General features: G+C 70.3%; 58 protein-coding genes (2 of these 58 only partly in view). 40 read left to right on the forward strand and 18 right to left on the reverse strand.

Translation table 11 applies throughout. From position 1 onward, the window contains the following. A protein-coding gene (locus ACFC1J_RS01575; RefSeq protein ID WP_375901871.1) for a D-alanine--D-alanine ligase family protein crosses the window boundary here: on the forward strand, positions 1-911 show its 3' portion. It extends 172 nt beyond the left edge of the window; 911 of the gene's 1,083 nt are visible here — the last part of the coding sequence; its start codon lies beyond the left edge, outside the window; the stop codon is at positions 909-911. Here ACFC1J_RS01575 and ACFC1J_RS01580 read toward each other — a convergent pair. After that, positions 908-1,432, reverse strand: a complete 525-nt coding sequence (locus ACFC1J_RS01580) for a DUF3515 domain-containing protein (protein ID WP_375901873.1) — start codon at positions 1,430-1,432, stop codon at positions 908-910. The genes ACFC1J_RS01575 and ACFC1J_RS01580 overlap by 4 nt on opposite strands. 23 nt (positions 1,433-1,455) lie before the next feature. Between ACFC1J_RS01580 and thiL the strand changes: the two genes are divergently transcribed. Continuing rightward, positions 1,456-2,490, forward strand: coding sequence for a thiamine-phosphate kinase (thiL, locus tag ACFC1J_RS01585; RefSeq protein WP_375901875.1), 1,035 nt, complete (start codon positions 1,456-1,458; stop codon positions 2,488-2,490). A gap of 3 nt (positions 2,491-2,493) precedes the next feature. On the opposite strand, the gene rsmD is transcribed toward thiL, so the two are convergent. Next, positions 2,494-3,069 (reverse strand): 16S rRNA (guanine(966)-N(2))-methyltransferase RsmD, encoded by a 576-nt coding sequence (gene rsmD, locus ACFC1J_RS01590; protein WP_375901877.1) that lies wholly within the window; start codon positions 3,067-3,069, stop codon positions 2,494-2,496. 116 nt (positions 3,070-3,185) lie between these two features. On the opposite strand from rsmD, the gene ACFC1J_RS01595 reads away from it, so the two are divergent. The 8 genes from ACFC1J_RS01595 (at position 3,186) to ACFC1J_RS01630 (ending at position 9,977) form a co-directional block, all read left to right on the forward strand. Then, positions 3,186-3,986 (forward strand): alpha/beta fold hydrolase, encoded by an 801-nt coding sequence (locus ACFC1J_RS01595; protein WP_375901879.1) that lies wholly within the window; start codon positions 3,186-3,188, stop codon positions 3,984-3,986. 86 nt (positions 3,987-4,072) lie between these two features. Next, on the forward strand, positions 4,073-6,250 hold the full coding sequence (locus ACFC1J_RS01600) for an ATP-dependent DNA helicase RecG (protein WP_375901880.1): 2,178 nt from the start codon (positions 4,073-4,075) through the stop codon (positions 6,248-6,250). A gap of 90 nt (positions 6,251-6,340) precedes the next feature. Further along, positions 6,341-6,838 (forward strand): pantetheine-phosphate adenylyltransferase, encoded by a 498-nt coding sequence (gene coaD, locus ACFC1J_RS01605; protein ID WP_045273263.1) that lies wholly within the window; start codon positions 6,341-6,343, stop codon positions 6,836-6,838. A gap of 106 nt (positions 6,839-6,944) precedes the next feature. Continuing rightward, complete coding sequence (locus ACFC1J_RS01610; protein WP_045273339.1) at positions 6,945-7,412, forward strand: DUF177 domain-containing protein; 468 nt, start codon at positions 6,945-6,947, stop codon at positions 7,410-7,412. Between the two features lie 32 nt (positions 7,413-7,444). Beyond that, on the forward strand, positions 7,445-7,654 hold the full coding sequence (rpmF, locus tag ACFC1J_RS01615) for a 50S ribosomal protein L32 (protein ID WP_013586329.1): 210 nt from the start codon (positions 7,445-7,447) through the stop codon (positions 7,652-7,654). A gap of 14 nt (positions 7,655-7,668) precedes the next feature. Beyond that, the gene (gene rnc, locus ACFC1J_RS01620; RefSeq protein ID WP_375901884.1) at positions 7,669-8,361 is read left to right on the forward strand and encodes a ribonuclease III; all 693 of its coding nucleotides are present in this window, start codon (positions 7,669-7,671) and stop codon (positions 8,359-8,361) included. Further along, positions 8,354-9,259, forward strand: coding sequence for a bifunctional DNA-formamidopyrimidine glycosylase/DNA-(apurinic or apyrimidinic site) lyase (gene mutM / locus ACFC1J_RS01625; protein WP_375901886.1), 906 nt, complete (start codon positions 8,354-8,356; stop codon positions 9,257-9,259). The genes rnc and mutM overlap by 8 nt, the downstream gene beginning before the upstream one ends. Positions 9,260-9,317: 58 nt before the next feature. Then, on the forward strand, positions 9,318-9,977 hold the full coding sequence (locus ACFC1J_RS01630) for an HD domain-containing protein (RefSeq protein ID WP_375901888.1): 660 nt from the start codon (positions 9,318-9,320) through the stop codon (positions 9,975-9,977). A 54-nt stretch (positions 9,978-10,031) separates the two neighbouring features. Here the strand turns inward: ACFC1J_RS01630 and ACFC1J_RS01635 are convergent, their stop codons facing one another. Beyond that, positions 10,032-10,493, reverse strand: coding sequence for a phage tail protein (locus ACFC1J_RS01635; RefSeq protein WP_375901890.1), 462 nt, complete (start codon positions 10,491-10,493; stop codon positions 10,032-10,034). 131 nt (positions 10,494-10,624) lie between these two features. On the opposite strand from ACFC1J_RS01635, the gene ACFC1J_RS01640 reads away from it, so the two are divergent. Next, entirely contained in the window at positions 10,625-11,263 is a 639-nt protein-coding gene (locus ACFC1J_RS01640) for an HAD-IA family hydrolase (protein WP_375901891.1), read from the forward strand. A gap of 20 nt (positions 11,264-11,283) precedes the next feature. Here ACFC1J_RS01640 and ACFC1J_RS01645 read toward each other — a convergent pair whose 3' ends face one another. The 4 genes from ACFC1J_RS01645 to ACFC1J_RS01660 all read right to left on the reverse strand — a co-directional run bounded on the left by ACFC1J_RS01645 (position 11,284) and on the right by ACFC1J_RS01660 (position 14,775). After that, positions 11,284-12,600 carry a permease gene (locus ACFC1J_RS01645; protein ID WP_375901892.1) on the reverse strand — a complete coding sequence of 439 codons (1,317 nt, stop codon included), beginning with the start codon at positions 12,598-12,600 and terminating at the stop codon, positions 11,284-11,286. Further along, positions 12,597-13,292, reverse strand: a complete 696-nt coding sequence (locus tag ACFC1J_RS01650; RefSeq protein ID WP_375901894.1) for an ABC transporter ATP-binding protein — start codon at positions 13,290-13,292, stop codon at positions 12,597-12,599. The genes ACFC1J_RS01645 and ACFC1J_RS01650 overlap by 4 nt, the downstream gene beginning before the upstream one ends. Positions 13,293-13,390: 98 nt before the next feature. After that, positions 13,391-14,497, reverse strand: coding sequence for a GNAT family N-acetyltransferase (locus ACFC1J_RS01655; protein WP_375901896.1), 1,107 nt, complete (start codon positions 14,495-14,497; stop codon positions 13,391-13,393). Beyond that, complete coding sequence (locus ACFC1J_RS01660) at positions 14,497-14,775, reverse strand: hypothetical protein (protein ID WP_375901898.1); 279 nt, start codon at positions 14,773-14,775, stop codon at positions 14,497-14,499. Before ACFC1J_RS01660 ends, ACFC1J_RS01655 begins: the two co-directional genes overlap by 1 nt. 514 nt (positions 14,776-15,289) lie before the next feature. Here ACFC1J_RS01660 and smc point away from each other — a divergent pair. The 3 genes from smc (at position 15,290) to ACFC1J_RS01675 (ending at position 20,404) form a co-directional block, all read left to right on the forward strand. Further along, complete coding sequence (gene smc / locus ACFC1J_RS01665; RefSeq protein ID WP_375902705.1) at positions 15,290-18,868, forward strand: chromosome segregation protein SMC; 3,579 nt, start codon at positions 15,290-15,292, stop codon at positions 18,866-18,868. Positions 18,869-18,947: 79 nt separating this feature from the next. Further along, positions 18,948-19,823 (forward strand): signal recognition particle-docking protein FtsY, encoded by an 876-nt coding sequence (ftsY, locus tag ACFC1J_RS01670; RefSeq protein ID WP_375901899.1) that lies wholly within the window; start codon positions 18,948-18,950, stop codon positions 19,821-19,823. A gap of 80 nt (positions 19,824-19,903) precedes the next feature. Continuing rightward, positions 19,904-20,404, forward strand: a complete 501-nt coding sequence (locus tag ACFC1J_RS01675) for a DUF2004 domain-containing protein (protein WP_375901901.1) — start codon at positions 19,904-19,906, stop codon at positions 20,402-20,404. A 105-nt stretch (positions 20,405-20,509) separates the two neighbouring features. On the opposite strand, the gene lipA is transcribed toward ACFC1J_RS01675, so the two are convergent. Continuing rightward, positions 20,510-21,511: a lipoyl synthase gene (gene lipA / locus ACFC1J_RS01680; RefSeq protein ID WP_375901903.1), complete on the reverse strand. Its 1,002-nt coding sequence runs from the start codon at positions 21,509-21,511 to the stop codon at positions 20,510-20,512. 40 nt (positions 21,512-21,551) lie between these two features. Next, entirely contained in the window at positions 21,552-22,193 is a 642-nt protein-coding gene (lipB, locus tag ACFC1J_RS01685; RefSeq protein WP_375901905.1) for a lipoyl(octanoyl) transferase LipB, read from the reverse strand. 85 nt (positions 22,194-22,278) lie between these two features. Here lipB and ACFC1J_RS01690 point away from each other — a divergent pair, with 85 nt between their 5' ends. Continuing rightward, complete coding sequence (locus ACFC1J_RS01690) at positions 22,279-22,866, forward strand: TetR/AcrR family transcriptional regulator (RefSeq protein ID WP_375901907.1); 588 nt, start codon at positions 22,279-22,281, stop codon at positions 22,864-22,866. Positions 22,867-22,909: 43 nt separating this feature from the next. Beyond that, positions 22,910-24,460 carry a signal recognition particle protein gene (ffh, locus tag ACFC1J_RS01695; protein WP_375901909.1) on the forward strand — a complete coding sequence of 517 codons (1,551 nt, stop codon included), beginning with the start codon at positions 22,910-22,912 and terminating at the stop codon, positions 24,458-24,460. A gap of 151 nt (positions 24,461-24,611) precedes the next feature. On the opposite strand, the gene glpK is transcribed toward ffh, so the two are convergent. The 3 genes from glpK to ACFC1J_RS01710 form a co-directional block, all read right to left on the reverse strand. Further along, positions 24,612-26,126 (reverse strand): glycerol kinase GlpK, encoded by a 1,515-nt coding sequence (gene glpK / locus ACFC1J_RS01700; protein ID WP_375901911.1) that lies wholly within the window; start codon positions 26,124-26,126, stop codon positions 24,612-24,614. A 30-nt stretch (positions 26,127-26,156) separates the two neighbouring features. After that, the gene (locus ACFC1J_RS01705) at positions 26,157-26,930 is read right to left on the reverse strand and encodes an MIP/aquaporin family protein (RefSeq protein ID WP_375901913.1); all 774 of its coding nucleotides are present in this window, start codon (positions 26,928-26,930) and stop codon (positions 26,157-26,159) included. Between the two features lie 86 nt (positions 26,931-27,016). Further along, the gene (locus tag ACFC1J_RS01710; RefSeq protein WP_375901915.1) at positions 27,017-28,726 is read right to left on the reverse strand and encodes an FAD-dependent oxidoreductase; all 1,710 of its coding nucleotides are present in this window, start codon (positions 28,724-28,726) and stop codon (positions 27,017-27,019) included. A 108-nt stretch (positions 28,727-28,834) separates the two neighbouring features. Here ACFC1J_RS01710 and ACFC1J_RS01715 point away from each other — a divergent pair, with 108 nt between their 5' ends. After that, entirely contained in the window at positions 28,835-29,797 is a 963-nt protein-coding gene (locus ACFC1J_RS01715) for a sugar-binding transcriptional regulator (protein ID WP_375901917.1), read from the forward strand. Between the two features lie 55 nt (positions 29,798-29,852). Here the strand turns inward: ACFC1J_RS01715 and ACFC1J_RS01720 are convergent, their stop codons facing one another. Then, positions 29,853-30,992, reverse strand: coding sequence for a glutamate--cysteine ligase (locus ACFC1J_RS01720; protein ID WP_375901919.1), 1,140 nt, complete (start codon positions 30,990-30,992; stop codon positions 29,853-29,855). Between the two features lie 92 nt (positions 30,993-31,084). On the opposite strand from ACFC1J_RS01720, the gene ACFC1J_RS01725 reads away from it, so the two are divergent. From ACFC1J_RS01725 to ACFC1J_RS01780, 12 genes are all read left to right on the forward strand, one after another. Next, positions 31,085-31,747, forward strand: coding sequence for a GntR family transcriptional regulator (locus tag ACFC1J_RS01725; RefSeq protein WP_375901921.1), 663 nt, complete (start codon positions 31,085-31,087; stop codon positions 31,745-31,747). Positions 31,748-31,841: 94 nt separating this feature from the next. Further along, the gene (locus ACFC1J_RS01730; RefSeq protein ID WP_375901923.1) at positions 31,842-33,029 is read left to right on the forward strand and encodes a branched-chain amino acid ABC transporter substrate-binding protein; all 1,188 of its coding nucleotides are present in this window, start codon (positions 31,842-31,844) and stop codon (positions 33,027-33,029) included. A gap of 71 nt (positions 33,030-33,100) precedes the next feature. Continuing rightward, complete coding sequence (locus tag ACFC1J_RS01735) at positions 33,101-33,988, forward strand: branched-chain amino acid ABC transporter permease (protein WP_375902708.1); 888 nt, start codon at positions 33,101-33,103, stop codon at positions 33,986-33,988. 1 nt (position 33,989) lies between these two features. Then, on the forward strand, positions 33,990-35,183 hold the full coding sequence (locus ACFC1J_RS01740) for a branched-chain amino acid ABC transporter permease (protein WP_375901925.1): 1,194 nt from the start codon (positions 33,990-33,992) through the stop codon (positions 35,181-35,183). After that, on the forward strand, positions 35,180-36,100 hold the full coding sequence (locus ACFC1J_RS01745; protein WP_082076828.1) for an ABC transporter ATP-binding protein: 921 nt from the start codon (positions 35,180-35,182) through the stop codon (positions 36,098-36,100). The genes ACFC1J_RS01740 and ACFC1J_RS01745 overlap by 4 nt, the downstream gene beginning before the upstream one ends. Beyond that, entirely contained in the window at positions 36,097-36,807 is a 711-nt protein-coding gene (locus ACFC1J_RS01750; RefSeq protein ID WP_375901928.1) for an ABC transporter ATP-binding protein, read from the forward strand. Before ACFC1J_RS01745 ends, ACFC1J_RS01750 begins: the two co-directional genes overlap by 4 nt. Before the next feature lie 129 nt (positions 36,808-36,936). Continuing rightward, on the forward strand, positions 36,937-38,148 hold the full coding sequence (locus tag ACFC1J_RS01755) for an NAD(P)/FAD-dependent oxidoreductase (protein ID WP_375901930.1): 1,212 nt from the start codon (positions 36,937-36,939) through the stop codon (positions 38,146-38,148). Continuing rightward, positions 38,145-38,390, forward strand: a complete 246-nt coding sequence (locus ACFC1J_RS01760; protein WP_375901932.1) for a (2Fe-2S)-binding protein — start codon at positions 38,145-38,147, stop codon at positions 38,388-38,390. Before ACFC1J_RS01755 ends, ACFC1J_RS01760 begins: the two co-directional genes overlap by 4 nt. Next, complete coding sequence (locus tag ACFC1J_RS01765) at positions 38,387-39,745, forward strand: FAD-dependent oxidoreductase (RefSeq protein WP_375901934.1); 1,359 nt, start codon at positions 38,387-38,389, stop codon at positions 39,743-39,745. The genes ACFC1J_RS01760 and ACFC1J_RS01765 overlap by 4 nt, the downstream gene beginning before the upstream one ends. Positions 39,746-39,907: 162 nt before the next feature. Beyond that, positions 39,908-40,840 (forward strand): dihydrodipicolinate synthase family protein, encoded by a 933-nt coding sequence (locus ACFC1J_RS01770; RefSeq protein ID WP_375901936.1) that lies wholly within the window; start codon positions 39,908-39,910, stop codon positions 40,838-40,840. A gap of 58 nt (positions 40,841-40,898) precedes the next feature. After that, positions 40,899-41,900, forward strand: a complete 1,002-nt coding sequence (locus ACFC1J_RS01775; protein ID WP_375901938.1) for a proline racemase family protein — start codon at positions 40,899-40,901, stop codon at positions 41,898-41,900. Positions 41,901-41,909: 9 nt separating this feature from the next. Further along, positions 41,910-43,388 (forward strand): aldehyde dehydrogenase family protein, encoded by a 1,479-nt coding sequence (locus tag ACFC1J_RS01780; protein WP_375901940.1) that lies wholly within the window; start codon positions 41,910-41,912, stop codon positions 43,386-43,388. 65 nt (positions 43,389-43,453) lie between these two features. Here the strand turns inward: ACFC1J_RS01780 and ACFC1J_RS01785 are convergent, their stop codons facing one another. From ACFC1J_RS01785 to ACFC1J_RS01795, 3 genes are all read right to left on the reverse strand, one after another. Next, positions 43,454-44,638, reverse strand: a complete 1,185-nt coding sequence (locus ACFC1J_RS01785) for an amidohydrolase family protein (protein ID WP_375901942.1) — start codon at positions 44,636-44,638, stop codon at positions 43,454-43,456. 78 nt (positions 44,639-44,716) lie between these two features. Further along, positions 44,717-45,697, reverse strand: coding sequence for a proline racemase family protein (locus ACFC1J_RS01790; protein ID WP_375901944.1), 981 nt, complete (start codon positions 45,695-45,697; stop codon positions 44,717-44,719). Further along, positions 45,694-46,644, reverse strand: a complete 951-nt coding sequence (locus ACFC1J_RS01795) for an ornithine cyclodeaminase family protein (protein ID WP_375901946.1) — start codon at positions 46,642-46,644, stop codon at positions 45,694-45,696. The genes ACFC1J_RS01790 and ACFC1J_RS01795 overlap by 4 nt, the downstream gene beginning before the upstream one ends. Before the next feature lie 226 nt (positions 46,645-46,870). Here ACFC1J_RS01795 and rpsP point away from each other — a divergent pair, with 226 nt between their 5' ends. The 4 genes from rpsP to trmD are packed head-to-tail and all read left to right on the forward strand — an operon-like array spanning position 46,871 to position 48,877. Then, positions 46,871-47,302, forward strand: coding sequence for a 30S ribosomal protein S16 (gene rpsP / locus ACFC1J_RS01800; protein WP_375901948.1), 432 nt, complete (start codon positions 46,871-46,873; stop codon positions 47,300-47,302). A 6-nt stretch (positions 47,303-47,308) separates the two neighbouring features. Then, positions 47,309-47,539: an RNA-binding protein gene (locus tag ACFC1J_RS01805; RefSeq protein WP_045273224.1), complete on the forward strand. Its 231-nt coding sequence runs from the start codon at positions 47,309-47,311 to the stop codon at positions 47,537-47,539. A gap of 2 nt (positions 47,540-47,541) precedes the next feature. Then, positions 47,542-48,168: a ribosome maturation factor RimM gene (gene rimM / locus ACFC1J_RS01810; RefSeq protein ID WP_375901950.1), complete on the forward strand. Its 627-nt coding sequence runs from the start codon at positions 47,542-47,544 to the stop codon at positions 48,166-48,168. Further along, entirely contained in the window at positions 48,158-48,877 is a 720-nt protein-coding gene (trmD, locus tag ACFC1J_RS01815; protein ID WP_375901952.1) for a tRNA (guanosine(37)-N1)-methyltransferase TrmD, read from the forward strand. The genes rimM and trmD overlap by 11 nt, the downstream gene beginning before the upstream one ends. Before the next feature lie 47 nt (positions 48,878-48,924). On the opposite strand, the gene ACFC1J_RS01820 is transcribed toward trmD, so the two are convergent. Together ACFC1J_RS01820 and map are read right to left on the reverse strand one after the other, a co-directional pair. Then, on the reverse strand, positions 48,925-49,518 hold the full coding sequence (locus ACFC1J_RS01820) for a histidine phosphatase family protein (protein ID WP_375901954.1): 594 nt from the start codon (positions 49,516-49,518) through the stop codon (positions 48,925-48,927). A gap of 75 nt (positions 49,519-49,593) precedes the next feature. Further along, the gene (gene map / locus ACFC1J_RS01825; protein ID WP_375901956.1) at positions 49,594-50,376 is read right to left on the reverse strand and encodes a type I methionyl aminopeptidase; all 783 of its coding nucleotides are present in this window, start codon (positions 50,374-50,376) and stop codon (positions 49,594-49,596) included. 103 nt (positions 50,377-50,479) lie between these two features. Here map and ACFC1J_RS01830 point away from each other — a divergent pair, with 103 nt between their 5' ends. From ACFC1J_RS01830 to ACFC1J_RS01860, 7 genes are all read left to right on the forward strand, one after another. Continuing rightward, complete coding sequence (locus tag ACFC1J_RS01830) at positions 50,480-51,007, forward strand: MFS transporter permease (RefSeq protein ID WP_375901958.1); 528 nt, start codon at positions 50,480-50,482, stop codon at positions 51,005-51,007. Between the two features lie 190 nt (positions 51,008-51,197). Next, on the forward strand, positions 51,198-51,548 hold the full coding sequence (rplS, locus tag ACFC1J_RS01835) for a 50S ribosomal protein L19 (protein WP_375901960.1): 351 nt from the start codon (positions 51,198-51,200) through the stop codon (positions 51,546-51,548). Between the two features lie 121 nt (positions 51,549-51,669). Beyond that, positions 51,670-52,452: a signal peptidase I gene (lepB, locus tag ACFC1J_RS01840; RefSeq protein WP_375901962.1), complete on the forward strand. Its 783-nt coding sequence runs from the start codon at positions 51,670-51,672 to the stop codon at positions 52,450-52,452. Next, entirely contained in the window at positions 52,433-53,092 is a 660-nt protein-coding gene (locus tag ACFC1J_RS01845) for a ribonuclease HII (RefSeq protein ID WP_375901963.1), read from the forward strand. Before lepB ends, ACFC1J_RS01845 begins: the two co-directional genes overlap by 20 nt. A 53-nt stretch (positions 53,093-53,145) precedes the next feature. Further along, positions 53,146-53,472 (forward strand): DUF2469 family protein, encoded by a 327-nt coding sequence (locus tag ACFC1J_RS01850; RefSeq protein ID WP_045273217.1) that lies wholly within the window; start codon positions 53,146-53,148, stop codon positions 53,470-53,472. Between the two features lie 230 nt (positions 53,473-53,702). Next, positions 53,703-54,065: a YraN family protein gene (locus tag ACFC1J_RS01855; RefSeq protein ID WP_375901965.1), complete on the forward strand. Its 363-nt coding sequence runs from the start codon at positions 53,703-53,705 to the stop codon at positions 54,063-54,065. Then, a protein-coding gene (locus ACFC1J_RS01860; protein ID WP_375901967.1) for a YifB family Mg chelatase-like AAA ATPase crosses the window boundary here: on the forward strand, positions 54,062-55,069 show its 5' portion. It continues 522 nt past the right edge of the window; only the first 1,008 of its 1,530 coding nucleotides appear in the window; it begins with the start codon at positions 54,062-54,064; the stop codon falls past the right edge of the window. The genes ACFC1J_RS01855 and ACFC1J_RS01860 overlap by 4 nt, the downstream gene beginning before the upstream one ends.

Raw genomic sequence — 55,069 nt, forward strand, 5'->3', positions numbered from 1 at the left:
AGTTCCCGCTCGCCGCGGCGCACCTGCCCGAAGTGGCCGACAACGGCACTCGGATCCAGTGGCCCGAGCCCGGCGGGATCCGCACGCTGCGCGTGACCCGCGCCGACGGCTCCGTCGACGACCTCGGCGCGATCGACGTGGTGCTGCCGCTGCTGCACGGACCGCATGGCGAGGACGGCACGCTCCAGGGCTACTTCGACACGCTCGAGGTGCCCTACGCCGGCGGCGGGGTCCTCGACTCCGCGCTGTGCATGGACAAGCACTTCATGAAGGTCGCGCTGCAGTCCGCGGGCATCGCCGTGGCACCCTGGATCACCGTGCGCGCGCGGCAGTGGGAGCAGGATCCTGTGGGCGTGCGCGCCGCCGCGGGCGCGCTCGGATCGCCGCTGTTCGTCAAGCCGGCCCGCGCCGGCTCCAGCGTCGGCGTCTCCAAGGTGACCGATCCCGCCGAGTTCGACGAGGCGATGCGCATCGCCCTCGCCGAGGACGACAAGGTGCTCGTGGAGACGGGCGTCGTCGGCCGCGAGATCGAGGTCGCGATCCTAGAGGGCGCCGAAGGGCCGCGTGCGTCGGTGCCGGGCGAGATCGTGCTGACCTCACGGGGCTTCTACGACTTCGAAGGCAAGTACCTCGGCGGCGACGGCGTGGACGTGGTCTGCCCTGCCGAGCTCTCCGACACCGAGGTCTCCGCGATCCAGCAGGCCGGGATCCAGGCGTTCGAGGCGGTCGACGGGCGCGGGCTCGCGCGGGTCGACATGTTCCTCACCGCCGACGGGACGCTCGTGGTGAACGAGCTGAACACGATGCCCGGCTTCACGCCGATCTCGATGTTCCCGAAGTGCTGGATCGCGTCGGGACTCAGCTATCGCGACCTCATCACGGAGCTGATCGAGGCGGGTCTGCGCCGCTAGTTCGACGGGCTCGGGGTGGGCGTCGCGTCCGCCCCGGGCCGCTCGGTGCAGGCGTGCGTGGCGGGGATCGTCGCGATCGCGGCGGCGAGGCTCTTGTTGCCGATCACGTCGTTCGCGCTGACGCCCTTGTTCGGCTCGTCGGGCTTGCTGTTGATGTAGAGCTGCACGGCGGGCTTGCGGCCGTACGTCGTGAGCGTCAGGTAGGGGCTCTTCGAGTCGTCCACGAGCCAATCGATGCCCTGCAGGGAGATGCACTGGAGAGCGCTCGTCGGCTCCGCCTCCGGCAGGCCGCAGGTGAGCAGCACGACGGACGGATCGCCCCAGGCCGCGGTCGCCTGCGCATCGGTCCAGCGCCGCTCGTGCCCGTCGATCGCGGGCACGTTCGTGAGCCGCACGGTCACATCGGCGCAGCGCGGGTCGTTCGCGTCGTCCGCGGCGTTCAGATGGACGGTCGAGCTGCACCCGGCCAGCAGCCCCGTTGCGAGCACGAGGGCGGTGGCGACGGCGAGACGGCGGGGCATCCCTCCAGGCTACCGTTGAGACCATGGTGGACCTTTCAGCTCCGGGATCCGATGCGACCGTGGAGGACTCGGGATCCGACGATCCGATGATCGGCGAGGTGAGCGAGGGGCGGGTGCTGCGCACGATCCTGACGCGCACGCCCGCGGGGCGCGACGCGCTGCTCGGCCCGGGCGATGACGCGGCGGTGATCGCGGCGCCGTCCGGATCGGTCGTGGCGACCACCGACACGCTCGTGGAGGGCCCGGACTTCCGTGCGGCGTGGTCGAGCGGCTACGACCTGGGCTGGAAGTCGGCGGCGGTGAACCTCGCCGACATCGCGGCGATGGGCGCCCGTCCCACGGCGCTGCTGGTGGCGCTCGCCGTGCCGAAGGACCGCCGGCTCTCCTTCATCGCAGCGCTGGCCGACGGCTTCCGCGACGCCTGCGCCGCTCTCGCCCCCGGCTGCGCCGTCGTCGGCGGCGACTTGACCGTGTCGGCGACCCTGATGATCGCGGTGACCGCGCTGGGCGACCTCGAGGGCCGGCCGGCCGTCACCCGCTCCGGCGCCCGGGTGGGGGACGACATCGCGATCGCGGGGGAGATGGGGGTCGCGGGCCACGGGCTCTCGGTGCTGTTCCAGCGCTTCCACCGTGACGGCGTGGCGGTTCCCGTCGACGCCGCGGCGCTGGACGAGGGGGAGGCGGACGCGATCGCCGCGCAGCTGCGCCCGACGCCGCCGATCGGACTCGGCCCTATGGCCGCGATATCCGGAGCGACGGCGATGATGGACGTCTCCGACGGGCTCGCGCTGGACGCCGGCCGCATGGCGGAGGCCTCAGGGGTCACGATCGCCCTGGAGCGGTCCGCCCTCGGCGCGCACCCGCATCGCGCACTGGCCGGCGGCGAGGACCATGCGCTGCTCGCCGCGTTCCCCGTGGGAATGCTGCCGCCGGGCTTCCGCCGGATCGGATCCGTGATCGCCGCGGTGCCGGAGGCCCCTGTGCTGTGCGACGGCGAGCCGGTCGGACCACTCGGCTGGGATCCCTACCGGGACGCCGGCGCCGACGCCCGGCGCTGACGGTCAGGGCGTCGTCGGCTCCGCCCACCACAGCGCGGTGTCGCCGTAGACCTTCTCCCGGAGGAGCTCGAGGCCGGCGGCGGCGAGGTCCGGCGGAGTGGAGCGCTTCGCACGCTCGATCACGACGACGGCGTCGGGGGAGAGCAGCGGGGCGAGAGCCGCCAGGTCCGCCGTCATGTCGGCGTCGGACAGGTCGTAGGGCGGGTCCGTGAAGACGAGGTCGAACGGGCCCGCGGCGCGGACGAGGTAGCTGTGCACGGAGGACTCCTGCACGCTCGTCCTCCCTGCCGTGTCGCCGCCCAGCGCCTTCGCGACGGCCGCGGCGTTGCGGCGGACGACCGCCGCGGCGGCGCGTCCTCTTTCGACGAGCACGGCACTGCGCGCGCCGCGACTGAGCGCCTCGAGGCCGAGCGCGCCGGATCCGGCGTACAGATCGAGCACGCGCGCGTCGGCGATCGCGTCCATCGAGGAGAGCGCGCCGAACAGCGATTCGCGCACCCGATCGCTCGTGGGGCGGGTTCCCTGCCCCGGCACGTCCAGGCGGGTGCCGCCGGCGGAACCGGCGATGATTCTCGTCACCCGTTCACCCTATTCGCCTGAGGGTGCCCCGCCCACCGGGGCCGCGGCTGCGACGCGCCGCGTCATACCGGCGGCGGAACGGCTCTCGGCGGGCCGTGCGGGGCCAAGATAGAAGGGTGGCCGAACCCCTTGCAGAACTGATCAGCATGCCCCGCCCGCAGATCATCGAGGCGGGCGAGGGCGTCGGGCTCGCGACGTACACCTGGGGCGATCCGGATGCGCCCGTCGTGCTGCTCGTGCACGGGTTCGCCTCCAGCACGCGCGACAACTGGGTGCTCACCGGTTGGGCGCGCAGCCTGGAGCACGCCGGATACCGGGTACTCGGCATCGACCAGCGCGGCCATGGCGCGAGCGAGAAGCCGCGCCAGCCCGAGGACTACACGATGCACCGGCTCGCGGGCGACATCGAGCAGGTGCTCGACACCTACCTCGTCGACGAGGCGCTCTACGTCGGCTACTCGCTGGGCGCCCGCGTCGGCTGGGAGGTCCTGCGCGATCTGGGCGACCGCATCCCGCGCGCGGTGCTCGGCGGGATCCCCGACGGGCGTCCGCTGGAGCGGCTCGACGTCGCAGAGGTGCGCGCGTACCTGGCGGAGGGGACGCCGGTCACCGACCCCGCCACGCGCGACTACATCGCCCTGACCGAACGCGTGCCGGGCAACGATCTCGACGTGATGCTCGCGCTCGCGCTCGGCATGCGCGGGGAGGCGCGCACGATCGATCCGGATCCGGCGACGGCTCCCGCCCAGCCGATCCTCTTCGCGACCGGCTCCGAGGATCCCATCATCGACGGCTCCCGCCGCCTGGCGGACGCCTCGCCGCACGGATCGTTCTTCGAGATCCCCAGCCGGCATCACTTCAACGCGCCGGGGTCGAAGGCGTTCCGCGATGCCGCGCTGGAGTTCCTCGCACGCTGAGCCCGGGCCAGCCGCGGGCGGCGGCACCGCCGTGCGGCTGCGCGCAGCGGCGCGCGCTGTCCGGGGCCCGTTCTAGACTTCTGAGCATGCCGCTCCGCCTCGATTCGCCGCTCGCCGTCGCGGTCGGCGACGGGAATGCGAAGGCGCTGCAGAAGGCTTTCGGCATGAGCACGGTCTGGGATCTGCTCTCGCACTACCCCCGCCGCTACGCCAACCGCGGCGAACTCACGCCGATCCTCGACCTTCCGAAGGGTGAGACGGTCACGATCGTGGCCGAGGTGATGTCGGTGACCGTGCGCGACATGAAGAACCGTCGCGGCGCGATGATGACGGTCGACATCGGCGACGGCGTCGGCCGCATGGTGCTGACGTTCTTCGCCAAGTACCGCGGCCAGCTCGAATGGCGCGAGAAGGAGCTGCGGGTCGGCCGGCGCGGCGTGTTCACCGGCAAGGTCGGCGACTACCGCGGCGTCACCCAGTTCGCACACCCCCAGTACGAGATGTTCGATGACGAGCTGCGTGCGCGCACCCAGGCGGATGTGATGGTGACCACGCCGCTGCCCATCTACCCGGCCACGGCGGCGCTCACCACGTGGCAGATCGAGAAGATGGTCGGCACGGTCCTGGACGATCTCGGCCTCGTGCCGGAGCCGCTTCCCGACGAGGTGCGCCGCGAGGAGGGCCTGCTCGACGCCCGCGTCGCGCTCGAGCGGATCCACCGGCCGAGCAACAAGGACGAGATCGCGCCGGCGATCCGCACGCTGCGCATGCACGAGGCGCTCACGCTGCAGAGCGCCCTCATGCAGCAGCGCTACCTCGTACGCATGCTCGACGCCACGGCTCGGCCGGCGAAACCCGGCGGGCTGCTGGAGCGCTTCGACGCCGCGCTGCCGTTCGAGCTCACCCCCGATCAGGAGACGGTGGGCGAGACGATCGCCGCGGACCTCATCGGTGGGGCACCCATGAACCGGCTCGTGCAGGGTGAGGTCGGATCCGGCAAGACGCTCGTCGCCCTGCGCGCCATGCTGCAGGTCGCCGAGTCGGGCGGTCAGGCGGCGCTCATCGCGCCGACCGAGGTGCTCGCCGGGCAGCATCTGCGCTCGATCACGAAGATGCTCGGGCCGAAGCTCGCCCCGCTCGTGATGCCCACGCTGCTCACGGGGCAGATGTCCGCCCCCGAGCGGCGCAAAGCCGCCCTGAGGGTCGCGGCAGGGCAGGCCCTCATCGTGGTGGGAACGCACGCGCTGCTGGGGGAGAAGACGACCTTCGCCGACCTCGGCCTCATCGTCGTCGACGAGCAGCACCGGTTCGGCGTGGAGCAGCGCGAGGCCCTGCGCGCCAAGGGGACCAGCCCGCACGCGCTCGTGCTCACGGCGACTCCGATCCCTCGCACGGTCGCGATGACGGTGTTCGGCGACCTGGACACCTCGGTGATCCGCACGATGCCCCGCGGCCGCGCGGGCATCGAGACCTTCGTCGCCCCGCTCGCCGACCATCCGGGCTGGTTCGCCCGCGTGTGGGAACGGGCCGCGGAGGAGATCGAGAAGGGCCGTCAGGTGTTCGCCGTGTGCGCGGCGATCGATACCGACGACGGCGCGGAAGAGGCGGATCAGGAGCATTTCGCGGACGAGGAGGAGGAGAACCGCGGGCCGCGCTGGGGCGTGGTGCAGCTGCTGGCCGCACTCGCGACGCATCCGAAGCTGGGCGCGGTGCGCATCGCCGGTCTGCACGGACGCATGGCCGCCGACGAGAAGGACGCGATCATGCAGTCCTTCGCCCGCGGGGAGATCGACCTGCTCGTCGCGACGACCGTGATCGAGGTCGGCGTCGACGTGCCGAACGCCTCGACCATGATCGTGCTGGAGGCCGACCGGTTCGGTGTCTCCCAGCTGCACCAGCTGCGCGGGCGCATCGGCCGCGGCGGCGTGCCCGGACTGTGCCTGCTGGTCACCGAGGCGGAGCAGGGCACCCCCGCTCGCGATCGGGTCGACGCGGTGGCCGCGACGCTCGACGGCTTCGTGCTCGCCGAGGTCGACCTCGACCTGCGCGGCGAGGGCGACGTGCTCGGCGCCCGCCAATCCGGGGCGAAGTCCTCGCTCAAGCTGCTGCGGGTCATCAAGGACTCGGATCTGATCGCGCAGGCCCGCGCGATCGCCGAGGAGATCATCGAGGCGGATCCTGCGCTGCAGCAGCACGAAGGGCTGCGCGAGGCGATGGCGCAGCGGCTCAGCATCGACGATCGTGCGGCGCTGGCCAAGAATTGAGCGCGCCCGGCCGTTGCCGCTCGGCCGACGCAGAGATCCGCGCCGCTAGGGTGGAGGCATGCGATGCACTGAGCGATCGGAGGAGACGAAGTGAGCGCTCGGATCGCCGTCGTCCCCGGTTCCTTCGACCCGCCGACCCTCGGCCACCTGGACGTCATCCGACGCGCGGCGGCCCTCTACGACGAGCTGCATGTGCTGGTGGTGCACAACCCCGACAAGCAGGCGATGCTGCCGGTCGCGCAGCGCCTCACCCTGCTGGAGGAGTCGATCGCCGAAGCCGGTGTCGTGGGAACCGTCATCGTCGGTTCCTGGAGCATGGGCCTCCTGGTCGACTACGCCAGGGATGTGAACGCCGGAGTGCTCGTCAAGGGCATCCGCTCGCAGGTCGACGTGGCGTACGAGTCGCCGATGGCGATCGTGAACCGCCACCTCGCCGACATCGAGACGGTGTTCCTGCTGCCGGATCCCGCGCACGCGCTCGTCTCCAGCTCGCTCGTGCGCCAGGTCGCGGCACTCGGCGGCGATGTCTCCCCGTTCGTGCCGCCCGCGGTCGCCCGCTTCCTCGACACCGGCTCGCGCGGGATCTGAGGACCGGCCACCGTCCAGGTCGGCCCGGTAGACTGTCCCGGTGAAGACGCGACGCAATGGACCGTTCGTGCTGCCCGTGCGCGACATCGTTCGCCGACCGGGAGAGATGCGCGAGCACCGCATCACGATCCCTCTCAAGGAGCAGTGGGGCGAAGGCCTCGTCTCCGTCGAGAAGGGCGAGGAGATCGATCTCTACGCCCGGTTGGAGTCGGTGCACGAGGGCATCCTCGTCACCGGTGAGGTCGATTCGACGTACCGCGGAGAGTGCGGGCGATGCCTGAATCCGATCGAAGAGCCTGTCGAAGTCGAGTTTCAGGAGCTTTTCGCGTACCCTGGAGAGGAAGCGAACGACTTCGAGGTTCAAGACGACCACGTGGATCTTGAAACTCTGGTCAGGGACGCGGTGGTTTTGGCGCTCCCGTTTCAGCCGGTGTGTCAGCCGGATTGCCCTGGACTCGACCCCGAGACCGGTGAGCGGCTGACCAGAAGCGCCGGGAAAGAGCAGGACGCTCCCGTCGATCCTCGATGGGCCGCGCTCCAGCAGATCACAGACCACGGAAACGCAGCGGAATAGCTGCGCGCCCAGAACACAGAAGGTAAGCAACCATGGCCGGTAACCCCCCGAAGCGCAAGGTCTCCCGTTCGAACACCCGCTCGCGTCGCGCGCAGTGGAAGGCGGAGGCTCCTGCCCTCGTCAAGACCATCGAGAACGGCAAGGTCGTCTACAGCCGCCCCCACCAGGCGAAGGTCGTCACCGACTCGCAGGGCACCGAGCTGTTCCTCGAGTACAAGGGCCGCAAGGTCGCCGACGTCTGATCGATCCGTCGATCATGGCAGAAGTCCCCGCAGGGACGCGCCCTCTTTCTGAGCAGCTCGGAGTCGATATCGACCCCGAGCTGCTTCAGCTTGCGCTGACGCATCGTTCGTACGCGTACGAGAACGGGGCCGTCCCGCACAACGAGCGTCTCGAGTTCCTCGGCGACTCCGTGCTCGGCCAGGCCGTGACGGTCATGCTCTATACGACGCTTCCCGATCTCGACGAAGGATCGCTGGCGAAGCGACGCGCGAGCGTGGTGTCGACGGTCGCCCTGGCGGAGGTCGCCCGCGGCATCGGCCTCGGCGCGCACATCCTGCTCGGAAACGGGGAGGAGCGCACCGGCGGTCGCGACAAGGACTCGATCCTCGCCGACACCATGGAGGCCGTGTTCGGCGCCACGTACCTGTCGGCGGGACCCGAGGCCGCGACCGCCCTCGTGCTGCGGCTCATCGAGCCGCTGCTCGGCGACCCCGAGCGGTACGGGGCGGCGATGGATCCGAAGACCGCGCTGCAGGAGCTGTCCGCGCGGCTCGGGCTCAGCGCACCCGCGTACGAGGTGGTTTCGACGGGACCCGATCACGACCGGCGCTTCACTGCGACGGTGACCGCGGGCGACCTCGCGACCACGGGCACGGGCACGAGCAAGAAGACGGCGGAGATGGCTGCGGCGCTGGCCGCCTGGCACGCGCTCAGCGACCGTGCCTGAGCTGCCCGAGGTCGAAGTCGTCCGCTCCGGCCTCGCGCCGGCGATGACCGGGGCGCGCATTGTCGCGGTGACCGTGCACGACGAGCGAGCGCTCACGAGGCACGCTGCGGGTGCCGCCGACTTCGTCGCGCGGCTCGAGGGATCCGAGGTCGCGACCGTGGCGCGCCGCGGCAAGTTCCTCTGGATGCCTCTCGCGACAGCGGGGACGGGCGGACGTTCCGCGATCGTCGGGCATCTGGGCATGTCCGGGCAGCTGCTGCTGCGCCGTCCCGATGCTGCGACGGAGCGGCATGAGCGGATCCGGCTGTTCGTGGAGCACCCGCAGCACGGCGAACTCGCCGTCGTCTTCGCCGATCAGCGCACGTTCGGATCCCTCGCCGTCGACGCGCTCGTGCCGACCGCCGATGCCCGCGCCGCGGGGTGGGGGAGCACCGAGCCGCTGATCCCCTCGCAGGTCTCGCACATCGCGCGGGATCCCATGGACGAGGCGTTCCAGGACAGCGTGTTCCGCAGTGCGCTGCGCGCGCGATCGAGCGCCATCAAGCGCGTGCTGCTGGATCAGGGCCTGATCAGCGGTGTCGGCAACATCTACGCCGACGAGTCGCTCTGGGCGGCACGGATCCACCCCGAGACTCCGGCGTCCGCGCTGTCGACCGTGGCCGTGAACCGCCTTCTGGCCGAGGTGCGGGCCGTGCTGGAGAAGGCGCTGGCTGAGGGCGGCACGAGCTTCGACGCGCAATACGTCAACGTCAACGGCGAGGCCGGTTATTTCGCGCACTCCCTGAACGCCTACGGCCGCACGGGCCTGCCGTGCCCGCGCTGCGGCGGTCCGATCCGGCGCGACGCGTTCATGAACCGCTCGAGCCACTTCTGTCCGAGGTGTCAGCGGCGGCGCTGACGCGCGCGATCTTCCCATCTACCCTGGGGAGGATGGGCCGAGAGGAGGCGCGCGGACGATGGCGCACGCGAAGGACCCGTATTCGGTGCCGCCGCTGGAGCACCAGGCAGACGACCGGACGGGTGACGCGTTGCGACGCATTGCTCGTCTCGCGACCGAGCCCTCGAAGGATCTGCTCAGGGGAGGGCTCGTCTCGCGGCTTCCGGAACTGGCGGCGCTGGACTCGGTTCCGCAGGATCCCCGGTGGCATCCCGAAGGCGACGTGCTGACGCACTCGCTTCTCGCGGCGGATGCGGCGGCGGAACGGTGGGACGCCGCGCCCGGCCCGATCGACCGCCGGGAGATCGTCGTCCTGGCCGCGCTGTTCCATGACGTCGGGAAGTCGGCGACTACTCAGTCGGACGGTGACTCCGTGACATCGCACGGCCACGCCGAGCTCGGGGGAGAGATCGTCCTCCGGATGGGCGCTCGTCTGGGGTGGCCGGACAGAGAGACCACGGCCATCGCGGCGCTGGTCCGTCACCACATGGCGCATGTATCGGTTCAGGGCGACCCGACGCGCAAGGCCGTGAGACGACTCAGCAGGCGACTCGCCGATGCCGGGACCTCGCTCGCGGAGTGGTCCCTCGTGGTCACCGCCGACGGCGCGGCACGCGGATCGGCCTCGACGGGGTCCCGCGCCGAGCCGTGGCTGCGTGTCGCCTCCTCCATGGAGTAGCCGGCGTGCTCTCCGGGAGCAGCCGGTCGGCGACGCACATCGAGGTGCGATGGCTCAGTGCTCGCCCTTGATGACGAAATAGGATCCGCGGATCTCGCCCGCGAGCTTCGAGCGCTGGCGTGCGAACTTGAAGGCCGACAGCTCCTCCGGGATCTCCATGCCGAGCGACAGCTTGAAACCGACGGCGCGCTTTCCTCCGTCGGCGAGCGTGTACATCACGTTGATCGCGAGGCCCGAGGCGTAGAAGACGTAGCCGAAGCGGATCCCGTCGGCCTCGAATCCACTGACCTCGAGTGCGGGGCTCGCGATCACGATGTCGCGCTCCTCGCGGAGGATGTCGGTCACCCACTGCAGCGTCTCCGGGTCCTCGTCCGGGGTGCTCACGGTGAACGGGGAGCCGTACTTGTTGGTGATGTAGCGCGCCTCGTTCGCGCGCAGGCCGGCCAGCGCATCGGCGATGGGCGAAGCCTCGAGACCCGCGGTCGAGACGGTGACGAAGTCGACGATGCTGCTCATGCGGTGCTCCCCGGTGACGATGACAGGACGGATCCATTCTGTGCCACGTCGGCGTCCCCGTCATCTGACGGAGCGCGGCAGGGGGAGCGCTGCCCATCGGCGCCCGGCAGCGCATCGTCTAGCGTCGAGGCATGACGCGGAACAAGCCCTGGATCCTGTTCGACATCGGCGGCGTGCTCGAGATCGTCGACGACGGCCCGTGGCAGGAGGAGCTCAAGAATCGCTGGGCAGCCCGCGCCGCGATGACCCGGGCCCAGTACGACCGGGTGATCGCCGCGGCGGATCTTCCTCGCATCGATCTCGTGCAGGGCCGCGCCGAGGAGTACTGGGACGGCCTCGCGCAAGCGCTGGGCTTCACTCCTGTCCAGATCGCCGAGGCGCGCGCCGAGCTGTGGGACGCGTACTGCGGAGAGGCGAACACGCCGCTGATCGAATACGCCCGCACGCTGCGCGGTCGCGCCGGTGTTGCGATCCTGTCGAACTCGGCCGATGGCGCCCGCGAAGAGGAGGAGCGTCGCTTCGGTTTCGCCTCGGTCTTCGATCCGATCTGCTACAGCCACGAGATCGGCGCGAACAAGCCGGATCCCGAGGCGTACACCGCTGCCCTGGTGGCGATGGGCGCGGAGCCGGCGGACGTCTTCTTCATCGACGACCGCGGGCAGCAGCTCGACGGCGCCGCCCGCCTGGGCATCCGCGGCATCGTGCACCGGGACAACGCGACGACGATCGCGGCCGTCGAGGACTTCCTGACGGCCGCGATCGGCTCCTGACCTCTGCGGAGGAGAGGCGTTCAGCCGGTGAAGGCGCGCATCAGCAGCGGCCGGGTGAGCCTGGTGGCGATCCACACCAGTGCGATGCCGGCGGCCAGGACCGCGATGATGGTCGCGATCGACAGCGGCGCCGTGATCAGCGCGATCCCGAGCAGCGGGAAGATGAGCACGGCCGCGCAGAGGGCGGATCCCAGCGATGTCGTCAGCAGCGGCGACATGACCGCGCGCCGCCGTGCGGAATCCACGGTGCCTGCAGGAACCCCGAGATAGTGCAGGCTGCGGTGCAGGTCCCGCTGGTCGAGGATGTCGGAGGCCTGCGTGACGGCGACAGAGCATCCGACCATGAGGAAGGACGCGACCAGCGTGATGATGAGACCCGTCCGCATGTCGGTGAGGAGCGCAAGATCCTGCGCCGAAGGGTCGCCAGCGCTCAGCACGTCCATGAGCGCGACGCCCGTCCCCGCGAATACGGCCATGAAGCTCGCCATCGCCACGCCGCTCACCTGGCGCCAGGCGCCCTTCGCATCGTCGAGCACGATGCGCGCCGCGAGCAGGCGCTCCGGCGTCTTCGCCCGGCGCAGTTGCATCCGTGCGCCGAGTTTCAGCACCCAGGGGCCGATGAGGTTCAGCACCAGCAGTCCGACCCCGAAGATCGCGACCAGGGCGGTGATCATGGCGATCGCACCGCCGATTCCGGGCACCACGAATCCGGCGAGGAACCCGGCCGCGACCAACACGACGGCGATGAGGGCGCGCAGCCAGTGCGGCGTCGGCGGGGTGGTCCTGGTGCGCACGCCGAGTGGCGAGATCACCACGCGGCGCAGCCCGATCACCGCGCTCGCGGTCGCGAGCAGCACGGTGCCGACCGCGATGGCGGCCATGAGCCACGGCGGCAGCAGCACGGCGGCTCCCAGGGGCTCGCCGCGGAACGGGATGAGCCCCACGAGCGGGGCGAGGCCGAGGGCCAGCACCACTCCGCCGAGCACGCCGGCGGCCGCGATCAGAGTCGATTCGACCACGGCGACCACGCCGACGCCGTACCCGGTGACGCCGAGCAGGCGCAGGGTCGACAGCCGCTCGTCACGGCGCCGCGCCGACAGCCGGGCTGCGGCGCCGCCCAGCGCGGCGAGCGGGAGCACGAGCAGCACGAGCGCGACCGCCGCCAGGATCTGATAGATCAACGCATACTCGTCGGTCCACCGCCAGAACGCCTGAGCCCCGCCGACCACCGTCAGCAGGAGGGCCGAGATGACGGCGAAGGCGACCATCGGGATCACCACGACCCCGGCGGATCCCGGCGCGGGACGCAGCAGCAGCCGCAGTGTCGCGGCGTTCACGCGGCGACCGCCGAGCCCAGCACGAGGCCGTCGCGGACGGCGATCGTCCGGGAGCAGCGTGCGGCGACCTGCGGGTCGTGCGTCACGACGACGAGCGTGCGGCCCTGACCGATGGTCGACCAGAGCAGCGCATCCATGACCTCGGACGAGGTCGCGGAGTCCAGAGCGCCGGTCGGCTCGTCCGCGAACACGATGCTCGCGCCGGTCACCTGCGCGCGGGCGATCGCGACGCGCTGCGCCTGTCCGCCGGAGAGCTCGCCGATCCGGCGGTCCTCCATGCCCTGCAGACCCAGTGCGGCGAGCCAGCCCGCCGCGCGCTGCGTTGACTCTGCGCGCGGGACACCGGTGATCATCGCGGCGAGCGCGACGTTCTCCACCGCGGTGAGCTCCGGCATCAGGAGTCCCTGCTGGAACACGAATCCGAACGACTCGCGGCGCAGCCGCGACCGCGCGGATTCTCCCAGCGCGCTCACCTCGACGGCCCCACCGACAGGCGGAGTGAACAGCACGCGCCCGGCATCGGGCCGGGTGATCCCGGCGAGCACGTGCAGCAGGGTCGTCTTGCCGGATCCTGAGGCTCCCATGATGGCGACGGACTCCCCGGACACGATCCCGAGGTCGACGCCGGCGAGGGCGCGGGTGGATCCGAACGACTTGATCAGGCCGTGGGCTTCGATGACTGCTGTGCTCATGCCTCCAGCCTGGTCGGCGCCGCTCGGCGGATCATCGGTCGCCGGAGTGAGGATCCGAGCCCGGCGTCATCCTCCCGGATGATCCTGCACGGCGGAGATCAGTCCAGTACCTTCTTCCAGGCCCCGCCGTAGGCGATCGGAACGAAGCCGAGCTGCTCGTTGATGGACAGCATCGGCCGGTTCTCCTCGGCGTTGTAGGTGACGACCCGGGTCGAACGCGGGTAGCGATCGTGCCAGGCGAGCAGGCCGGCGGTCTTCACGAGCAGACCCAGCCGATGGCCGCGGTGGGCGGCCAGCACGAGGGTGTCGTTCTGCTGCGTGACGCTGTCGTGCGCGCCTTTGAGTGAGAGCTCGTTGTACGCGCAGAGCTCGCCGGTCGCCACGTGCTCGGCCGCGGTGACCTGCACGGTGTGCCCCATGTCCAGCCAGCGCCGGTCCTGCTCGCGGACGCGATCCGCGTCCCAGCTCTCCTCGGGGGAGTCCATGGCGGCGTCTGGGGCGTCGGTCGACATCCGGGACTTCATCCACGCATACCCGTCGAGCCGCTCTTCCGGGGTCGGCAGCAGCCATTGCACCACGCGGTATCCGGATGCGGCCTGCTCGGCGGAGGCCCGCAGCGCCGCCAGGTGCTCGTCCTCGCCCCATCGGTATTCGCTGACGCGGTCGACCTGCTCCAGGGTCCAGCCCTGCGCGAGCAGGAAGCGCGCGGTGTGGTCGCGCGGAACGCTGCCGAACCCGGTGGGCGGAACCAGCGCGGGCTCTTCCGACGGAAGGTGCTCGGTCCACACCTGCAGGGTGCGCACACCCTCATCGCGGGCGAGCTGCTCCAGGTGCGCGGCGACCGCGGTGGCGATGCCCCGTCCCTGCTCCTCGGGGAGCACGTTGACGGCGGACACGGCCGTGTCGCCCCCTCCGTCGCGCAGGAGGTTCAGGATCGCGACGCCGATCGTGCGCTCTCCGAGGAGGATCCGCCACTGGCGTCGGTGCGTGTAGGCGTCCGACGTGAGCAGCGGCAGCAGTTCGTCCGGGGTGAAGCTGTCGTCGTCGCGGCCTGATGCGGCTTCGAGGCAGCGATTGCGCACCTCCGCGTAGTCGCGGAAGGGACCGGGCGCCCCCGCATCCGCCCGTGCGGGGAGCACGAGCGGATGCAGGGTCGCACCGGCGGGGAGGGAGATGATCGGGTCGTCGATCCGAGCGCCGGTCATCAGAGCACCTGCCGAGTCGGGTTCTGAGCCAGACGGCTCGCCTCGTACTGCTGGAGCAGGCCGAGGCGGTGGGTCTCGGCCAGCGCCGAGCGGGCCTGGTCCTGCGTCACGGGCCGCGACCGCACGATCAGGTGCAGGGCGACGCGCAGGGCCACGCGCTGGGCGAACGACAGGTTGCGGAGCTCCTCCTCGCGGGGGAGTTGGATGGACAGGTCGCGCTCGGGAAGAGCGCGCTGCTTCGACTCGGTGGGAGGCGAAGCGTGCAATGCGGTATTCACGGTGATTCGCTTTCGTTGGTCGTGCCGGAAAGGCGGTTTCGTTCCACGGCGGGGTCGCCCGATGGGACGCCGCGACGTGTCACGGGTGAGGGGACGGATCCGGCGTTCGTGGCCGGATCGTGCAGGCGACCGGATGATCGGCACGATCGGAGGATCGCGACGACCTGTTGATCGACACGGAGAACCGTGGATCGGATCGCGGACGCCCGAGGGCGTCAGGCCGGCCTCAGGCCGGAACGAGGGAGCGCGTCTGCTCTACGCGTCGAAGCGCGCGGAGACGCCGGCGGAAGTCGCCGAAGACGCGTCGATCCCACGGAATGGGGTAAATGCGATGCAGTTGGTAATCATGTCGGCAACCTCCTTTCTCGGCTCGGGTTGTCACGCTAGCGGAGCTTCATAGAAGACGTCAAGCCGACACCCAGAAATCCCTGGACCTCGGGCGTTTCCCGCACGGCCGTGGGAGTCGCCGCGATAGCGTAGACGCCGTGAACTCCGCCGATCGCCGAACGTGCCCATGCACCTGAAGAGCCTGACCCTCAAGGGGTTCAAGTCCTTCGCGCAGCCGACGACGTTCGCCTTCGAGCCGGGTGTGACCTGCATCGTAGGGCCGAACGGATCCGGCAAGTCGAACGTCGTGGACGCGCTGGCCTGGGTGATGGGGGAGCAGGGCGCCAAGACCCTGCGCGGCGGCAAGATGGAGGACGTCATCTTCGCCGGCACCTCGACCCGCGGTCCGCTCGGACGCGCGGAGGTGCAGCTGACGATCGACAACAGCGACGGAGCGCTGCCGATCGAGTACGCCGAGGTGACGATCAGCCGCACGTTGTTCCGCAACGGCTCCAGCGAGTACGCGATCAACGGCGAGGGGTGCCGGCTGCTCGACGTGCAGGAGCTGCTCAGCGACTCGGGTCTGGGCCGTGAGATGCACGTCATCGTCGGTCAGGGGCGCCTCGACACCGTGCTCCAGGCCTCCCCGGAGGACCGCCGCGGCTTCATCGAGGAAGCCGCGGGAATCCTCAAGCACCGCCGTCGCAAGGAGAAGACCCTCCGCAAGCTCGACGCGATGGAGACCAACCTGACCCGGCTGAGCGATCTGGCCGGGGAGATCCGTCGCCAGCTGAAGCCGCTCGGGCGTCAGGCCGAGATCGCCCGCGAGGCGCAGACCATCGCCGCCGTCGTGCGCGACGCCAAGGCGCGGATCTTCGCCGACGACGTCGTGACGCTGCGCACGGCGCTCGCCGACCACACCCGCAATGAGCATGAGCGCCACGCCGAGCGCGTGGTGCTGAGCGAGCAGGGAGACCGCGTCCGCGCAGAGATCACCCGACTCGAGGCGCTGCAGAACTCCGCGGCCGTCGACGAGGCGCGGCGGGTCGCGTTCGGGCTGGAACAGGTGCAGGAGCGCGTGCGCGGACTGTTCACCCTTGCCAACCAGCGGCTCGCCCTGCTCGGATCCGACGAGGACGATGCCGCGGTCACCGCGGTCACCGTGACGCAGACCACGATCGACGACGCGAAGGACGAGGTCGAGGAGATCTCGTCGGGGATCGGCCGCGCACAGGACGCGGCGCACGAGGCGACCCGCGAGGTCGCGAACGCGCGCGCCGAGCTCGACGCGCTCGACGTCGACATCGCCGAGCAGAGTGCGCTGGTCTCCGCGCACGACATGCGGCTCACCACCCTGCGCGGGCAGGCCGAGGCCGCCGCGTCGGCCCTCGCCGCCGTCCGCGGCGCGGTGCTCCGCCAGGAGAACGCGCTGGAGGCCGCGCACGGACGCCGTCGCGAGGCCGCGGAAGCGCGCGAACGGATCGAAGAGGGCGAGGCGCCGCAGGGCACCGCGGCGGAGCACGCCGAGGCGTACGAGCGAGCGCAGGCCAGGGCCGTCTCCTCCGAGACCGCCCTCGGCGAACTGCGCGAGCGGCTGCACGCCGCCGAGCGCGAGTCCGAGGCGCTCATCGCGAAGGCCGCGGCCCTCGGCAGCGCGATCGCCGTCACGGGCGGAGCGGCGGAGATCGTCGCGGCCGGTCATTCCGGCGTGCGCGGGCTCGTCGGCGACGCGGTCCAGGTCGAGCCGGGGTTCGAGGCGGCGATCGCGGCCGTGCTCGGTCCTCTCGTCGAGGGCGTGCTCGTGGACGACGCAGCCGCGGCGTTCGCCCTCGCCGGCGACGACGAGACCGCAGGCACCTATGACATCGTCATCGCCCAGGGCGCATCGGGCGTCGTCTCCGACGCGGGGATCCCCGGTGCGACTCCCGCGGCGCAGGTCGTGACCGCGCCGCCCGGAGTGCTCGGCATCCTCTCGCACGTCGTGATCGTCGAGGATCTGGCCTCCGCGCGTTCCGCCCATGCGGCCGCGGTCGCCGCGTCCGGGGTGCCGCTCACGATCGTCACGCGCTCCGGCGAGGTGCTCACCGCGCACACCCTGCACACGGGATCCGGCGGGGAGCGCTCCCGGCTCGAACTCGTCGCCGAACGCGACGCGGCCGTCGACCGCCTCGACGAGGTGCGCGTCGTGGTCGACTCGCTGCGCGAGGCGCGCGAGGACGCGACCGAGGCGCTCGAGACTGCACGACGCGTATCCCGCGATGCGCTGCGCACGCTGCGCGAGCACGACGCGGCGCTGGCCACGCACACCGAGCAGGTCAACCGGGTGACCGTGCAGCATGAATCCGCGATCGCCGAGTGCGAGCGCCTGGAGTCGGGGCTCGCCCAGGCCCAGTCGGCCGTCGCGGATGCGGAAGCGCATGCGGACACCGCGAAGGACGCGCTGGCGGAGGCCGAGTCCGCGCCGCGTCCCGTCCTGGACGTCTCCGCACGCGACGGCCTGCTCGAGGCGCTGGAGGCGGCACGCGAGGCCGAGATCGAAGCGCGCCTCGGCGTCGAGACGATGCGCGAGCGCGTGCGGGCGGCCCAGACGAGAGTCGCCTCGCTCGAACGCCAGCGCGAGCGGGAGCGGGAGGCCGCCGCGGAGGCGGCGCGCCGGGCGGTGATCCGGCGCGCCCAGCGGGAGACCGCCTCAGGGGTCGCCGCGGAGCTGCCGCGGATCCTGGACTCGGTCGACCGCTCCGTGGCCGAGGCCCGGCTGGCGCTGGCCGCCGCCGAGTCGGCGCGGTCGGCGCAGAACGAGGAGCTCGGCGAGCTGCGGCGGCAGGATTCCTCGATCCGCGAGCGCCTCGCCGGCCTCACTGAGAGCGTGCACGGGCTCGAGCTGCAGATCCACGAGAAGAAGCTGCACCTGTCCAGCCTGCTCGAGCGCGTGCAGTCCGAGCTCGCACTAGACGAGGACATCCTGGTCGCGGAATACGGTCCGGATCAGCTGGTTCCCCGCGATGTCGTCGTGGTCGCGGCCGATCAGGATGACCTCGCGGAGGAGTCGGACGCCGAAGACGCCCCGGCGGATCGGGAGCCCACGGGCATCCCGTTCGACCGTCGCATCCAGCAGCGCCGCCTACAGGAGGCGGAGCGCAAGCTCGCCCAGCTCGGCCGGGTGAATCCGCTCGCGCTCGAGGAGTTCGCGGCGCTCGAGCAGCGGCACGCGTTCCTCACCGAGCAGCTCGCCGATCTCACCAAGACCCGGCAGGATCTGCTCACGATCATCACCGAGCTCGACGAGCGGATGCAGACCATCTTCGCGGCCGCGTTCGAGGACACCCGCCAGGCGTTCGGCGAGGTGTTCCCCCTGCTCTTCCCCGGCGGCGCCGGCAGCATCTCGCTCACCAATCCCGACGATCTGCTGAACACCGGCATCGAGGTCGCGGTGCGCCCGGTCGGCAAGAAGATCGAACGGCTCTCCCTGCTATCCGGCGGGGAGCGGTCGCTCGCGGCGGTCGCCCTGCTCGTCGCGATCTTCAAGGCGCGGCCCAGCCCGTTCTACATCCTGGACGAGGTCGAGGCGGCCCTCGACGACGCCAACCTCGGTCGCCTGCTGACGGTGTTCGAGCAGCTGCGTGCCAGCTCGCAGCTGCTCGTGATCACGCACCAGAAGCGCACCATGGAGATCGCCGACGCGCTCTACGGCGTCTCGATGCGCCAGGACGGCGTGTCCGCGGTGGTCGGACAGCGGGTCGGGGATCGCGCGGCCGCTGCGCTCTGAGCCGAGACACCGGACAGCGGTCCGCGCGCCCTCGGCGAACACGCCGGGTTCGCCGGGCCGCTCCCCGTAGGCTGGGGGCATGGCGGAGAAGTCCTGGTCCCTCGGCCGCGCGCTGCGCGGCATGTTCGTCAAGCCCACGATCGACGAGGAGACCTGGGACGATCTGGAGACCGCGCTGCTGACGGCCGACTTCGGCCCGGACATCACCGAGCGCCTGGTCGACGAGCTGCGCGCCAAGGTCGAGAAGTACCGCACGACGGATCCGAAGGATCTGCAGCGGATGCTCCGGGAGACGCTCGAGGAGCACTTCGCGAAGTTCGACACCACGCTGAAGCTCACGGAGCGCCCGGCCGTGGTGCTCGTCGTGGGGGTGAACGGCGTCGGCAAGACCACCACGATCGGCAAGTTCACCAAGTTCCTGCGCGGCTACCAGCGCTCGGTCGTCGTGGGCGCCGCCGACACCTTCCGCGCGGCCGCCGTCGAGCAGCTGGCCACGTGGGCGCAGCGTGCCGGGGCAGCGATCGTGCGTCCGCAGCAGCACGGGCAGGATCCGGCGTCCGTCGCGTTCCAGACCGTGGACTACGCCAAGCGCGAGGGCACGGAGATCGTGATCATCGACACCGCGGGACGCCTGCACACCAAGGGCGGGCTGATGGACGAACTGTCCAAGATCCGCCGCGTCGTGGAGAAGCAGGCGCCGATCAGCGAGGTGCTGCTCGTGCTCGATGCGACGACGGGCCAGAACGGCGTCATGCAGGCGGAGGCGTTCCTCGAGCACGCGGGCGTGACGGGGCTCGTTCTCACCAAGCTGGACGGCTCCGCGAAGGGTGGCTTCGTGCTCGCGGTGCAGGAGCGCACGGGCATCCCGGTGAAGCTCCTCGGCCAGGGCGAGGGCATCGACGACCTCACCGGCTTCACGCCGCACGTGTTCGTGCAGGCGCTCGTCGGGGCCTGAATCGGTGACGATGACGAACCGGTCCGCGGCACGCGCGTCACGGACTACCGCCGTGCGCGCAAGGCTGGTTTTATAGCCGTATGGCGATCGAACACGACTTCTTCGGACTGTTGTCCTCGGGACCGGACGGATCGATCTTCTGGTCCGAGACGGTGGAGTTCGGCGACCATGCGCTCACCGTCGATCTGACCGCGCCCGACCAGGAGGACGTGTCGGCCGAGTCGCTCGACATCGCCGCCGCCTTCGTCTCGGGGCTCGAGGCCATCGACGACAAGGCCCGCCGCGGGATGCTCTCCGAGGTCGACGACCGCACGAGCGAGGTGACCGAGTACATCCTGCAGCAGCAGGAGGAGTACGGCGACGAACTCGAGGAATACCTCGTCGACGTGAGCGGCGATGCCGCCGTCGACATCATCCGCTCGCTGCAGCTGATGAGCATGACGCTGCTCGTGGACGAGCACGGCGGGAGCGAGCCGTTCGCCGTGCTGGAGTACGCGCTCGACGCCGACGGCGCCGACGACGTGCTGCTGGTGAACTTCGGATCCGACGGCTCCGTGCTGTCGGTCATGAGCGCCGACTGAACACCCTTCGTCTCGTCGCTGCGCTCCTCGCTCAGGAACCGGCGTACGAACTAACGGTCCCTGAGCGAGCGGAGCGAGACGAAGGGCCGTCCGGCGATCCGCGTCTTAGACGGCTTGGGCGAAGCCGAGGTCTGCGCTGGCGGCGATGTGCGCCAGATGCGGTGGGATCTCGCGGCCCTTGGACACCATGGACTGCGCCCACAGTCGGCCGGCGCGGTACGACGAGCGCACCAGCGGACCGGCGAGCACCCCGAGGAACCCGATCCGCTCCGCCTCCTCCTTGAACGCGACGAACTCGTCGGGCTTCACCCAGCGCGACACCGGAAGGTGACGGGGCGTGGGGCGGAGGTACTGGGTGATCGTGATGATGTCGCAGCCCGCGTCGTGCAGGTCCTGGAGCGCCTGCACGACCTCTTCCGGCTCTTCGCCCATGCCGAGGATGAGGTTGGACTTCGTGATGAGCCCCGCGTCGTGCCCCTGGGTGATGACGTCGAGCGAGCGCTCGTACTTGAACGCGGGACGGATCCGCTTGAAGATGCGCGGCACGGTCTCCACGTTGTGCGCGAACACCTCAGGGCGCGCGTCGAAGATCTGCCCCAGGAAGGCCGGATCCGCGTTGTGCTCGTTCGCGAGCAGCTCGACCCCGGTGTTCGGGTTGAGCTCATGGATCTTGCGCACCGTCTCGGCGTTCAGCCAGGCCCCGGTGTCGGGGAGATCGTCACGGGCGACGCTCGTGACGGTCGCGTAGCGCAGGCCCATCTGCTGCACGCTCTCGGCCACGCGTCGCGGCTCATCCGTGTCGTAGTCGGCGGGCTTGCCCGTGTCGATCTGGCAGAAGTCGCAACGGCGCGTGCACTGCGATCCGCCGATGAGGAACGTGGCCTCCTTGTCCTCCCAGCACTCGAAGATGTTGGGGCAGCCGGCCTCCTGGCAGACCGTGTGCAGGCCCTCGTCCTTCACGAGCGAGTGCAGGGCCTTGTACTCCGGCCCCATCCTCGCCTTGGTCTTGATCCACTCCGGCTTGCGCTCGATCGGGGTCTCGGCGTTGCGGATCTCCAGGCGCAGCAGCTTGCGGCCCTCGGGAGCGGTGGGTTTCGTCTCGGTCATTTCATGTCCTCGCTCAACCTGGTCGAATCAAGTCGACGCATCACGCGGCCACCTCCGCGGCGTACTCGGCGGTGAACGCGACGGCGACCGCTTCGACGAGGTCGGCGGGGGAGACCTCGCGGCCGATCGCCTCGCTCACCGTGGTCACACCGGCGTCGGTGATGCCGCAGGGGATGATGCCGCGGAACCCCGAGAGGGTGTTGTCGCAGTTGATCGCGAAGCCGTGCATCGTCACGCCCTGCTGCACACGCACGCCGATCGCCGCCACCTTGTCCTCGCTGAGCGGTCGGCGCACCCACACGCCGCTGCGGCCCTCGACCTGGTACCCGTCCACGCCCAGCGGGCGCAGCACTTCGATCAGGAGCCGTTCCAGCCGGCGGACGTGGGCGACCACGTCCATGGGCTCGGGCAGACGCACGATCGGGTAGCCCACGAGCTGCCCCGGCCCGTGCCACGTGATCTTCCCGCCGCGGTCGACGTCGACCACCGGCGTGCCGTCTTGCGGGCGCTCCTGCGGTTCGGTGCGTTTGCCCGCCGTGTACACGGCCTCGTGCTCGAGGAGCAGCAGCGTGTCGGGACGGGTGCCCGCCACGATCTCGGCGTGTACGCGCCGCTGCAGATCCCAGCCGTCGAGGTAGGGGACGAACTCGGGGGCGAGGCCCACCGTCTGGATGTCGAGCATGGCCGACCCTTCTGGTCGAGTTGTTGTATGCGGTTCAATAATAGGGGTGAATCGGCGGACGCGCGCATCGCGATACGGTGTCGTGGTGACCACCCCTGCCCGCGGCGTCGGCCGCCCCCGGGTCTCCTCGCGCGAGACGATCGCCGAGGCGGCTTGCGAGCTGTTCCTGGAATCCGGGTACGAGGGCACCTCGATCGCCGGAATCGCACAGCGCGCCGGCGTGAGCAGGTCGAGCTTCTTCAACTACTTCTCCTCCAAGAGCGATGTGCTCTGGTCCGGTTTCGACGAGCGTCTCGATCGCGCGGTCGCGGCGCTCGCGGCTCCCGGCGCGGGCGCCGATTCGGCCGGGATCGAAGCGGTGCTGGCCGCGATCCTGGAGGGGCTGGAACCGGATCCGCTGGCGCTCGCCTTCGGCAACGCCCAAGCCATGGGACTCGCAGAAGAGCTGCAGCGCGAGTCCGCACTGCGCCAGGGCAGGCTCGCCACCGCGCTGTCGGAGGCCGCGCGCGGCGCGGGTGTGGAGCGCATCAGGGCGGACGTGCTCGGCGCCGCCTACGCCGTCGTCGTGCTGTCGTCGCTGCGCGTCTGGGCCGAGGGCGGCGCGGGCCACGGATCGCCGCTGGCGCAGCTGCAGCACGCGCTGCCGCGCATCGCAGATCTGCACTGGGGCTGACGCGCCGCGGATCGGGGATCCGCTCGCGTAGAATTGCAGCACCATGGCTACATTTGGCACGCTTTCCGATCGGCTCACCGAGACCTTCCGCAATCTGCGCACGAAGGGCAAGCTGACCGCCGCCGACGTCGACGGCACCGTCCGCGAGATCCGACGCGCCCTGCTCGACGCCGACGTCGCGCTGCCCGTCGTTAAGGACTTCACCGCCAAGGTGCGCGAGCGCGCCCTGGGCGACGAGGTCAACAAGGCGCTGAACCCCGCGCAGCAGGTCGTGCAGATCGTCAACGAGGAGCTCATCGCGATCCTCGGCGGCGAGCAGCGCCGCCTCGAGTTCGCGAAGAACCCGCCGACCGTCATCATGCTCGCCGGACTCCAGGGATCCGGAAAGACGACCTTCGCGGGCAAGCTCGCCAAGCAGCTGCAGGGCGAGGGGCACACGCCCCTCCTCGTCGCCGCCGACCTGCAGCGCCCGAACGCGGTGACCCAGCTCACCGTCGTCGCGGAGCAGGCCGGTGCGACCATCTACGCCCCCGAGCCGGGCAACGGCGTCGGCGACCCCGTGCGGGTGTCGCGCGACGGCGTCGAGCACGCCCGCCGCCAGCAGCACGACATCGTCATCATCGACACCGCGGGACGCCTCGGCGTCGACGCCGAGCTCATGAAGCAGGCCGCCGACATCCGCGCCGCGGTGGATCCGGACGAGGTCCTGTTCGTCATCGACGCGATGATCGGTCAGGACGCCGTCAACACCGCGAAGGCGTTCCAGGACGGCGTGGACTTCACCGGCGTGGTGCTCTCCAAGCTCGACGGCGATGCCCGCGGCGGCGCCGCGCTCTCGGTCGCCTCCGTCACGGGCCGCCCGATCATGTTCGCGTCCACGGGGGAGGGCCTCGAGGATCTCGAGCCGTTCCACCCCGACCGCATGGCCAGCCGGATCCTCGACCTCGGTGACATCCTCACCCTCATCGAGCAGGCGCAGAGCGCGTTCGATGAAGCTGAAGCGCTCAAGGTCGCCGAGAAGCTCGCGACCGAGACCTTCACGCTCGAGGACTTCCTCGAGCAGATGCAGCAGCTCAAGAAGATGGGCTCGATGAAGAAGATGCTCGGGATGCTCCCGGGCATGGGCCAGATGAAGCAGCAGCTCGAAGACTTCGACGAGCGCGAGATCGACCGCACCGAGGCGATCATCCGCTCGATGACCCCGGGGGAGCGCCGCAACCCCAAGGTGCTCAACGGCTCCCGCCGCCTGCGCATCGCGCGTGGCTCCGGCATGACGGTGACCGATGTGAACCAGCTCGTGCAGCGCTTCGAGCAGGCCGCGAAGATGATGAAGACCGTCGCCCGCGGCGGCACCCCGAACATTCCCGGCATGGGCGCGATGCCCGGCATGGGACGTCCCGGTGCCTCCTCGAAGCGCGGCAAGAAGGCCAAGGGCGCCGGCTCGCGCTCGGGCAACCCTGCCAAGCGCGCCGCCGAGAACGCCGGTATCGCCACCAGCCAGGCCACGACCGGATCCGGCTTCGGCCTGGGTGCGCAGCCGGCGCCCAGCGAGGCAGACATGGCCGAGATCCAGAAGCTCTTCGGCAAGAACTGACGTGCTCGGGGTCCGGCCTCGAGAAACCACATCCTGCACGAGACACCCCGCCAGCAGGTGTTTCTCGGGCTCGAATTGATGTCTCGCGCGTGACGCACGAAGAAGGCGGTCCGGAAGATTCACCTCCGGACCGCCTTCTTCGTGCGTCAGGTCACTTCACGTCGTCGTCGACCCAGTCCATCGACTTCGTGACGGCCTTGCGCCACAGCCGGAGCTGGCGGTCGCGCTCGGCGGCGTCCATCGTGGGCTCCCAGCGGCGGTCTTCCTGCCAGTTGGCGGAGAGGTCGTCCAGCCCGCTCCAGAATCCGACCGCGAGGCCGGCCGCGTAGGCGGCGCCCAGCGCGGTCGTCTCTGCGACCACGGGGCGGACCACCGGCACACCGAGCACGTCGGCCTGGAACTGCATGAGCGCGTCGTTCGCGACCATGCCGCCGTCCACCTTGAGCTCGGTGAGGTCCACGCCGGCGTCGGCGTTGACCGCGTCGAGCACGTCGCGGGTCTGGAATGCGACGGCCTCGAGCGCGGCGCGCGCGATGTGGTTCTTGTTCGCGTAGCGGGTGAGCCCCACGATCGCCCCACGGGCGTCCGGACGCCAGTACGGCGCGAACAAGCCGGAGAACGCGGGCACGATGTACACGCCGCCGTTGTCCTCGACCTGGCGGGCCAGCTCCTCCACCTCGGGGGCGGAGTCGATGATGCCGAGCTGGTCGCGCAGCCACTGGATGAGGGATCCGGTGACGGCGATCGAGCCCTCCAGCGCGTAGTGCGTCGGGCCGTCGCCGAGCTTGTAGCCGACGGTGGTGAGCAGCCCGTTCTTCGAGTGGACGATCTCCTCGCCCGTGTTGAAGATCAGGAAGCAGCCCGTGCCGTAGGTGTTCTTGCTCTCGCCGCTGTTGAACGCCGCCTGGCCGAACGTCGCCGCCTGCTGGTCGCCGAGGATGCCCGCGATCGGGGTCTCCCGCAGCAGCGAGGAGTCCTCTGCGGCGCCGTAGACCTCGGAGGAGGAGCGGATCGAGGGCATCATCGACTTCGGCACGCCGAACGCGTCGAGGATGTCGTCGCGCCACTGCAGCGTCTCGAGGTCCATGAACATCGTGCGCGAGGCGTTGGTGACGTCGGTCGCGTGCACGCCGCCGTCCACACCGCCCGTGAGGTTCCAGAGCACCCAGCTGTCGGTGGTGCCGAACAGCAGGTCGCCGGCTTCCGCCTTGGCCCGCGCGCCCTCGACGTTCTCCAGGATCCACGCGATCTTGGTGCCGGAGAAGTAGGTCGCCAGCGGCAGGCCGACGATCTCCTTGAACCGCTCGACGCCGCCCTCGGCCGCCAGGCGGTCGACGATCGGCTGCGTGCGCGTGTCCTGCCAGACGATCGCGTTGTAGACCGGCTTGCCGGTGGTCTTGTCCCAGACCACCGCGGTCTCGCGCTGGTTCGTGATGCCGACCGCGGCGATGTCGTGGCGGGTCAGGTCGGCGCGGCTGAGCGCCAGACCGATGACCTCCTGGACATTGGCCCAGATCTCCGAGGCGTCGTGCTCGACCCAGCCGGCCTGCGGCAGGATCTGCTCGTGCTCCTTCTGACCGGTGGCGATGATGCTGCCCTTGCGGTCGAAGATGATGGCGCGACTCGAGGTCGTGCCCTGGTCGATCGCGATGACGTAATCAGCCATGTGCAGTTCTCCTTTGAATAGCGTTTCGGGTTACTTTGCGAGGTGCAGCAGCACCGGCGAGAGCAGCGCGGCGATGGTACCGCCGAGGAGCGGGCCGACGACCGGCACCCAGGAGTACGCCCAGTCGCTCGATCCCTTGCCCTTGATCGGGAGGATCGCGTGCGCGATGCGCGGACCGAGGTCACGGGCGGGGTTGATCGCGTAGCCGGTCGGACCACCGAGGGAGGCGCCGATCGCGACCACGAGGAGGGCGACGGGAAGTGCCGACAGCGCGCCGAGGCCGCCAGGGGTGCCGATCTTGACGTCGCCGTAGTCCGCGAACGCGAAGATCACGAACACGAGGACGAAGGTGCCGATGATCTCCGTGACCAGATTCCAGCCGTAGGAGCGGATCGCCGGACCCGTCGAGAAGACGCCGAGCTTGTTGGCCGGCTCGGGCTCCTCGTCGAAGTGCTGCTTGTAGGCGAGCCAGCAGAGCACGGCGCCGATGATCGCACCGAGCAGCTCCGCCGCCGTCGCGACGGCGTAGTGGGAGAAGTCGATCCCCTTGGCGGGGTCGAGCAGGTGCTGCACGAACAGACCGATGCCGACCGCGGGGTTCAGGATCGCTCCGGAGTAGGCGGAGACGAGCACACCGGCGAAGACCGCCAGGCCCCATCCCCAGTTGACCATCAAGAATCCGCCGTTGAACCCCTTGTTCTTGACGAGGGCGACGTTGGCGACCACACCGCAGCCGAGCAGGAGCAGCATCGCGGTGCCGACCAGTTCGGACAGGAAGTAGAGGCCCATATTCACATCAGGCATGTCTCCATTGACCTTTCGCAGAGCATCGGCCCCTCTGCCGATGCGGTGTTCGATGAGACGCCGAGAAGGGCGGCGCGGGGATCTCGCTACCCGCGGGCGCGGGCGACGAGGGAAAGTCCGTGCCGGGAGTTCAGCAGCTCGCGGGTCAGCTCGATCTCGTGCGCGGTGCGCGCGCGGTCCCAGGCCTTCAGGGGCGCGAGCGCCTCGGCGGTCTCCTCGAGGATCTCCTCGGTGACGTCGCCCGTGAAGGCGAGGCTCGTGCGGCGAAGTACTACGTCCTCGAGGCGCACGATCAGCTCGTTCTGCACCATCCACTCGAGCTCACGCGTCGAGAGCTGCCCGCCGGCGAGGGGCGCGTCCGAGCCCTGCTGGACGTACTGCCACACCTCAGCGGCGCGGGTGCCGTAGCGCTTGAGCAGCGGCTCCGCCCGGTCTCCGGCACCGGGAAGGTACTGGGAGATCCAGGCGGCCCGTGCCGTGTCGTCCTGCGGGTAGTCCTTGCCGCCGCCGATCGCGCGGCCGAGGGTCGAGACGACGCGGGTGCGGCCCAGGAGATCCAGGATCTTGTCGGACAGCGTCTCGCCGAGCGCCCGGAAGGTGGTCCACTTGCCGCCGACGAGGCTGAGGTGCGGGACCGCGCGGCTGTTGTCGACCTCGACGCGGTAGTCGCGCGAGACGAAGCCGGGCGCCGTGTCCTCGTGCCGGGGGAGGGGGCGGATCCCGCTGAACCGGTAGACGATCTGCTCGCGGTTCACGGCGATGTCCGGGAAGACATGGTGCACGAGGTCGAAGAAGTAGTCGATCTCCTCCTCGGTGCACAGCGGGACCTCGCGGGGGTCGGCGTCGATGTCGGTGGTGCCGACCATGACCTTGCCCTTGAGCGGGTAGATCAGCACGATGCGACCGTCGGAGTGCTCGAAGAAGATCTCGCGGCCGCGCGTCGCGGCGAGCAGCTCGGGGTTGTCCAGGACGATGTGCGAGCCCTTGGTGCCGCCCATGAAGCGGGTCAGCTCGCCCATGGCCTCGTTGGTGAGGTCCGTCCAGGGGCCGGAGGTGTTTACGACGACGTCGGCGGCGATGGCGAACTCGGTGCCGCTCTCGCGGTCGCGCACCAGCACCGCGTCGCCCTCGTGGCCGATCGCCTCGACGTAGTTCAGGGCGCGCGCACCGGGATGCGCCGCGCGGCCGTCCTGCAGCACGTCGAGCGCGAGGCGCTCCGGGTCGTGCATCGACGCGTCGTAGTAGGTCGCCGTGTACTTGATCTTCGGGTCCATGGCGGGAAGCTCCGCGAGCGACTTCTTGCGGCCGAGGAACTTGTGCCGCGGCACCATGCCGCCGTCACGGGAGAACGTGTCGTAGATGGTCAGGCCCATCTTGATGAGGAACGCACCGCGCTCCTGGGGCTTGCCCGACTTGTGCGTGAGGAAGCGCAGCGGCGCCGACAGGATTCCGGAGAAGGTCGAGTAGATCGGGATCGTCGTCTCGAGCGGCTTGACGTAGTGCGGGGCGATCTTCAGCAGCCCGTTGCGCTCGGTGACCGATTCCTTGACGAGGCGGAACTCGCCGTTCTCGAGGTAGCGGATGCCGCCGTGGATCATGTGGCTCGACGCGGACGAGGCGCCGGAGGCGAAGTCGCCGCGTTCGACGAGGACCACGTCGACCCCCTGCAGGGCGAGGTCGCGGAAGGTGGAGATCCCGTTGATCCCGCCGCCGATCACCAGCACGGTGGTACGGCCCGCTTCGCGGACTTCGGTCACCTCGGGGCGTTCTGCGGCGTTGTGGACGTGGTCGGTCATCTTCGTCTCCTTCCGGATTTCTCACAGCATTCCCCCAGCCGCCCGTATGGTCAAGCAGGCTGCACGAATGTGCAAGAATCGGTCGGATCGATCCTCGGAGGCCCTGGAATGGATGAACGGAAGCGCCAGTCGAAGGTCGTCGCCGCGCTCACGGCGGCGCGGCTGTACTACCTGCAGGACAAGACGATGGACGTCATCGCGGAGGAGCTGGAGACCTCCCGTTCCTCGGTGTCGCGTCTGCTGAGCTATGCGCGCGAGGTTGGCCTCGTCGACATCAGGATCAACTCCCCCCTCGAGCACGCGGGGGAGCTCGAGCAGCAGCTGCACGACTGCCTGCACGTGACCGCGCACGTCGTGCCGATGCCGGAGAGCGTGACCGAGGTGGAGCGTCTCGAACGCGTGGCACTCACCGCGGGCCGCCTGCTCACCCAGATCATCGACTCGAACATGGTGGTCGGCCTCGCCTGGGGATCGACGATCAGTGCGGTCAGCCGTGATCTCGGGCAGAAGGAGACCCGTGGCACCACCATCGTGCAGCTCAACGGCGCAGGCAACACCCTGACCAGCGGTGTGGAGTACTCGAGCGAGATCCTGCAGCGGTTCGGATCCGCCTTCGGCGCACAGGTGCAGCAGTTCCCCGTGCCCGCGTTCTTCGACGACCCCCGCACGCGGGAGGCGATGTGGCGCGAGCGCAGCACACTGCGCGTGCTGGATCTGCAGGCCAAGATGGACCTCGCCGTGTTCAGCGTCGGCTCCCCGAGTGCCGAGGTGCCCAGTCGCGTCTACGTGGGCGGCTACCTCGGCCGCGACGACTACCGGAGTCTGCGCGAGGACAGGGCGATCGGCGACGTGGCGACGGTGTTCTTCCGTGCGGACGGCACCTGGAAGGACATCGCGGTGAACGCGCGGGCGACGGGTCCGGGGCTGGACCGGCTGCGCCGCGTCGCCCGCCGGTTCTGCGTCGTCGCCGGCGCGCAGAAGCTGCCTTCGCTGCGAGCCGCGATCGGCGCCCGGCTCGTCACCGATGTCGTGCTGGACGAGGGCCTCGCGCGTCAGCTCGTCGAGGGCTGACCCTCGCGCGGCTTCGGGCCCTCCTGTGACGGCGGGCGCGCCGGCCGCGGAGGTGTCAGAGGGTCTCTGGGCCGGAGCGGAACTCGCGGATCAGGTGATCGACCACCTCGTGCAGGTCGCCGCCGGTCGCGTCGGCGATCGCGACCTGGCGCTCGTAGCTCGCGCCGTCGCGCAGGATGTCGGCGACCCCGGCGAACTGCGCGGAGCACTGCAGCTCGGCGGCGACGGGGGAGAGCCGCTCCAGCTCCTCGGCCAGATGCTCCCGCACCGCGCGCTGCGTGCCGTCGGCCGACACGATGACCTCGGCATCGAGTCCGTACCGGGCCGCGCGCCACTTGTTCTCGCGGTGGAACCAGGGCGCGAGGACGGCGAGCGGTCGCCCCTCGTCGAGATCCCGCGAGAACGACTCCACCAGCACCTGGGTGAGGGCGGCCACGGCGGCCAGCTCGCGCAGGGTGGACATGCCGTCGCAGGCGCGCACCTCGATCGTGCCCCAGCGCGGGGCGGGGCGGATGTCCCAGCGCACCTCGGTGGCGTCGGCCATCACGCCCGTGCGCACCATGTCCTCGAGATATCCTTCGTAGGCCGCCCAGTCCGGCAGGGGCCAGGGCAGACCCGCCGTCGGCAGCTGCTGGAAGACGAGAGCCCGGTTGGACGCGTAGCCGGTGCGCTCCCCGGCCCAGAACGGGCTGGATGCCGCGAGGGCCTGCAGGTGAGGCAGATACGAGGTCAGCGCGCCGACGATGGGCAGCACCTTGTCGCGGTCCTCGACCCCGACGTGCACGTGGATGCCCCAGATCATCATGTTGCGACCCCACCACTGGGTCTTCTCGATGAGCGAGTGATAGCGGGTCTTGTCGGTCACGTGCTGATCGAACCATTGCGCGAACGGGTGGCTGCCCGCGGACAGCAGCTCGATGCCGGCCGGATCCGTCGCTGCGCGCACCGCCGCGATGGCCGCCGCGATGTCCTCGACCGCCGCGGAGACGGTGGACCCGATGCCGCTCGTCACCTCGATCGTGTTCGTCAGCAGCTCGCCGGTGACGGTGTGCCGCTCGTCGGCGCTCGCCCCCTCCAGGTCGTGCAGGAGCTCCGGAGCGCGGCCCACGAGATCGCCGGTGGCCGGATCGGCGAGCATGAGCTCCCATTCCAGCCCGACCGTGGAACGCGGCGAGGAGGCGAACTCGATCGGCATAGGGCCTCGATTCGGTGCGGGAGGTCGTCGGCCAATGATGCCACGCGCGGGGATAGCATGTGCCGTATGACGTTTTGCGACGGGTGCCGCGCATGAGCACCGGATCCATCCTCGTGCCTGCGGAGAGTCTGAGGGAACAGGTCGAGCGCATGATCGCGGCGCGGATCGTGTCGGGGGAGACTCCTCCGGGCGAGGTGCTGACGGTGCCGACCCTCGCCGGCGACTTCGGCGTGAGCGCCACCCCGGTGCGCGAGGCGATGCTGAACCTCGCCCGCCGCGGATTCCTGCGTCCGATCCGGAACAGGGGCTTCGAGGTCACCGAGGTCTCCGCCGACGAGCTGCACCAGCTCACGGATGTGCGCCTGCTGCTGGAGGCTCCGCCCATGCGCCGGGTCGCCGGTGCGGTCGACGAGGCTCTCGAGAAGGAGCTGCGCGAGCTCGCCGACCGGATCGTCGCCGCGGGCAGGGACCGCCGCTTCGAGGAGTACCTCGAAGCCGATACGGCATTCCACCTCCGCGTCCTCGCGGTGACCGGGAACCAGAAGCTGGTCGACACCGTGCGCGAGCTGCGACAGCAGACCCGCCTGGTCGGGCTCGTCCGCCTCGCGGACGCCGACGCCCTCGTGCCCACGGCCCTGGAGCACGCGAAGCTCGTCGACCTGCTGGTGGCGGGAGACGGCGAAGGAGCGGAAGCGCTGATGCGCCGTCATCTCGGTCACGTCGGCGGGGTGTGGAGCGGGCGCGAGGAGCACTGAGCCGAAGGATGCCCTTCCCTTCGGGCGTTGCCTGGGAGTAATGTGTCACACGGTAGTAACCACGAATGCAATGTCGCATCCAGGAGGCCCTCACATGCACATCCGAACCACCCGCGCACTGCGCGCCCTGTCCATCGTCGCCGCAGCGGGCGCCCTGATCCTCACGGCCGGCTGCTCCGGCGGTCTTGCGGGCGGGGGTGATGGCGGATCGGGCGGTACATCAGGACCGATCAAGCTCGGCATGCTCGCCCCGTTCTCCGGCAGCGAGTCCGCGTTCGGCAACTACATGAAGAACGGCGCCCAGCTCGCGATCGACGAGATCAACGCCGACGGCGGGATCGACGGACGCAAGCTCGAGCTCGAAGTGCAGGACGACGCCTGCGACGCGACGACCGCCGTCGCCGCCGCGAACAAGCTCGTGACCGACGGTGTAGTCGCGTCCGTCGGCGGCTACTGCTCCGGCGCCACGCTGCCCACCCTGCCGATCTTCAACGAGGCGAAGATTCCGATGGTGATCCCTGCGGCGAACTCGAACGAGCTCGTCAAGCAGAAGCTCCCGGGTGTGTTCCTCATCAACGGCACGGGCACTCAGCAGGCCGCGTCGGCGGTGAAGTACGCGCAGAAGTCGGGCGCGAAGACGGTCGCGGCGGTCAACGACGCCACCGCCTACTCGAAGGATCTCGCCGACTCGTTCGCCCAGCAGGCGAAGGACGCGGGCCTCACGGTCGATGTCAACGCGGTCATCACGCCCGGTGAGAACGACTACTCGGCCGTCGCGACGCAGCTCGCCGGCGCCAAGCCCGATCTCGTGTACTGGACGGGGTACTACCAGGAGGGCGGCCTGATCGCGCGGCAGTCCAAGGACGCCGGCTTCTCCGGGACGTTCCTCGTCGGTGACGGATCCGTCGACGCGAAGTTCGCCGAGATCGCGGGCAAGGGCTACACCGAGAACGTGCTCGGCACCTTCACGCAGACGCCGGACATGCTCAAGGGCGCCGACAAGTGGATCGCCGACTACAAGAAGCTCGCCGGTGCCGACCCCGGCCCGTACTCGACCCAGTCCTACGACGCGGTCAAGGTCGTCGCGGAGGCGATGAAGACGGCCAAGGGTACCGAGTTCGACGCCGTGGTCAAGGCGCTCGAGGGCCTCAAGGACTTCAAGACGCTCGCCGGCCCGCTCACGTTCATGCCCGACCACACCCGGTCGGGAGGCGGCTTCGTGATCGTGTCGATCGATCCCTCCTCCGGCAAGTTCGTCCTCAAGGACGACCTGCAGGGCTGATCGCGCCCGGGGGCGGCCCTCGGCGGCCGCCCCGCCTCGGTCCCCGCTGCCCGGAAAGGACATCCCTCGTGATGCAACTCATCTGGAACGGCCTCATCGTCGGCTCGTTCTACGCCCTCGTCGCACTCGGCTACAGCATGGTCTACGGGATCATCAAGCTGCTCAACTTCGCGCACGGCGACATCTACATGCTCGGCGCGTTCGCCGGCTTCGCCACGCTCTCGGCCTTCGGGATCTCGAACGAGTCCTCGATCCCGCTGCTGCTCGTGATCCTCCTGCTGTCGATGGTGACGACGGGGCTCATCGGCGTCGGCATCGAGCGGATCGCATACCGCCCGTTGCGGAAGAGCCCTCGCCTTGCCGTGCTGATCACCGCGATCGGCGTCTCCTTCACCCTCGAATACACCGTGCGGCAGATCTTCGGGCCGAACCCCGAGGCGTTCCCCGTGCGGCTCGAGTCCGCCGGCTTCGACTTCCTCGGCATGCGGATCACCCCGGCGCAGATCGTGCTCGTCATCATCGCCGCCGCCCTCATGCTCGTGCTCGCGCACATCGTGGAGCGGACCAGGCAGGGCAGGGCGATGCGGGCGATCGCCCTGGATCCGCAGGGCGCCCAGCTCATGGGCATCAACGTGAACCGCGTGATCGCGACCGTGTTCTTCATCGGATCCGCGCTCGCGGGCGCCGCCGGCGTCATGGCCGGCGCCTACTACGGCTCGATCGACTTCCTGATGGGCTTCATCATCGGCCTGAAGGCATTCACGGCGGCGGTCATCGGCGGCATCGGCAACCTGTACGGCGCCATGCTCGGCGGCCTGCTGCTGGGCCTGCTGGAGTCGTTCGGATCCGCGTGGTTCGGCGGCGAATGGCGGGACGTGTTCTCGTTCGCCTTCCTCATCCTGTTCCTCACCTTCAAACCGACGGGGCTGCTCGGCGCCCGCGTCGTCGAGAGGATGTGACATGTCCGGCACCGTCTCCCCAGGCTCCGTGACCTCGGCCCTGCGCGACGCGAAGCTGCGCGCGCCCTCGCCGCTGTTCGACCGTCCTTCCGCCCCGCGCGGCGTGCTCTCCTCTCAGCAGGGGTTCCTGCGCGCGCTCGGCGGCCTGTGCATCGTGCTCCTCGCCGTGCTCCCGTTCATCGATGCGTCGCGGTACACGATGTCGATCGCCACGAGCGCACTCATCTACGTGATGCTGTGCATGGGGCTGAACGTCGTCGTCGGCTACGCCGGCCTGCTCGACCTCGGCTACATCGCCTTCTTCGCGGTCGGGGCCTACGTCTCGGGCATCCTCACCACCGTGGTCGGGCTGCCGATGTGGATGGCGCTGCCTGCGACGATCCTGTGCTGCATGGTGGCGGGCATCATCATCGGCGCGCCCACCCTGCGCTTGCGCAGCGACTATCTCGCCATCGTCACGCTCGGCTTCGGCGAGATCATCCGGATCACCGCCAACAACCTGAAGATCACCGGGGGACCCTCCGGTATCCACGGCATCCCGACGTGGAGCTTCGGCGACTGGAGCTTCGCCGACGGCCTCGCGATCGGCGGGCTGGTGTTCCCGCAGCGCGTGCTGTTCTACTACTTCGTCGCCGCGATCGTCGTGCTCGTGGGCGTGATCGGCGCAGGACGCCTCGCGAAGGGCAAGATGGGCCGCGCCTGGAAGGCGGTCCGCGACGACGAGGATGCCGCCGAGGCCATGGGCATCAACACCTACCTCGCGAAGATCTCCGCCTACATCATCGGTGCGGTCTGGGCGGGTGTCGCGGGTCAGCTCATGGCCACGCACCTGAGCGCGATCAGCCCGAACAGCTTCCAGTTCCTCTATTCCGCGCTGATTCTGATGGCGGTCGTGCTGGGCGGTATGGGATCCACCCCCGGTGTCATCATCGGCGCGCTGTTCGTCTCGCTCGCCCCCGAGCTGCTCCGCGACTTCTCCGAGTGGCGGTTCCTCATCTTCGGCGTGCTGCTCGTGGTCGTGATGCTGTTCCGTCCTTCGGGGCTCTGGCCCTCCACGGCGATCCTGCCGTGGCTGAAGAAGCGACGGCCGGTGCCGCCGCCCACCCGGGGGTTCCTCGCGCCGGTGCCGGTCGATGAGGATGAGGTGCCGCTCGCGGCGGAGGAAGCGACCGCGGAAGAGGGTGAGGGGCGATGAGCGCGCTGCTGGAGGTCTCGGAGCTGCGCCTGCAGTTCGGCGGGGTGAAGGCCGTCGACGGCCTCAGCTTCTCGGTCCAGGAGGGCGAGATCCTCGCCGTCATCGGGCCGAACGGCGCGGGCAAGACGAGCGCGTTCAACTGCATCTCGGGGTTCTATCTGCCGACCTCCGGATCCGTCGTGTTCGACGGCAAGGACATCGTGCGGGAGGCGCCGGGGTTCTGGCGCCGTCTCCGCCTGGTCGACCTGCTGCAGAGCTTCGGCTTCTACCGGGTGCTGCCGTCGCGGGTGACGAAGTGGGGGATGGCGCGCACGTTCCAGAACCTGCGGCTGTTCCGCGAGCTCAGCGTGCTGGACAACGTGAAGACGGCCATGCACGCGAACCTGCGCGAGGGCTTCTGGGCGACGTTCCTGCACACCCCGGGCTATCGCCGCGCCGAGCTCGCCTGCGCCGAGGCGGCGCGCGGCTGGCTGGACTTCGTCGGCTTCACGGATGACGAGAACCTGTACGTGACGCAGTTGCCCTACGGCGAGCAGCGTCGTGTGGAGATCGCTCGGGCCCTCGCGACGAGCCCGAAGCTCCTGCTGCTGGACGAGCCGGCGGCCGGCCTGAACTTCAGCGAGAAGCAGGCGCTCATGCAGCTCATCCGGCGCATCCGCGACCTCGGGGTCGCCGTGGTGCTGATCGAGCACGACATGGGTCTCATCATGGAGCTCGCCGAGCGCATCGTCGTGCTCAACTACGGCAAGGAGATCGCCGTCGGGACGCCGGAGCAGATCAAGAACGATCCGGTCGTGATCGAGGCGTACCTCGGCGTCGAGGACGAGCCCCTCGACGCGACGAAGCTGCAGACCGGCACCGTGGATCTGTCCCTGCTCGAGGGCGACGGCACGACGAAGAAGGGGAAGCGCTCATGAGCTCGCTCTCGGTTCAGGCGGCAGACGTCTACTACGGCCGCGTGCATGCGCTGCGGGAACTCAGCTTCGATGTGCACGAGGGCGAGATCGTCTGCCTGCTCGGAAACAACGGCGCCGGCAAGTCGACGACCATGAACATGCTCTCGGGGCTCGTGCGGCCCAAGAGCGGCACGGTGCGCTGGGGCGACATCGACCTCGCCACGGCCAAGCCCTGGGACATCGTGGCCGCGGGACTCGTGCACGTGCCGGAGGGCCGCCGGATTTTCTCCACCATGACCGTGCACGAGAACCTCCTGCTCGGCGGATACACCGTGCGGGATCAGAAGCTGATCGCGCAGCGGGTGGAGCAGGTCTACGCGCTCATGCCGCGCCTGGCGGAGCGTCGCAAGCAGCAGGGCGGAACCCTCTCGGGCGGCGAACAGCAGATGGTGGCGATCGGGCGGGCGATCATCGGCGGCCCCAAGCTGCTGCTGCTGGACGAGCCGTCGATGGGCCTCGCGCCGCTCGTGGTCAAGCAGGTCATGGAGACGATCCAGGCCGTGAACGCGCAGGGGACCACGGTGCTGCTCGTCGAGCAGAACGCGAGGGCGGCGCTGCGGATCGCGGACCGCGCCTACGTCGTGGAGACCGGGCGGGCGACGCTGTCCGGTTCGGCGGCCGAACTCGCCGCCGACGCCAGGGTGGTCGACGCGTACCTCGGCGGCTGAGTGCCGGCGCTGGTCCGCGGAATCGGCGGATCCGCGCCGGAGAGGCGCCTCCGACAGTGCCGACAACAATGTAAAATGTCACACGGTACTCGCGGATCAAAGAACGGATGCGCACGTCAGGAGGCGTGAATGAGGGTCGTCGTGATCGGCGCCGGAGCAGTCGGCGCGGCCTGCGCGCTCGCGCTCGCCGAGGCGGGAGCCGAGGTGATCGTGATCGACCGCACGGGCGTCGCGGGGGAGACCTCGAGCCGGTGCGAGGGAAACATCCTCGTCTCCGACAAGGAGCCGGGGGCAGAGGCGGAGCTGGCGATCGAGGCGAACCGCGCGTGGCGCGCGCTGGCCGAGAGGCTCGACGCGGAGCGCGTTCCCGGCCAGCCCGCGACGGAGTTCGAGGCGAAGGGCGGCATCGTCGTCGCGTTCCCCGGCGGCGCGGATGCGCTGGGATCGTTCGCGAGGTCGCAGGGCGGCATCGGCATCCGCTCCGAGGCGCTGGACGAGGCGGCGCTGCGTGCCGCCGAACCGCACCTGAGCTCCGAGATCGCGTTCGGCGTGCACTACCCCGACGACGCGCAGGTGCAACCGAGCCTGGCCACGCAGGCGATGCTGGCCCGCGCTGTGCACCGGGGCGCGCGTCTGGTGCTCGACGACGTGGTGGCGGGCGTCGTCGTCGGCGAGCGGGTGACGGGGGTGCGCACCGTCCGCGGTCTGGTCGAGGCGGACGCGGTGGTCAACTGCGCAGGGCCGTGGGCGGGCGAGGCGGCGGCGCTGTTCGGCAGCATGCTGGACATCCGGCCGCGGCGCGGCACGATCCTCGTCACGGCCGGGATGCCGCAGCGGGTGTTCCACAAGGTGTACGACGCCGACTACGTCGGCGCGGTGGGTTCCGCCGATGCGGCGCTGCAGACGTCGACCGTGGTCGAGTCCACGCCATCCGGCACCGTCCTGATCGGGTTCAGCCGCGAACGCGTCGGCTTCTCGGGCGAGGGGCTGCTCGCGCCGCTCTCGGAGATCGCCGCGAAGGCGTCCTGTCTGTTCCCCTTCCTGCGCGACACCATGCTGCTGCGCACCTATTACGGGTTCCGCCCCTATGCTCCCGACCACCTGCCCGCGATCGGCGCCGATGCCACGATCGCCGGCCTCTTCCACGCGGCGGGGCACGAGGGTGCGGGCATCGGATTGGCCCCCACCACGGGCGCGCTCATCGCGCATGCCGTCCTCGGCGCGCCGGCGCCGCTGGATCCGACCCCGTTCCTCCCCTCGCGGGCGAGTCTGCAGGGGCCGGACGGACGAGGCGCGGAGCGTGCCGCACAGGGCTCGCAGAAACAGGAGAGCGCGGCATGACCGTACAGATCACCGTGGACGGCGTCGCCGTCTCCGGGCGCGAAGGGCAGACCATCGCGGGCGTGCTGCTGTCCTCGGGCCGGCGCACCTGGCGCACCGCGGCGGGGGCCGAGCGCGGCATTTTCTGCGGAATGGGCGTGTGCCAGGACTGCGTGCTCACGGTCAACGGCGTGGAGGGGGTGCGCGCCTGTCAGCGCGAGGCGTGCGAGGGCGACCTCGTGGAGCGGGAGGTGCGGGCATGAGCGCGCGGCGCGTGGTGGTCATCGGCGCGGGGCCGGCCGGACTCGCCGCCGCGGCCGCCGCCGTCGAGGCCGGGGCGGACGTCACGGTGCTGGATGAGGGCGAACGCGTCGGCGGACAGTTCTGGCGGCACCATCCCGAGCTCACGGATCCGCACCTGCAGCACCAGACCGCACGGTTCCGTCGACTGCAGGAGGCTCTGTCGGGCGCGCGCGTCCTGCCCTCCGCATCCGTGTGGCGGATCGAGGCGGGAATCCCTGTGCGCGTGCACGCCCTGATCGGGCCGGCGGACGCCGCGCAGCGCCGTGGCGAGACCGTCCTCGCCGACGCCCTGGTGATCGCGACGGGCGCGCACGATCGCGTGCTCCCCGTCCCGGGATGGACGCTGCCCGGCGTGACCTCCGCCGGTGCGGCGCAGGCGCTCGCCAAGCGCGACGGCGTGCGGCTCGGTGCGCGCACGGTGGTCGGTGGAGCGGGTCCCTTCCTCCTGCCCGTCGCGCAGAGCATCGGCCGCGTCGGTGGCGAGGTGGCCGAGATCGCGGAGGCGGCGAGCATCGCGACCATCGCGCGGGGCTGGGGGCGGCGCCCCTGGGAGCTCGCCGCGGCGGCGGGCAAGGCGGGGGAGCTGGCGTCGTACCTGGGATCGATCGCTGGGCACCGCACCCCGTACCGCTTCGGCTCCGCGGTCACGCGCATCCACGGCGAGTCGGCCGTCGAGGCCGTGACCGTGCAGCGCATCGACGGCGACTGGCGTCCCATCCCGGGGACAGAGCGCACGGTCGAGTGCGACGCGGTCGCGCTCGGCCATGGCTTCACCCCCCGGCTGGAGGCCGCCATCCAGGCCGGCTGCGAGATCGGGGCCGACCGGTTCGTGAGGGTCGGATCCTCGCAGGAAACGAGCGTGCCGGATGTGTACGCGGCGGGGGAGATCACCGGGATCGGCGGCGCAGACGCGGCTCTCGCGGAGGGCGCCGTGGCCGGCCTCGCCGCGGCCGGCGTCGCGCCGGCGGACATCCGGTATCGCGCGCCGCTGGCCGCGCGTCGGCGCATGCGGGCCTTCGCCGGCCGACTCCAGACGCACCGGATCGGATCCGGGTGGACCCGATGGCTCGATGCGCAGACGATCGTCTGCCGCTGCGAGTCAGTGCGCCGCAGCGCGCTCGACGAGTATGCGGAGGCGTCCTCCCGGGGGATGCGCCTCGCCACGCGAGCAGGCCTCGGAGCCTGCCAGGCGCGCACCTGCGGGCGCAGCGTCGAGGACATCCTCGGCGCCCCGGTGGGCTACGATCGCCGTCCCGTGCTGTCGTCGGTGCGGATCGGCGAGCTCGCCGCGACCTGCCAGAACCCCGCGGACTGAGCCCCAGGGATCCTTGCCGATGCTCAGTAGTGGGTGATATGTTACGTACTACCGGCGACGAGGACGTCGCACGACACTTCGCGAACGGACCTCGATCACCCCGCGGTTCGCACGCGAGAACCCGGCCAGGACGGCGCGGGAACGGAGAGAATGGACATCGCAATGACTGAGCAGACCATGGACCTCGGCGGCGTCGTCGTCGCGACCACCCTGGCCTTCGCCGAGGACTCCTCGGCGCCGGCCGGACTCGCCGTCGACTACGACAAGTTCGGCGAGCACGTCGACTTCCTCATGTCCAACGGCTGCCGGGGCGTCGGCCCGAACGGTTCGCTCGGGGAGTATTCCTCGCTCACCGACGAGGAGCGCCGCAAGGTCATCCAGGTCGCCGTCGAGGCCGTGGACGGCCGGGGCATCGTGATCGCCGGCGTGCACGGCGTGGGCAGTCACCAGGCGCGGAAGTGGGCGGAGCTCGCCCGCGATGATGGCGCGGACGGCGTGCTGCTGCTGCCGCCGACCATCTATCGCGCCAACGAGGGCGAGGTCATCGCGCACTACGAGGAGGTCGCGAAGGCCGGCCTGCCGATCATGGCCTACAACAACCCCTTCGACACCAAGGTCGACCTGGTGCCGTCGCTCGTGGCGAAGCTCGCGCAGATCCCCGAGGTCGTAGCGATCAAGGAGTTCTCGGGCGACGTGCGCCGTGTCTACGAGATCAAGGAGCTCTGCGACATCGACATCATCGCGGGCGCCGACGACGTGCTCTTCGAGCTCATGGTGAACGGCGCCGTGGGCTGGTTCGCCGGCTACCCGAACGCCTTCCCGCGCGAGGCCGTCGAGCTCTACACCCTCTGCGCCGAAGGGAAGTGGCACGAGGCGAAGGCGCTCTACGAGCAGCTCGTCGCAGTGTTCCGCTGGGACTCGCGCACCGAGTTCGTGCAGGCGATCAAGCTCTCCATGGACATCTGCGGCAACTCCTACGGCGGCCCCACCCGTCCGCCGCGCGGCCCGCTGAGCGCCGAGCAGCGCGCCCAGGTCACCGCCGACACCGAGCGCGCCCTCGCCGCCCTCGCCGCCCGTTCCGCGGTGGTCGCCTGATGCGGATCGCGTTCTTCGGGACGGGGCGCCCGAGCGGCCGCTCGGCGGGAGCACGCTGATGCGCGCGCGCCGGGTGCTGCAGGCCGTCGACTCGCACACCGAGGGGATGCCGACCCGCGTCGTGACGGGCGGCGTGGGCAGGATCCCCGGCGCGACGATGAACGACCGTCGTCTGTATGCGATGGAGCACCTCGACGGACTGCGCGGCTTCCTCATGAACGAGCCGCGCGGACACGCCTCGATGTCGGGCGCGCTGCTGCAGCCGCCCGCGCGGGAAGACGCGGACTGGGGCGTCGTGTTCATCGAGGCGTCCGGGTTCCTGCCGATGTGCGGGCACGGCACGATCGGCGTGGCCACGGTGCTGGTGGAGACGGGCATGGTCGAGGTCACCGAGCCGGTGACCGAGATCCGGCTGGACGTTCCGGCAGGCCTCGTGATCGCCCGGGTCGCGGTCGAGGACGGACGTGCGGTGAACGTGACGATCGAGAACGTCCCGAGCTTCGTGGACCGTCTCGACCAGCGGATCCCGGTGCCGGGGATCGGCGAGATCGCGTACTCGGTCGCCTTCGGCGGCAACTACTACGCGCTCGTCGACCTGGACGAGGTCGGGCTTCCGTTCGACCGGGCGCGCCAGGACGACATCGTCCGCGCCGGCCTTCTGATCATGGACGCGATCAACACGCAGGCGCCGCCCGTGCACCCCGTTCTGGAGGGCGCGAACCACGTGCACCATGTGGAGTTCATCGCCCCCGGATCCGACGCCGTCCGCTCGCGGCACGCCATGGCCATCCACCCCGGCTGGTTCGACCGGTCTCCCTGCGGCACCGGGACGAGCGCCCGGATGGCGGAGCTGCACGCCCGCGGCGAGCTCGCGCTCGACGCGCCGTTCGTGAACGAGTCGTTCATCGGCACGGAGTTCATCGGGCGCCTCGTCGGCGAGACAACCGTGGGCGACAAGCCCGCCGTGATCCCCACGATCACCGGCCGCGCCTGGGTGACCGGGCTCGGCCAGTACATCCTCGACGGGGACGATCCGTTCCCCGAGGGCTTCGTCTTCTAGGAGAGATGCATGACTGACAGCACGACCACCGTGTCCGATGTCGCCGCGCGCGCCGCCGCGGCCGCCCGACCGTTCGCCGCGACCTCGCCCGCGGACCGCGGCGCCGCGCTCGTCGCGGTCGCCGACGCTCTCGACGCGCACGCGGGGGAGCTCATCACGATCGCGATGCGGGAGACCGGTCTCACCGAGGCGCGGCTCACGGGCGAGCTGAAGCGCACGTCCTGGCAGCTGCGGCTGTTCGCCGACACGATCGTCGATGGCGCCTACCTCGACGCGCGGATCGACGACGCCGATCCCGCGTACGTGATCGGGCCGCGCCCGGATGTCCGCCGCGTGCTGGAGCCGGTCGGACCGGTGCTCAACTTCGCCGCGTCGAACTTCCCGTTCGCGTTCTCGGTGGCAGGCGGCGACTCCGCGGCCGCTCTCGCGGTGGGCTGCCCCGTCGTGGTCAAGGCGCATTCGGGGCACCCCGAGCTCTCCCGCCGCACGGCCGCGATCGTCGCGGAGGCGCTCGAGGGCGCCGGCATGCCGACCGGTGTCTTCCAGCTCATCGAGGGGCAGCAGAACGGCGTCGCGCTGCTGCAGGACGAACGGATCCGCGCCGGGGCCTTCACGGGTTCCACGCACGTCGGACGCCTGCTCGCGGACGTCGCCGCGGCCCGGCCGCGCCCGATCCCGTTCTACGGGGAACTGGGCAGCGTGAACCCCGTGTACGCGACCTACGCGGATGCCGAGCTGCTGCAGGGCTTCGTCGCCTCCGTGGCCGGATCCGCGGGCCAGCTGTGCACGAAGCCCGGTTTCCTGTTCGTGCCGGCCGACGCCGATCTGTCCGCCGTCGCCCCCGCGGCCGGCGGCGTGGCAGAGCACCGCCTGCTGAACCCCGGCATCGGGCGGGCGTTCGAGGGCCGCAGGGCCGCCGTGCTCGGCGCGGAGGGCGTCACGGTACTGGCCGAGGGCGAGGTCCGCGAGGACGAGGGCGGGCAGCGCCACGCGACGCCCACCGTGGTGGCGGTCGGGCTGGACACGCTCCGCGCGCACCGGGAGGAGCTGCTCGAGGAGTCGTTCGGGCCGTTGTCCGTCATCGTCCGCTACACCGACGCGGAGGAGCTCCCCGCCGTGCACGAGGAGCTGTTCCCCGGCAACCTCACCTCGACCGTGCACGCGCGCGCGGCAGAGCTCGCCGACGGATCCCTCGACGCGCTCGTCGACGCCCTGGCCGCGACGAGCGGTCGCGTGCTGTTCGGCGGCTGGCCCACCGGCGTCGCGGTGACGCCGGCGATGCAGCACGGCGGCCCGTACCCGGCGACGACGACCGACGCGACGAGCGTGGGCACCGCCGGCATCACCCGGTTCCTGCGGGGGGTGGCGTATCAGAACGCCCCGCAGGAGCTGCTCCCGGCGCCTCTGCGCGACGACAACCCGTGGCGCGTGCCGCAGACCCGCAGCGCGGCAGGTCGCTCGGCCGAGTGGGGCTCCTTCGCCCGCTGAGTCGTCCGCACGGGAGAGGCGGCCGCCCCGTGAGGGGTGGCCGCCTCTCTTCGTTCCTGGAGGTCTCAGTCGATCGCGCGTCCCGCGCGCACCACGAGCCCGCGCGCGTCCTGCTCCCACAGGGACGCCGGCTCGGCGAGCGGATCGGCCGTCAGCAGCACGGCATCTCCGTATGCTCCGAGCCCCAGATGCCCCGCGCGCTCATCGCGGATGAGGGCGGCGTTGACCGTCGTCATCGAGCGCAGCGTCGCCGCGGCGCCGCTCGCCTCGACCTGCAGGCGAACGCCGCAGAGCTGATCGTCCTCGAGCTCGCCCATGAGGTCGGTGCCGAACCCGACCGGGACGCCGGCTGCGAGCGCGAGGCGCACCGCTTCCTGGCCGTGCGAGAGCACCTCGGCGTTCTTCGCGAGGGAGATCGCGTTGAGGCCGATCCCTGCGCCGCGCCGGTCCATGGCGTCGTAGGCGGCGAGCGTCGGCACGAGGAACGCCCCGGTGGCGGCCATGTGCTCGGCGGTCGCCGCGTCGATGAGGTTGCCGTGCTCGATCGAGCGCACGCCGTTCTCGATCGAATGCTGCACGGCCTCTGACGAATAGGCGTGCGCGGCGACGTAGGATCCCTGCCGCGTCGCCTCGGTGACGACGGCGCGCAGCTCCTCCGCGGAGTACTGCGGAACCCGGATCGGATCCGTGAGCGAGAACACCCCGCCGGACGTCATGACCTTGATCGCGTGCGCGCCCGTGCGCAGCCGGTTGCGCACGGCGAGGCGCAGCGGCTCGACGCCGTCGACGATCTCGCACATGTGCCCATGGCTGAAGCAGATGTCGACGTGCGCGGAGCGCGGATCCCCGTGGCCGCCGGTCTGGCTCAGCGCCGGACCGGTGAAGAGGTAACGCGGCGAGTCGAAGAGGTCCGCGTCGATCGCGCGGGCGAGGCCGATGTCGCCCCCAGCCACGTCGCGCACGGTGGTGAAGCCTCGGCGCAGCGCCGCGCCGAGCCGGCGGGTGCCGTTGATCGCGGCGAAGCTCAGCGGGCCGCGCTCGTCCTCCAGCCCGTCCTGGCTGGTCGCGTAGGCGTGGAAGTGCGCATCGATGAGACCGGGGATGAGCCAGCGGCCGCGGCCGTCCACGGTCGTGGCGCCCTCGGCCGGGCGATCGGCGACGGCGCCATCGATGATGTGCAGGTCGCGGTCTTCGAAACGGTCGCCGTTCCAGACGGCTGCTCCGAGGATGCTGAGGGATCCGGTGCGCATGAGAATGCTCCTTCACAGGGGGACGGGGATGCGGATGGGAGGAGGCGGGACGCTTCACGATACGACGGCGTCCCGACGTCAGCGCAGGCTGAAGCCCTCGGGCAGCGGATCGCCGTCGTCGAGGTCGAAGGTGCACGATCCCACCCGGTGCGCGAGCCCGCGCACCTCGGGGATCACGCCGTCGGAGGTGCGGGCCGCGACCGTCGCGCGGAACCGGGTTCCGATGATCGAGTCGTGCGTGAGCTCCTCGTCGTCGCCCAGCGCGCCCGAGGCGGCGAGCAGTGCGACGCGAGCCGCGGTGCCGGAGCCGCACGGGCTGCGGTCCACCTCGCCGTCCGCGAAGACAGTGACGTTGCGCTGCCAGGGACCGCGTTCGGTGCGTCCGAGGTCGTCGAACAGGATCGTGCCGTAGACGCCGCTCAACCGCGCGTCGTCGAGCTGAGCGGCCGGATGGTCGTTCAGCGCCCACTTGATCTCGCGCCCGATGCGGATGAGGTCGGCGGTGTGCTCCGGGAGCACGGACAGCCCGACCGCGGAGGCGGGCAGCGTCGCGTACACGGCGCCGCCGAAGATCAGATCCACGTCGACGCGCCCGAGCGAGGTCTCCAGGGGGATGTCGCGCGCGAGCACACGTGACTCGACGTTGCGGAAGACGACCTCGGTGATCCGACCCTTCTCCTGCCGCACCAGGGCCTGCACGCGCCCGCTCGGCACGTCGATCGTCACGGTCGTTTCGCCGTCCGGATCCGAGGGGACCCGACCGGTGCGGACCGCCCAGGTGCCGAGCGCGATCGTGCCGTGCCCGCACGCCGTGGAGAAGCCGTCCTTGTGCCAGAACAGCACCCCGAGATCGGCCCCGGAGTCGTCGGGCGGCGTGAGGAAGCCGCCGTACATGTCGTCGTGACCGCGCGGCTCGAGGCAGAGGAAGCGCCGCACGGCGTCGGCTTCGCCGGTCATCGCTGCCACGCGCCGCTCCGCCACGGTCGCGCCATGGGTCGGCACGCCTTCGACGATGCGGAACGGCTCTCCTGCGGTGTGCCAGTCCTCCGTCGTGATCATGAACGCTCCTCTCCGGTGCCGACGGCGCGTGCGGCGACGGCGAGATCCTGCCAGCCCATGCCGCAGGTCTTGACGATTCGGGGCCGGTCGCGCGCGGGGGAGACCGCCCCGGTGAACAGCTCGTGCATCGTGACGAGGCCCTCCGGACGCAGCGCGCCGGCATCCACGGCGCGGATGACGTCTCCCGCCTCGGCCGCCGCGACACGGCGGCTCTCGACGACGACCTGGCCGCGGCCGAGCAGCGCGGCCGGAAGCTCCGCCTTCGCGGGCTCGTGTGAGCCGATCGCGACCACGGTGGCATCGGGACGGACGACGTGCGCAGGAAAGAGGGGATCGGTCGCCGTGGTCGCGCACACGATGAGATCGGCGGCGGCGAGGTCGGCGACCGAGCCGACGGCGACGGAGGCCTCCGGTACGAGCGCCTGAGCCTCCGCGACGGCGGTTGCGCCTCGGCCCCTGTCCCGGCCGACCATCCGCACCGTGCGCAGCGAACGGACGGCGGAGAGCGCCTGAACGTGGCGCACGGCCTGAGGCCCTGTGCCGAGCACGACGAGGTCGCCCGCCTCGGGTGCGGCGAGCACGTCGACCGCCGCCGCGCTTACCGCCGGGGTGCGGAGCGAGGTGAGGGCCGTACCGTCCAGGATCGCGATCGGTGCGAGAGTGGCGCCGTCGAGCACGATGTAGACGCCCTGGATGCGCTCTCGTCCCTGTGCCGGATTGCCCGGAGCCACGGAGGCCAGCTTCTGTCCGACCATCCCGCCGAAGGCGGCGGGCATGAGCAGCAGCTGTCCCTGCGGGACATCCAGGATCGTGCGGGGCAGATCGTCCTCCGGATCGAAGCCGCCGCGGAGCACCTCGCCGACGGCCCGGATCGCGTCCGCCATGCTCACGCGGGCCGCAAGGGTCTCCGCATCGATGAGGGCGAGTTCGGCGATGACATCGGGCATGCGTCCAGACTAGCCAGTAATATGTCATGCGGTACAGGTTTTCGGTGGCGGACGCGACACGGATCCGCGCCGTTTCGCCTCAGAGCCCCGGATCTGGCAGAATGGACAGCTGGATCACCGCTCGACCCTCTATCCGGCCGTGATCCACCCGCAGAGCTTCCACCGGGTGTGCACCCCACGCTTCTGGTGATCAGTTCGTCTTCCTTCCACACCATTCAGGAGAATCGTGGCTGTCAAGATTCGTCTCAAGCGCCTGGGCAAGATCCGTGCGCCCTACTACCGCATCGTCGTCGCCGACTCGCGCACCAAGCGCGACGGTCGCGTGATCGAGGAGATCGGCAAGTACCACCCCACCGAGGAGCCCTCGTTCATCGAGGTCGACTCCGAGCGGGCGCAGTACTGGCTGTCCGTCGGCGCCCAGCCGACCGAGCAGGTCGCCGCCATCCTCAAGATCACGGGCGACTGGGGCAAGTTCAAGGGCGACAAGGACGCGAAGTCCACCCTCAAGGTCGCCGGCGAGAAGGCCGTCTTCGAGGCCGACTCGGCCAAGAAGTCCGTCATCAAGCCCAAGGTCGAGAAGAAGGAGGCTCCCGCTGCGGAGGCTCCCGTCGAGACCCCCGCCGAGGACGCAGCCGAGGCTGCGGCCGACGCGGAGTAATCCGTCGTGCTGGCTGCCGCGCTCGAGCACATCGTCTCGGGGATCGTCGATCACCCGGAGGATGTCACCATCACCGCCACCTCGTCGCCCCGCGGCGACGTCCTCGAGGTGCACGTGCACCCCGATGACAGGGGGCGCGTGATCGGGCGCGGCGGCCGCACCGCCAAGGCCCTGCGCACGCTGATCACCGCGCTCGCGGACGGACGTCGCGTTCGCGTCGACGTCGCGGACGACTGAGCGTGGCCGTCACCGATCGCCCCTCCGGACGCAACCAGCTGCGCGTGGGGCGCCTCGTCAAGGCGCACGGACTCAAGGGTGCACTCAAGCTGGAGCTGTACACCGACGATCCCGCCGGACGTTTCGTGCCCGGTGCCGAGTTCACGTTGCAGGTGCCAGAGGCATCTCCGTGGCACGGCAAGTCCATCACCGTCCGCGAGTACCGGGTGATGAACGGCAGCTCCGTCGTGTTCTTCGAGGGCGTCGACGACCGCGATGGCGCCGAGGGCCTCGTCAAGGCGATCCTGTGGATCGACCAGGACGAGTCCGAGGAGCCGGAGGACGACGCCTGGTACGACCACCAGCTCACCGGGCTCGACGTCGTCCGCGATGACGTCGTCGTCGGCCGCGTGATCCGCGTCGACCACCTGCCCGCACAGGATCTGCTCATCGTCCGGCCCGCATCGGGCTCCGGATCCGAGATCATGGTCCCGTTCGTCTCGGCGATCGTGCCGACCGTGGACATCGCGGCGGGGCGGATCATCGTCACGCCGCCCGCCGGGCTCTTCGAGGAGCTCGCCGAGGACAACGCGCCCGCCGATGACTCGGCGGAGGATGCCCCCGAGCAGGACGCGCCCGGTGCGGATTGACGTCGTCTCGATCTTCCCGTCGTACTTCGACGGGCTGACGCTCTCTCTGCTCGGCAAGGCGCGGGACAGCGGCATCCTGGATCTGAACGTCCACGATCTGCGCGACTGGACCAGCGACCGGCACCGCACCGTCGACGACACGCCCTACGGCGGCGGCGCAGGCATGGTCATGAAGCCGGAGCCATGGGGCCTCGCCCTCGATCAGCTCGCGGCCGAGCCCGCGCGCACGACTGGGGCCCCCGAGGGACGCCCCACCATCATCTTCCCCTCGCCGGCCGGAGAGGTGTTCCGCCAATCCACGGCCCGCGAGCTCGCGGACCGCGAGCACCTGATCTTCGGGTGCGGTCGCTACGAGGGCATCGACGAGCGTGTGTTCGAAGAGGCAGCGGAACTCGGCGAGGTGCGACTGATCAGCCTCGGCGACTACGTGCTGAACGGGGGAGAGGTCGCCGTCATGGCGATGGTCGAGGCGATCGGCCGGCTCATCCCCGGCGTCGTCGGCAACCCCGAGAGCCTCGTCGAGGAGTCGCACGAGGACGGGCTGCTCGAGTACCCGTCGTACACGAAGCCGTCGGTCTGGCGCGACCGCGAGGTTCCGCCGATCCTGCTGAGCGGCAACCACGGGGCGATCGCCGCCTGGCGCCGCGCGCAGCAGATCGAGCGCACCCGGCGTCGCCGTCCCGACCTGCTGCCCGACGACGAGGGCTGAGCCCGACTTCGTCCCGGGATGCGGGCGGCGGCCGGGGCCCGCGCCTCTCAGAGCAGCCGCTCGGCTCCTCGGGTGATCTCGAAGACGATGCCGTGCGGATGGCGCAGCGCGAGCGCGTCCGCATGGCCGAATCCTCGCATCGCCGCACGGATGAGGCGGCCGATCATCTCGTGCGTGACGATCAGCGGTGTGCCCTCGCCCGCCCAGGAGCACTCGTCCAGCGCGCGGAGCGCCCGTGGGCGTGCGGAGGCGTAGCTCTCGCCGCCGGGGAACGCCCAGCCGTAGCGGTTCTCCGATCTCAAGGCGCGAATGCCGGGGTCGGCCTCCTCGAGTTCGTCCCAGGTGCGTCCCGCGAAGGACCCGTGGTGCACCTCGGCGAGTTCGTCCACCGTGACGACCTCGACATCCAGGTGCGTCGCGACCATCTCGGCGGTCCGTCGTGCGCGTCCCAGCGGACTCGTGCAGACGAACCCGACGCCGGCTCCCTCGAGCCGTCGCGCGATCTCGTTCGCGTGCCCGACACCGGCCTCGGTCAGCGGGGAGTCGAGCTGCCCCTGCAGCCGGTGCTCGCGATTCCACACGGTCTGGCCGTGCCGGGCCAGGAACAGGCGCTCCGGCATCCGCAGGTCGTGTCGGGACATGCCCACAGAATGGCATACGGGTGTCGTGCGGCGCAGTCGCCGGCGCGATGTCGACGGCCGCCCCGGCGCAGCGGGTCAGTCGACGCCGAGGAACGAACGGTCGGTGAGGATGATGGGGCCGTCCTCGGTGATCGCGACGGTGTGCTCGGAGTGGGAGCCGCGGGATCCATCGGCGCTGCGCAGCGTCCAGCCGTCGGGATCCGTCACCAGCTCGTCGGTCGTCGCGAGGAACCAGGGCTCGAGCGCCATCACGAGGCCCGCGCGCAGGGGGAAGCCGCGTCCGGGGCGCCCGTCGTTGGGCACGTGCGGGTCGCCGTGCATGATGCGGCCGACGCCGTGGCCGCCGAAGTCGGTGTTGATCGAGTAGCCCTCGCTATGGGCGACGGCGGCGATCGAGGCGGAGATGTCACCGATGCGGTTGCCGACCACGGCGGCGGCGATGGCTGCATCCAGGGCGCGCTCGCTGGTGTCGATGAGGCGCAGGTCCTCGTCGCGGGGCGTGCCCACCACGAACGAGACGGCGGAGTCTGCGACCCACCCGTCGACCGAGACCGCGAAGTCCAGAGACACGAGATCGCCGTCGCGCAGCGTGTAGTCGTGCGGCAGGCCGTGCAGCACGGCGTCGTTCACCGACGTGCAGATGACCTTCCCGAAGGGGCTCGCACCGAACGAGGGGTGGTAGTCGATGTAGCAGGACTCCGCGCCGGCCTTGCGGATCATGTCATGCGCGCGACGATCGATCGAGAGCAGGTTCGTGCCCACCTTGGTCTCGGCGCGCAGCGTCGCCAGCGTCTCCGCCACGAAGCGTCCGGCCGCCCGCATCTCCTCGATCTCGGCGGGGGTGCGCAGTTCGATCATTCCCAGTCCTCTCGTCGCATCCATTCTCTCCTACCCCGCGCCAGGGGGACGCTCACAGCGAACGTGCGGATCCGGGCCTGCACCCGCGACGTAGCATCGCGGTATGTGGATCCGGCGCGCGTTCTTCTCCTGGCTGTTCCCGGCCGCTCTCGTGCTGCCGCTCTGGCTGTTCATCGGCTGGGGCGTGTTCCAGGCGGGCGGGTTCGCGTTCTTCTGGGTGCTGTTCGTGGCGTTGCCGTCCGTGCTGGTGGGCGAGGTGGGTCTCGCGCTTTTTGTCCGGGCGCGTCCCACCGTGCGCGAGGAACGCGCCGTCTCCTGGCGCGACGTCATCGGATTCACCGTGTGGCACGGCCTCACGATCGCGCTCGGCTTCTTCCCGAAGGACGCGTTCGGCTGGCTCCTTGCCGGCACGATCGTCGCCTTCCTCGGCCTGTTCTGGTCCACGCTCTGGCAGCTCTGGAAGGACGTGGCGGACCGCGGAAGGGCGGCATTCGTAATCGACCCCGACACGATGCGGGCGACGGTCGCCGGAGAGCAGAGCGAGCCCGTGCGGGAGCGAGCGAGCCGCAACGGGGACGTCATCGTCATCACCGAGACGGGGAACACCGGCGAGGATCGCTCGGGGCACTGAGTCCGCCCTTCGACGCATCGCTCCGCGTTTTGGCGCGGGTCCTGATTCATGGCAGAATGGTTCTTTGTGCCGTGAACCGGTTCTGCCTCAGGGGAACCCGCGGACGCCTCGTGCGCCGCTCGGCACAGACTTCCGTTTTCATTCCTTCCCACATGCATGCGACCTGAGGCGAGTGCAGAGAGAGACGATCATGCAGATCCTCGACGCCGTCGATGCGGCTTCGCTCCGCTCCGACATCCCCGAGTTCTTCCCCGGCGACACCGTCAAGGTGCACGTCAACATCATCGAGGGCAGCCGCTCCCGTATCCAGGTCTTCCAGGGCGTCGTCATCGGCCGCTCGGGCGACGGTGTGCGCGAGACCTTCGCGGTCCGCAAGATCAGCTTCCAGGTGGGCGTCGAGCGCACCTTCCCGGTGCACTCCCCGGTGATCGACCACATCGAGGTCGTCACCCGCGGTGACGTGCGTCGCGCGAAGCTGTACTACCTCCGCAACCTGCGCGGCAAGAAGGCGAAGATCAAGGAGAAGCGCGACGCGCGCTGATCCCATTCGGCTTTCGAACAAGCGCCCCGAGACACGGTTCTCGGGGCGCTTGTTCATTCCCCGGACATGAGAAGCTGGATGGCGCCGTCGACCGACGGCCGAGGTCTGTGAAGGATGGCGCATGACGGAAGAGATCGCGGCCGGATCCGCTGATGCGGTGCGGGTGCAGACGACGCCGCGACGACGCGGCTGGGTGATCTTCCTCCGTGACGTCGTGGTGATCCTCCTCATCGCGGTGCTGGTCTCCTTCCTCGTGAAGACCTTCGTGGTGCGCAGCTTCTACATCCCGTCCGGCTCGATGGAGAACACGCTTCTCGTCAAGGACCGGATCCTCGTCGACGAGATCACGCCGCACTGGAACGGCTATCACCGCGGCGATGTCGTCGTCTTCAAGGATCCGGGCGGCTGGTTGCCGCCGGCGCCGCCGCAGACGCCACGATCGCCGCTGCTCGAGGCAGGGGAGTGGTTCCTGACGCTGATCGGCGTCGCCGCCCCCGATTCGGACGACCATCTGGTCAAGCGGCTCATCGGGCTGCCGGGCGACCACGTCGTGTGCTGCAACTCGCTGGGGCAGATCACCGTCAACGGAGCCCCGATCGACGAGTCGTCCTATCTCAAGCCGGGCGTAGGCGACTCCCGTGCGTCCAGCGTCCCATTCGACGTCACGGTGCCGAAGGGCGCGGTGTGGGTGCTCGGTGACAACCGCACGCGCTCCGAGGACTCCCGGTATCACCAGGACCAGCCGGGAGGCGGGTTCGTGCCCAAGGAGAACATCGTCGGGCGCGCGTTCCTCACCACCTGGCCGTTCGACCGGTTCGGTCTCATCGACGGCCACTACGCCGTCTTCAACGGAGTGTCGAGCCAGAAGCCGCAGGGGCGCCGCCGTGGCGGTCGTCGAGCCTAGCCTGGTCCTCGAGCGGCGGCTGCTGCGCGAGCACTCCCATCTGATCGCCCTGGACGAGGTCGGACGGGGCGCCCTTGCCGGTCCCGTCGCCGTAGGCGCCACGGTCGTGGACGCGGCGGCGGCCCGGCGCCGCGTGCCGCAGGGGCTGCGGGATTCCAAGCTGGTGCCGGAGAAGCGCCGGCCCGAGGTCGCCGATCGCGCCGGAGCCTGGGCTCCCGCGAGCGCCGTCGGATGGGCAACGAGCGCCGAGATCGACGAGGTCGGCATCATGCGCGCGCTGGGCCTCGCCGCCTCCCGCGCCATCATCGCCGCGTGCGGAGAGGCGTGGGAGGCCTCATCGGCACTCGTGATCCTCGACGGCAATCACGACTACGTCTCCGCCGTGCACCCCGGACCCCTGACCGTGCGCTCGATCATCAAGGCGGACCGCGACTGCGCATCCGTGGCGGCGGCCTCCGTCCTGGCCAAGGTGGCGCGCGACGCGCTCATGGTCGAGCTCGCTCCCGAGTTCCCGGACTATCAGTGGGACCGCAACAAGGGTTACGCGAGCAGCGAGCACCGCGAGGCGATCCGGCTGCGGGGTCTCACGCGCCATCACCGCTCCTCCTGGGCGATCGCCGACGCGCCCACCCTGTTCTGAGCACCCGCGAGAATGCGGCTCTGCCGAGGCGGCTCTCGTAGGATGGGGGGATCATGGATGACGACGCCTTCGACGACTACGACCGTGAGCTCGAGCTCGCCCTGTACCGCGAGTACCGCGACGTGGTCCTTCAGTTCCAGTACGTGGTCGAGACCGAGCGTCGGTTCTACCTCGCGAACGAGGTCAACGTGGTGCGCCGCGACACGGAGCACGACTTCTACTTCGAAGTGTCCATGAACGACGTCTGGGTGTGGGACATCTACCGCGCCGACCGCTTCGTGAAGTCGGTGCGCGTGCTGACGTTCAAGGACGTGAACGTCGAGGAGCTGTCGCGCCGCGAGTTCGAACTGCCCCAGGAGCTCTCGCTCGACGGAGAGTGATCCCGGACCGGGGAGCGCAAAGCCCCGAGAGCTCTGGCTCGACGGGGGCACTCTCCAAGCATCGAGTCGTCCCCATCAGCGGACCCTATGGTGTGCGCTGATGGGGACGACTCGGTAATAGCTGGTGCCGTGGGGGCGGTCGTCCTCCCCAGGCGAGTGAATCTGCCGGTTCCGCACCGGTTGCGCGAACGGGGCTGCACGCGCGGCTGCCGGCACGCAGGCTGTCTGTCATGGCAGCCAAGGACGATCTCGGACGCGCGGGGGAGGACCGCGCCGCCGAGCACCTGACCCGACTCGGATACCGGATCCTCGACCGCAACTGGCGGTGCGATGAAGGCGAGCTCGACATCGTCGCGCAGCGCGACGGGGGGCTCGCGTTCGTCGAGGTGAAGACCAGGCGGACGCTCGACTACGGGCACCCCTTCGAAGCGATCGACAAGCGCAAGCGGCAGCGGCTGTGGCGTCTTGTGCACGTCTGGGTGCGCGCGCATCCGATGGCGAGCGCGGGGCGCGCCCTGCGGCTCGAGGCCATCGGGATCGTGGGCGCGGACCCGGCAGCCGGCAGCCTCGAGCACCTGCGGGATCTGCGATGACCGCGCGCACCTGGTCCGTCGCGCTGACCGGTCTGAACGGGCACATGGTCGACGTCGAGGCCGATCTCTCGCAGCAGACCCCGGGCTTCGACCTCATCGGGCTCGCGGATCGCGCGCTCGGCGAGGCCGTGCGCCGTGTGCACAACGCGTGCCGCAACAGCGGCCTCGACCTGCCCCGGCGCAAGCTCACGGTGAACCTCTCGCCGGCCAGCCTGCCCAAGCACGGGTCGGCGTTCGACCTGGCCATCGCGATCGCGGCGTTCGGCACGGCGGGATCCCTGGATCCGGCCTCGCTCGCGCGCACCGTGCACCTCGGCGAGCTCGGCCTGGACGGGCGGCTGCGACCCGTCCCCGGGGTGCTGCCCGCGCTGCACGCGGCGCGGGAGGCCGGATTCGGGCGTGCCGTCGTCCCGGTGGCGAACGAGGCGGAGGCGCGACTCGTGCCAGGGCTCGAGGTGCACGCGGCGGTGAGTCTCGCGCATGTGGCGCTGCTGCACGGAGCCGACCTCGCCGACCCCGGGGATCCGGAGCCGGTGCGGGCCGTCGCGACGCAGGCGTCGAGCGGCCCGCCGCCGGAACTCGCCGACGTGATCGGCCAGGACGAGGCGGTCTCCGCCCTGGTCGCCGCCGCGGCCGGCGGCCACCATCTGCTCCTCTCCGGGCCGCCGGGCGCGGGCAAGACCATGCTGGCGCGCAGGCTCGCGGGGATACTCCCCGACCTGGATGAGGAGGTCGCGCTCGAGACCGCATCGATCCGCTCCCTGATGGGGGAGAGCGTCACCCGGCTGGATCGTCGCCCGCCCTTCGTCGCCCCGCACCACAACGCGTCGATCGCGGCGCTGATCGGCGGCGGATCGCGCGCGGCTCGTCCGGGGGCGATCGCCCGCGCGCACGGCGGACTGCTCTTCCTCGACGAGGCGGCCGAGGCGCCCGGCGGCGTCCTGGAGGCGCTCCGGCAGCCCCTCGAAGCAGGCATGATCGAGATCCATCGGGCGGCGTTCACG

Source organism: Microbacterium sp. NPDC056052 (assembly GCF_042266785.1).
Taxonomy (GTDB): Bacteria; Actinomycetota; Actinomycetes; order Actinomycetales; family Microbacteriaceae; genus Microbacterium.

Bases quoted from the DNA above. Each gene is read 5' to 3' on its own strand.
- ACFC1J_RS01580 (WP_375901873.1), bottom strand. From the start codon at position 1,432: ATGCCCCGCCGTCTCGCCGTCGCCACCGCCCTCGTGCTCGCAACGGGG.
- thiL (WP_375901875.1), top strand. From the start codon at position 1,456: ATGGTGGACCTTTCAGCTCCGGGATCCGATGCGACCGTGGAGGACTCG.
- ACFC1J_RS01600 (WP_375901880.1), top strand. From the start codon at position 4,073: ATGCCGCTCCGCCTCGATTCGCCGCTCGCCGTCGCGGTCGGCGACGGG.
- ACFC1J_RS01610 (WP_045273339.1), top strand. From the start codon at position 6,945: ATGCGCGAGCACCGCATCACGATCCCTCTCAAGGAGCAGTGGGGCGAA.
- rpmF (WP_013586329.1), top strand. From the start codon at position 7,445: ATGGCCGGTAACCCCCCGAAGCGCAAGGTCTCCCGTTCGAACACCCGC.
- rnc (WP_375901884.1), top strand. From the start codon at position 7,669: ATGGCAGAAGTCCCCGCAGGGACGCGCCCTCTTTCTGAGCAGCTCGGA.
- ACFC1J_RS01630 (WP_375901888.1), top strand. From the start codon at position 9,318: ATGGCGCACGCGAAGGACCCGTATTCGGTGCCGCCGCTGGAGCACCAG.
- ACFC1J_RS01635 (WP_375901890.1), bottom strand. From the start codon at position 10,493: ATGAGCAGCATCGTCGACTTCGTCACCGTCTCGACCGCGGGTCTCGAG.
- ACFC1J_RS01640 (WP_375901891.1), top strand. From the start codon at position 10,625: ATGACGCGGAACAAGCCCTGGATCCTGTTCGACATCGGCGGCGTGCTC.
- ACFC1J_RS01650 (WP_375901894.1), bottom strand. From the start codon at position 13,292: ATGAGCACAGCAGTCATCGAAGCCCACGGCCTGATCAAGTCGTTCGGA.
- ACFC1J_RS01655 (WP_375901896.1), bottom strand. From the start codon at position 14,497: ATGACCGGCGCTCGGATCGACGACCCGATCATCTCCCTCCCCGCCGGT.
- smc (WP_375902705.1), top strand. From the start codon at position 15,290: ATGCACCTGAAGAGCCTGACCCTCAAGGGGTTCAAGTCCTTCGCGCAG.
- ftsY (WP_375901899.1), top strand. From the start codon at position 18,948: ATGGCGGAGAAGTCCTGGTCCCTCGGCCGCGCGCTGCGCGGCATGTTC.
- ACFC1J_RS01675 (WP_375901901.1), top strand. From the start codon at position 19,904: ATGGCGATCGAACACGACTTCTTCGGACTGTTGTCCTCGGGACCGGAC.
- lipA (WP_375901903.1), bottom strand. From the start codon at position 21,511: ATGACCGAGACGAAACCCACCGCTCCCGAGGGCCGCAAGCTGCTGCGC.
- lipB (WP_375901905.1), bottom strand. From the start codon at position 22,193: ATGCTCGACATCCAGACGGTGGGCCTCGCCCCCGAGTTCGTCCCCTAC.
- ffh (WP_375901909.1), top strand. From the start codon at position 22,910: ATGGCTACATTTGGCACGCTTTCCGATCGGCTCACCGAGACCTTCCGC.
- glpK (WP_375901911.1), bottom strand. From the start codon at position 26,126: ATGGCTGATTACGTCATCGCGATCGACCAGGGCACGACCTCGAGTCGC.
- ACFC1J_RS01705 (WP_375901913.1), bottom strand. From the start codon at position 26,930: ATGCCTGATGTGAATATGGGCCTCTACTTCCTGTCCGAACTGGTCGGC.
- ACFC1J_RS01710 (WP_375901915.1), bottom strand. From the start codon at position 28,726: ATGACCGACCACGTCCACAACGCCGCAGAACGCCCCGAGGTGACCGAA.
- ACFC1J_RS01715 (WP_375901917.1), top strand. From the start codon at position 28,835: ATGGATGAACGGAAGCGCCAGTCGAAGGTCGTCGCCGCGCTCACGGCG.
- ACFC1J_RS01720 (WP_375901919.1), bottom strand. From the start codon at position 30,992: ATGCCGATCGAGTTCGCCTCCTCGCCGCGTTCCACGGTCGGGCTGGAA.
- ACFC1J_RS01725 (WP_375901921.1), top strand. From the start codon at position 31,085: ATGAGCACCGGATCCATCCTCGTGCCTGCGGAGAGTCTGAGGGAACAG.
- ACFC1J_RS01730 (WP_375901923.1), top strand. From the start codon at position 31,842: ATGCACATCCGAACCACCCGCGCACTGCGCGCCCTGTCCATCGTCGCC.
- ACFC1J_RS01735 (WP_375902708.1), top strand. From the start codon at position 33,101: ATGCAACTCATCTGGAACGGCCTCATCGTCGGCTCGTTCTACGCCCTC.
- ACFC1J_RS01740 (WP_375901925.1), top strand. From the start codon at position 33,990: ATGTCCGGCACCGTCTCCCCAGGCTCCGTGACCTCGGCCCTGCGCGAC.
- ACFC1J_RS01745 (WP_082076828.1), top strand. From the start codon at position 35,180: ATGAGCGCGCTGCTGGAGGTCTCGGAGCTGCGCCTGCAGTTCGGCGGG.
- ACFC1J_RS01750 (WP_375901928.1), top strand. From the start codon at position 36,097: ATGAGCTCGCTCTCGGTTCAGGCGGCAGACGTCTACTACGGCCGCGTG.
- ACFC1J_RS01755 (WP_375901930.1), top strand. From the start codon at position 36,937: ATGAGGGTCGTCGTGATCGGCGCCGGAGCAGTCGGCGCGGCCTGCGCG.
- ACFC1J_RS01760 (WP_375901932.1), top strand. From the start codon at position 38,145: ATGACCGTACAGATCACCGTGGACGGCGTCGCCGTCTCCGGGCGCGAA.
- ACFC1J_RS01765 (WP_375901934.1), top strand. From the start codon at position 38,387: ATGAGCGCGCGGCGCGTGGTGGTCATCGGCGCGGGGCCGGCCGGACTC.
- ACFC1J_RS01770 (WP_375901936.1), top strand. From the start codon at position 39,908: ATGACTGAGCAGACCATGGACCTCGGCGGCGTCGTCGTCGCGACCACC.
- ACFC1J_RS01775 (WP_375901938.1), top strand. From the start codon at position 40,899: ATGCGCGCGCGCCGGGTGCTGCAGGCCGTCGACTCGCACACCGAGGGG.
- ACFC1J_RS01780 (WP_375901940.1), top strand. From the start codon at position 41,910: ATGACTGACAGCACGACCACCGTGTCCGATGTCGCCGCGCGCGCCGCC.
- ACFC1J_RS01785 (WP_375901942.1), bottom strand. From the start codon at position 44,638: ATGCGCACCGGATCCCTCAGCATCCTCGGAGCAGCCGTCTGGAACGGC.
- ACFC1J_RS01790 (WP_375901944.1), bottom strand. From the start codon at position 45,697: ATGATCACGACGGAGGACTGGCACACCGCAGGAGAGCCGTTCCGCATC.
- ACFC1J_RS01795 (WP_375901946.1), bottom strand. From the start codon at position 46,644: ATGCCCGATGTCATCGCCGAACTCGCCCTCATCGATGCGGAGACCCTT.
- ACFC1J_RS01820 (WP_375901954.1), bottom strand. From the start codon at position 49,518: ATGTCCCGACACGACCTGCGGATGCCGGAGCGCCTGTTCCTGGCCCGG.
- map (WP_375901956.1), bottom strand. From the start codon at position 50,376: ATGATCGAACTGCGCACCCCCGCCGAGATCGAGGAGATGCGGGCGGCC.
- ACFC1J_RS01830 (WP_375901958.1), top strand. From the start codon at position 50,480: ATGTGGATCCGGCGCGCGTTCTTCTCCTGGCTGTTCCCGGCCGCTCTC.
- rplS (WP_375901960.1), top strand. From the start codon at position 51,198: ATGCAGATCCTCGACGCCGTCGATGCGGCTTCGCTCCGCTCCGACATC.
- lepB (WP_375901962.1), top strand. From the start codon at position 51,670: ATGACGGAAGAGATCGCGGCCGGATCCGCTGATGCGGTGCGGGTGCAG.
- ACFC1J_RS01850 (WP_045273217.1), top strand. From the start codon at position 53,146: ATGGATGACGACGCCTTCGACGACTACGACCGTGAGCTCGAGCTCGCC.
- ACFC1J_RS01855 (WP_375901965.1), top strand. From the start codon at position 53,703: ATGGCAGCCAAGGACGATCTCGGACGCGCGGGGGAGGACCGCGCCGCC.